Below are 57,671 nucleotides of genomic sequence, written 5' to 3' on the forward strand. Positions count from 1 at the left end.
AACTTTAAGGGCTTTTTTGATTGCATTATGGTAAACGTCCTCATAAGCAATAATATCAACCAGATGTTGGGCTTTTGCCATTTCCGGAGTTCTCGCTAATAAACCATTGGCGATTTCATTTAGTTTAGGGAGCGGAATATTTCTGCTTTTTGAAATATCAGTCGAAACAGTAGTCCAGATCGAGTTTAAAAGTGCGGTTACTTGTTCTCTGTTGGCATCACTCATCTTATTTTCAAGAAAAGGCTCAACAGCACTTTTATACTTTCCGTGACGAATCACTTCCATATGAATGCCTGATTTATCCTGAAAATCTTTGAAAAACATCACCTCAGACGAAAGACCTTTAAAGTCTAAGTCACCTGCTGGATTCAAATAAATAGTATTGGCTACAGAATTCAGGTAATATTCTTTTTGGGAGTAGGTATTGGCATAAGCCCATACAAATTTCCCTGATTTTTTGAAACTTTCAAGCGCATTTCTCAAATCTTTATATTGTGCCAGACCTAAAGAAGATTCATCATTTAAAATAGAAATCCCTTTAATATTATCATCTGTTTTTGCAGCTTCTATGGCATTAATCACATCTGTTAGGCCGATGCCTTTTTTATCTGAGAAAACAGTTACCCAAGGGTCTTTGTATTTTCCGGAATAATCGTTTTGAATTTGTTTTAAGTTTAATTCTATCACAGAATCACTTTTGACAGAAACGGCGTCGTCTCCTCCAAAAATTGCTCCAATAAGAATTACCCCAAAAAAGAAGAGGATAATAAACACAAAAATTCCAATAACGGTGGCTATTATATTTCCTAAAAACTTCATAAGTGTATTTTTTTTAATAAGTATCGAAAAAGGTTGGTTTGTTACAAAAGTAAACTAAAAACAAATTAATTCGAATACAGGATTTGATGAAATATCTGTAACTGCCATGTTTTGGGGCATTAAATTAAAGATAAGATATTTAGTAAGATAAATATTGTTTGAACTTAGAATATTTTATATTTGATGAAAACAATTGTTGTACTATGAAAGATAAAGTGATCTTTTTAGCTCTTTTCTTTTTCTTTGGTTTTTATGCCGAAGCTCAAAAGATGCAAACCAAAAAAGTAGTGGTCGATAAACTGACAAAGCTTCCCTTAGAGAAAGTAAATGTTTACAATCAAAAAGACAACTCGATAACAAATGAGGAAGGTGTTTTTTCTTTTATTTCCGATCAAAATGAATTAAATTTTAGCTTGATTGGATATGAAAATCTGAAACTCAGCTTTGCCGAAATAAACAAACAGGATACGATCTTTTTGCAAAGTAAAACAATTGAACTTGATGAAGTGGTAGTGGGAGAAGAAATGGCCATCATGAAAAAAGTATATGCCAAAATGAAAGAGAATTATATCTTCGAACCTTACAATGAAAACTTCTTCTTGCGATGTGTCTTGAAGCGAAATGATGAATTGGAAAGATTACAGGATATTTATGGTAAAGTATCGAGAAAAAGCATCTTTAAGTCAAAAACACAACCTGACAATAAATGTGAAGTTGAGATTTTGAATATGAGGAAAGTTGGGATAAAAGATAAGGCTGATTTTGTGTATTTCGAATTTCAGAGTTTCGAAAAATTATTTGATATAAATGCTATGATCTCTATCAAAACGGAAGATTTCGAACTTACTAAGGAAAAAAATGTAGCTGGTGATTTTTTTAAAATTAGTTTTATCAAAAAGTCAGAAAATACAATTGAACAAAAAACCAGTGGCTATTTTATAATTAATAAGAATGACTATGCTATTGTAGAAACCTATTTTGATCTTTATGATAATGGAGAAAAAGTACCATTTCAAAAAAAAGACAAAGTAGAATATCGAACCACCAGTTTTAAAACCACTTCAAATTATAAGAAGAGTGCCAGCACCAATAAGTATTATTTGAATAACGCAAAATCGGATGTTAGGGTAGAATTACTTGTAAGTGAAAAAAATGTAAAAGCATTTTACGATTATTCGACTAATTTTTTTGTAACCAATAGTTTTATTGCCGAAAAAGCAAAGTCAAATTTGTCGATGGATAAGGATATTTTTAAGGTGAAATTTTCTTACTCAGAACAATTTTGGAAAAGCCAGAACCAACTACCCTTAACAAGCGATTTAAGTACATTTTTGAAGAGGGTTTCAGAAAACAAAGAGAACAAGAAAGAGTTTGAAATAGTTGGAAACTTCTAGCTCTTGAATCAAATAATGTAGTTAATTCTAAAATAGTTTTAGTTAATTTGCATTAATTATGAAGTCACAGCATCAAATCGTTTTATCAATAGGCAGCAATCAGGGAAACAGGTTAATAAACATCGAAACGTGTATCGATTTGATACATAAAGAAGTGGGGACTGTAATCAGGGTTTCAAAACTGTATGAAACTCCTGCCTGGGGGTTTGAAAGTGATGCTTTTTATAATTGCGCATTGGTTTTGCACACCTATTTATCGGCGCAAAAAGTATTAAGTCAGGTTCTGAAATTAGAAAAAAAATTAGGCCGAATCAGATCTGAGGAACAAGGGTATCAGTCCCGAATTATCGACATTGATCTGATTACTTATGATGATGAAGTTATTGAGTCTGAAAAATTGCAGATTCCACATCCGTTAATGCAAAACAGAAAGTTTGTTCTGCTTCCTATGCAGGATTTAGGTGTAGACTGGGAACATCCTGTTTTTCAAAAATCGATTACAGAATTAATTGCAGTCTCGGCTGACGATAGTGTTTGTGAAGTAGTTCAGGAATTGAAAAATCCGATACGCGAAATTGCATTGGAGAACTTCAACTACATTGCTTTCGAAGGAAATATTGGGGCAGGGAAAACCACTTTAGTGCAAAAAATAGCCGAAGACTTTAATGCAAAAATGGTTTTAGAACGTTTTGCCGACAATCCTTTTTTGCCTAAATTTTACAAAGACCAAAATCGCTATGCTTTTCCGTTGGAAATGTCTTTTCTGGCTGACCGCTATCAGCAGTTATCAGATGATCTGGCGCAGTTTGATTTGTTTAAAGATTTTATTGTAGCCGATTATCACATCTTTAAGTCCTTGATTTTTGCTAAAATCACCCTTGCAGAAGATGAATATCGTTTGTATCGAAATTTGTTTGATATTATCTATAAAGAAATGCCAAAACCTGATTTGTATATTTATCTGTATCAGAATTCGGAAAGGTTGCTGCAAAACATCAAGAAACGGGGACGGAATTACGAGCAGAATATCGATGCAGGTTATCTGGATAAAATCAATAACGGTTATTTGGAATACATTAAATCCCAAACCGATCTGAACGTGCTGATTATTGATGTTTCAGATCGTGATTTTGTAAAAAACCACAAAGATTACCTTTTCATTTTAGACGAAATCCAGAGGAAGATTTTAATTAGATAATGTGTCAATTAGACAATGTGATAATTACTAAATTGATCAATTATCTCATTTTTTAATTATCTAATTGCCACATTCCCAGATTTTCTAATTGTCGAATTATCTATTCCGGCCAGTTTAATTTCTGAAACAAATCCCAAACAACAATTCCGGCACTTACGGCAATGTTTAAAGAGTGTTTGGTGCCTAATTGTGGAATTTCAATACAGCCATCGCAAAGCGCAACGGCTTCCTGAGCAACACCGTACACTTCATTGCCAAAAACCAATGCGTATTTTTGATTTTTCTCTGTTTTAAAATCCTGAAGAAAAATAGCGCTTTCAACCTGTTCGATGGCAAGAGTTAGTATGTTTTCTTTTTTAAGATTTTCGATCACCTCCAGGACGTTCTCGTGATGTTCCCAAGCTACAGTTTCGGTAGCACCAAGAGCTGTTTTGTGAATTTCTTTATTGGGTGGAGTAGCGGTAATGCCACACAGGATTATTTTTTCGATTAAAAAAGCGTCAGCGGTTCTGAACACAGATCCAATATTGTGCAGACTGCGGATGTCATCTAAGACTAAAATTAAGGGCGTTTTGTCTGATCTCTTAAAGTCTTCAATTGATTTTCGGTCCAGTTCGCTATTTTCAAGTTTTCTCATATTGATTGTATTCGGGTCATAAAAAAAGCCTCCAAAGATAAGGAAGCTTTTTTAATTATTTTATTTTGTTTTTCAGATTAGCTTTTTACCGGATCTGGTAAAACAGTACCTTTAATAGTAAGAACTTTTGTTGGTTGTCCTTCAGCATTAGAAGTAACAGTTACAGTTTTTGTAAAAGCACCAACTCTGTCAGTAGCATATTTTACACCAATGATACCCTTAGCACCCGGAGCGATTGGCTCTTTTGGAGTTGTTGGTACAGTACAACCGCAAGATCCAGTTGTATTTGTGATGATTAATGGTTTAGTTCCGTTGTTTACAAAAACAAACTCACGTTTTCCATCTGCATTGTGAGCGATAGTTCCGTAATCAATAGTTTCTGTTTCGAAAGCCATTCCTGCACCTTCAACTTTAGCAACTTTACCTTTTTTACTGCTTTGAGCATTAGAAGCTGTAATTCCAACTACAGCTAACATAGCGATTAAAATTATTTTTTTCATCTTTTAGAGTCTTTTTTAATTATGACAAATCTATGTAAAATTCTTATATCTCAACTTAAAAAAAGCTTAAAATATTTTAATTTTTGAACGACTTCGATATTCCTCCAAAATATCATAAATTCGCTGTCTTAATTTTTTCATTTAAAATACAATAATTTGGCAGCGAAAGAGAAAGTGGTAAAAGAGACACCTTTAATGAAACAATACAACGAGATCAAGAGAAAATATCCTGATGCATGTTTGCTTTTCAGAGTAGGTGATTTCTATGAAACCTTTGGAGAAGATGCTATTAGAGCCTCAAAAATTCTGGGAATAACGTTAACCAAAAGAGGTGCAGGTTCTGAAACAGAAACTGCGTTGGCTGGTTTTCCGCACCATTCTATTAATACGTATTTGCCAAAATTGGTCAAAGCAGGACTTCGTGTGGCTATCTGCGATCAGCTCGAAGATCCGAAAATGACCAAAACCATCGTGAAACGTGGTGTAACAGAACTTGTAACTCCTGGAGTTTCGTTAAACGATGAGGTTTTACAATCTAAATCAAACAACTTTTTAGCATCGGTTTATTTTGCTAATAAAAATATCGGAGTTTCCTTCCTGGATGTTTCTACAGGAGAGTTTTTAACGGCTCAGGGGAATGCCGAGTATATCGATAAATTGTTACAGAATTTTAACCCGAGCGAGGTTTTGGTTCCGAAAAACAATAAGGGCGATTTTAAAGCTGCTTTTGGAGATGATTTTCATAGTTTTTATTTAGAAGACTGGATTTATAAGGAAGATTATGCTTTAGAAATCCTGACGAAACATTTTCAGACCGTTTCCTTAAAGGGTTTCGGAGTTGAAGAATTGAAAGAAGGAATCATTGCTTCCGGAGCAATTTTGTATTACCTGTCAGAAACACAGCATAATCGTGTACAGCATATTACGGCTATTCAGCGTATTGCCGAAGATGCTTATGTCTGGATGGATCGTTTTACGATCAGAAACTTAGAATTGTACCATAGTTATAATCCAAATGCAGTAACCCTGTTGGATGTGATTGACAGAACGCTTTCGCCAATGGGAGGGCGTTTGTTGAAACGTTGGTTGGCTTTGCCTTTGAAGGATGGTAATAAAATAAAAGGGCGCCATGATGTTGTTTCATATTTAAAATCCAATTCTGAAGTTTTGCAAAGTATTCAATACCAGATCAAGCAAATTTCGGATTTAGAGCGTTTGATTTCTAAAATCGCAGCAGGGAAAGTTTCGCCGCGTGAGATTGTTTATTTGAAGGAATCTCTGGATGCGATTATTCCAATAAAAACATTGGCACTCGAAAGTCCGCAGGAAGCGGTAAAGGTAATTGGGGATAGTTTGCATGCCTGCGATTTGTTAAGAGAGAAAATCGGGACCACCTTAAATCAGGATGCGCCGGTGGCTGTGGCTAAAGGAAATGCCATAGCAAAAGGAATCAGTGAAGAACTGGATGATTTGCGTGCTATTTCGACTTCCGGAAAAGAATATCTGGAGGGTATTGAAAAAAGAGAATCAGAGCGTACAGGAATCTCTTCACTTAAAATTTCATTCAATAATGTTTTTGGGTATTATATTGAAGTTAGAAATACACATAAAGATAAGGTTCCTTTGGAGTGGATTCGTAAGCAGACATTGGTTAATGCAGAGCGTTATATCACAGAGGAGTTAAAAGAATACGAAATCAAAATTCTGGGAGCTGAAGAGAAAATCTATAAAATAGAATCGGAACTTTTTGAGCAATTGGTCGCCTGGATTGCAACTTATATCAAACCTGTTCAAATGAATGCTAATTTGGTAGCGCAGTTGGATTGTTTGTGTTCGTTTACGCAATTAGCTATAGAGAATCAATATGTGTGTCCGGAGATCGATGAGACTTTTGAATTGGAGATCAAAAACGGACGCCATCCTGTTATTGAAAAACAATTGCCGGTTGGAACTCCTTATATTGCTAATGATGTTTATTTAGACAGAGAGACGCAGCAGCTTATTATGATTACTGGTCCGAACATGTCCGGTAAATCTGCTATTTTAAGGCAAACCGCTTTAATTGTGTTGTTGGCTCAAATGGGAAGTTTTGTTCCGGCTGATAGTGTTAGAATGGGAATCGTCGATAAAATTTTTACCAGAGTAGGAGCGTCGGATAATATTTCGATGGGCGAATCTACTTTTATGGTTGAGATGAATGAGACGGCTTCTATTTTGAATAACATTTCGGATCGTAGTTTGGTACTTCTGGATGAAATAGGACGGGGAACCAGTACTTATGATGGTATTTCGATTGCCTGGGCAATTGCTGAGTTTTTACACGAACACCCATCAAGGCCTAAGACCTTGTTTGCAACGCATTATCACGAATTAAACGAAATGACGGAATCGTTGCCTAGAATTCAGAATTATAATGTTGCAGTAAAAGAGTTGAAAGATAATGTTCTTTTCATTCGTAAATTGGTAAAAGGAGGAAGTGCTCATAGTTTTGGAATTCATGTTGCAAAAATGGCCGGAATGCCTCAGATTGTAATTTTGAAGGCGCAAAAGTTATTGAAGAAACTGGAGAAAAATCATTCAAGTGAAGCTTTGAATGGTATTAAGTCTGAAAATGATGAAATGCAGATGAGTTTCTTTAACTTAGATGATCCCTTATTGGAAGAGATAAAAGAAGAAATTCTGGGTCTTGACATCAATGCGATTACGCCGGTTGAAGCATTGATGAAACTGAACGAGATTAAAAGGATGTTGGTTCGAAAATAAATTTCATTTTTAAAGTTTAGGTTATCAGAAAGTTATAAAATAAGTAGATTTTTTTTTCGAAAAACGCTTGTGTAATTGAATAAATGTCCTAAATTTGCACTCGCAATACAGAACAAGTCAAGTATTGTGGTTCTTAATTAGAATTTGAAATGCGAAAATAGCTCAGTTGGTAGAGCGCGACCTTGCCAAGGTCGAGGTCGCGGGTTCGAGCCCCGTTTTTCGCTCAATATCAAATAATGCTCGGATGGTGAAATTGGTAGACACGCTGGACTTAAAATCCAGTGAACAGCAATGTTCGTGCGGGTTCAAGTCCCGCTCTGAGTACTAAAGCCTCTTCTTTTGAAGAGGCTTTTTTTATGGCGTAAACTCACGCGCTTTAAAAGAAATTTACGAAGTGAATTTCTTTTAAAGAATCTAAGAATCTAAGAATCTAAGAATCTAAGAATCTAAGAATCTAAAATCAACAATCTAAAATCTAAAATAATATATGGGTGCCTTTGTAATTAGTAAGCGGTTTAATGATGAATATAAATTCGTGTTTACTTCGAGGAAGGGAAAAGTGATATTTACAAGTCTGAGTTATGAATTGAAGTTTGAGTGTGAGGAGGATGTTGAGAAATTTAAGATGAATATTGAAATGGCCAGGTTTTTAAAATTTAAAGGCTCTGGAGGGAAGTATTTTTTTAAGTTGATGTTGGGAGAGGTTCACTTCGCGACGAGCCGAAAATACACTACTGAACTGCTTTTGCAAAAAGGGATTAAGGAGATTGTTACTTATGCTTCGAGATCGGAAATTTTGGACTTCTCGTCGAGTGAGTCGATTTTTGAAGATGAAGTGGTTTTTGAGGAAGAGGGGTAGGTAAGAGAAGTTTTGATATAAAAAAATCCAAATTCTAATAATGCGCTATGTATTGCTGGAATTTGGATTTTTTTCATATTGGAATTTTTTATGTCAAATTTTTGGCATAAAAAAAACCATCACAAGGATGGTTTTAAAATTTTTAGAACTTAGGTTCTAATTATTTTTTTACTTCTTCTACTTTAGCAGCAGCAGAGTCAACTTTAGCAGCAGCAGAATCAACAGTTGCAGCAGCAGAATCAACTACAGCAGCAGCAGAATCAACAGCAACAGCAGTAGAGTCTACAGCTTCAGTAGCTGCAGCGTCAGCTTTTTTACAAGATACAACAGTTAAAACAGCAACAACAGCTAAACTTAAAAATACTTTTTTCATCTTACTTTATTATAAAAGGTTAATTATTAATTCGTGGCAAAGATATAAATTTTTTAATATGTAAAATATTTTTTTATTTTTTTTTTAAAATATTTTCATTGCTCACGATTATCTTATTTATCAAATAATGTGCCAAAATAATAAAAATATGTTAAATTGTTGTATGTTTTGCCTAATTTATTTTTTGTTGAAGATTCCATAAGAGAATTGGGGGTTTTTGTTCTCTTAGTTGCGGTTTGTTTTGTTTTTTACGTATTATAGAGTTGTATCGGGGAAAACAAAAAGAGCTTAAATAAGCTCTTTTGTGTGTAATAATGTTGTCAGACTTCATGTGATTTGAAAAAACGGTTAAGCAACGATATTCATAATGCTGTCGGTAGCGCCTTTGTTGTCCTGAATATACGATTTACAAATCTCACTTTTTTCTTCCAGGTATTCTTTGTTGTGAAGCAAACGATCCAGATTCTGTTTTAGTTCAAGAGGATTAGAGATTACCAGACATCCTCCAAGTTTGACCAGTTGAACAGCTTCGGCAAAATTGGAGTAATTGGGTCCAATCACAATCGGAATTCCAAATGTCGCGGGTTCCAGAATGTTGTGGATTCCCGGGTTTCCAAAACCACCTCCGACATAGGCGATTGTTCCATAACTGTAAATTTTAGTGAGTAATCCTATAGTATCTATAATAAAGACATTGTAGCTGGATAGGTCTTTGTCTTTTTTTTCTGAGAATAAAACAGTTGATTTTGTGATTTGCGCTTTTAGGCTTGCAATCTGATCGGTTTTAATATTGTGCGGTGCAATGATGAATTTTACATCTTCGCCTGCCTGATTGATATATTCAGCTAGTAATGCTTCGTCTTTAGGCCATGAGCTTCCTATAACTATGGTTGGAGTATTGTTTTTGAATTGTTCTATAAAATCCAGTGTATTGTCTCTTTCTAAAATAGCATTTACGCGATCAAAGCGGGTGTCGCCTGAAACCACAACATTGTGAAAACCGATACGTTCTATTTTTTCTTTTGAACTTTTATTCTGAACAAAAAAGTAAGTGAATGCTTTTAGAGCTTTTCTGTAAAAACCACCATACCATTTAAAGAACATCTGAGTGTCTCTGAAAATTCCGGAAATCAAATAAGTTGGAGTCTGACTAGTTTCTAATTGGCTTAGATAGTTCAGCCAGAATTCATATTTTATGAAAAAAGCCAGCTCGGGGTGGGCTAATTTTAAAAACTTTTTTGCATTGCTTTTGGTGTCCAGAGGAAGGTAAAGTGTAATATCTGCAACAGTATTGTTTTTGCGCACTTCGTAACCGGAAGGAGAGAAAAAAGTAATAATGATTTTATGAGTGGGGTATTTTTCTTTGATTTTTTCAATTACCGGCAGGCCTTGTTCGTATTCGCCAAGGGAGGCGGAATGAAACCAGATTGTTTTGTCTGAAGGTTTTATTTTTTCTTCGAGAATACTGAAAACGTTTTTGCGTCCCTCGACAAAAAGCTTAATTTTCGGACTAAAAAGCGCTACAATTTTCAGAAAAAAGCCAGCAATAGAAATAACTAAATTATAGAGAAAAAGCATCTGTTTGTTTTTGTGGCTAAATTACGGTTCTTTCGATTATTTTCATTGGTTTGAAGGTATTAAATAACTATTTTTGTTCCTCCTTTTAGAGACGCTGTATGAAATGCAAGTCTTTAATTTTAAAATATATTGAAAATGAAAAAAATTCAAATGGTTGACCTAAAAAGTCAATACGAAAAAATAAAAACTACAGTTGATGCCTCTATTCAGGAGGTTTTGGATACCAATACTTATATTAATGGGCCTCTTGTGCATCAGTTCCAGAAAAATCTGGAAGACTATCTGGGAGCAAAACATGTGATTCCGTGTGCAAATGGAACAGATGCTTTGCAGATTGCCATGATGGGATTGGATTTGAAACCGGGCGATGAGGTGATTACTGCCGATTTTACTTTTGCAGCTACAGTTGAAGTTATTGCTTTATTGCAATTAACTCCTGTTTTGGTTGATGTGGATGTGGTAAATATGAACATCGATATCGAAGCAATCAAAAAAGCAATTACGCCAAAAACAAAAGCGATTGTTCCGGTACATTTATTTGGACGCGCAGCAAACATGGATGCAATTATGGAAATTGCTGCCGAGCACAATTTGTATGTAATCGAAGACAATGCGCAGGCAATAGGAGCAGATTATATTTCTAAATCGGGAGTAAAAAGCAAAGTTGGGGTAATTGGTCATGTAGCGGCTACTTCGTTTTTTCCATCTAAAAATTTAGGTTGTTATGGAGATGGAGGAGCAATTTTTACTAATGACGATAAATTAGCGCACATCATCCGAGGAATCGTAAATCACGGAATGTACGAGCGTTACCATCATGATGTTGTAGGTGTAAATTCACGTTTGGATAGTATTCAGGCAGGAGTTTTGAATGCGAAATTGCCATTATTGGATGAGTACAATGCAGCACGTCGTTTGGCGGCTATAAAATACAATGCGGCTTTTGACGGAAATGCACATATTATTACACCTGAATTTGATGCAAATGAAAATGATCATGTTTTTCATCAGTATGTATTGAGAATTATTGATGCAGATCGTAATGCTTTGATGCAGCATTTATTGGATAAAGCAATTCCTTGTGCTATTTATTATCCAATTCCATTGCATTCGCAAAAAGCTTATGTCGATTCTCGTTATAAAGAAGAGCAGTTTCCAGTAACCAACCAATTGGTGAAAGAAGTAATTGCTTTGCCAATGCATACAGAACTGGATGATGAGCAAATTAAATTTATAACGGATTCTGTTTTGGAATTTTTGAATAAATAAGTAAAGATTAAACCAAATAAACAACAACACAAAATAACCACAAAATGAAAGTACTAGTAACAGGAGGATTGGGATTTATCGGTTCTCATACTGTAGTCGAATTGCAAAACGAAGGATTTGAAGTAGTAATTATCGATAATCTTTCCAATTCTACAGAAGATGTTTTAAAAGGAATCACTGCCATTACAGGTAAGACACCTTTGTTTGAAAAATTAGATTTAAGAGAAAAAGCAGCTGTTCGGGAGTTTTTTAAAAAACATAGCGATGTTACAGGAGTAATTCATTTTGCGGCTTCAAAAGCAGTTGGAGAAAGTGTTGAGAATCCATTGTTGTACTATGAAAACAATATTGCTTCATTAGTATATTTATTGCAGGAATTACAGCAAAAACCAGAGGCAAGTTTTATTTTTAGTTCATCTTGTACGGTTTATGGTCAGGCTGAAAAAATGCCAATTACGGAGGATGCTCCGGTACAGGCGGCAATTTCTCCTTATGGAAATACCAAGCAAATAGGGGAGGAGATTATTACGGATACGGCCAAAGTTACCAATATCAGTGCCATTTTGTTGCGTTATTTTAACCCGGTTGGGGCTCATGCTACAACCGAAATTGGAGAGTTGCCAATCGGCGTTCCTCAAAACTTAGTGCCTTTTATTACGCAAACAGGAGTAGGATTACGTCAGGAATTATCGGTTTTTGGAGATGATTATCCAACTCAGGACGGAACAGCAGTACGTGATTATATTCATGTGGTAGATTTAGCGAAAGCGCATGTAATTGCGTTGCAGCGTTTGTTTAATAAAAAGAATTTACAAAAAGTAGAAACGTTCAATTTAGGAACTGGAAAAGGAAGTTCGGTTTTGGAAGTGATTCATAGTTTTGAAAAAGTAAGCGATAAAAAACTGCCATATAAAATTATGCCGCGTCGCGAAGGAGATATTACCGAAGCCTATGCAAATACAGATAAAGCAAACAGTGTTTTGGGCTGGAAAGCACAATTAAGTTTAGATGAAGCCATGGCAAGTGCCTGGAAATGGGAACAGAAAGTTCGTTCTTAATATCTTTCAGTCGAAAACGAAACATAAAAAGTCCCAAATGATCTATTCAGGTTGTTTGGGATTTTTACTTTTCGGATTAATTTATCCTGTATATTTGTAAGATTAAATTGTAGGAATAATAAAGAAAGGGAAGCCCAATAAAAAGGATGATAAGGTTGAAGAGCCTCGAGTGGAATATGAAGTTCAAAAACTAAATTTAAAGGTATCGATCGGGTGACTTTTGATTTTGATGCCGAGTTTGCAAAAGGATTAACGTTGGAAGAAGCAAAAGCGGAATCAATCAGAAGGATTAGAGAATGGTGGGGAAAATAGAATTTGGTTTTACGCCCTCTGTGATCGAGTATCTTGATGATTTAGTTGTAATATTGTATAAAAAAGAATATTTCGGTTTTATAGAATCTGCTGAAGAATATGTTTCTAAGTATTTATCAGGCAGTTCCCGAAAGAATAAAAAAATCTTTTCACAAGAAAACACCAAAAGCGATTGAATATTTAGGTTCAAATTATGTTTTTTATAGGTCCAATGCCAGAACAACCTGGTATATCTTCTTTGAAAAAAGTAATCAAAATTATTTGATAACCGGATTGTAAATAATTATAGTTTAGAAGCGAAGGCGTTATAAAGTAAAAATCCTCATAAACAATCTGTTCATGAGGATCTTTTTTATGTAGTGAGTAACTGGAAACTGTTACTGAGTCTAAATACTAAAATTTAAGCATTCGCAGTAACCGCTTCTTTATCAATTTTGTTGATCAAACCTGCTAATACTTTTCCTGGACCAACTTCAGTAAATAAAGTAGCGCCGTCAGCGATCATTTGCTGAACAGATTGTGTCCATCTTACCGGAGCAGTTAATTGTATGATTAAGTTCTTTTTGATTTCGTTTGCATCAGAAACAGCATTTGCGGTTACGTTTTGGTAAACCGGGCAAACTGGAGTTGAGAATGTAGTTGCTTCAATTGCAGCAGCTAATTCTTCTCTTGCTGGTTCCATCATCGGAGAGTGGAATGCTCCTCCAACAGGTAAAATTAGAGCGCGTTTTGCTCCGGCAGCTTTCATAGCTTCACAAGCTTTTTCAACTGCAGAAGTTTCTCCTGAAATTACCAATTGTCCCGGACAGTTATAATTTGCTGCAACAACGATTCCGTCAATAGAAGCACAAACTTCTTCAACGATATTATCAGCTAAGCCTAAAACCGCAGCCATTGTTGATGGAGTAATTTCACAAGCTTTTTGCATAGCTAAAGCACGTTGAGAAACTAATTTAAGACCATCTTCAAAAGATAAAGTTCCGTTTGCAACCAATGCTGAAAATTCTCCTAAAGAATGTCCCGCAACCATTTCAGGTTTAAAATCTTCGCCTAAAGTTTTTGCTAAAATAACCGAATGTAAAAATACTGCCGGTTGCGTAACTTTAGTTTCTTTTAGTTCTTCGGCAGTACCTTCAAACATGATATCTGTAATTCTAAAACCTAAAATTTCATTAGCTTTTTCGAACAATTCTTTGGCTAAAGCCGATGTTTCATATAGGTCCTTGCCCATTCCTGTAAATTGTGCGCCCTGACCCGGAAATACGTATGCTTTCATTTGTCTAATTTAAAGATTGAATTTTTTGAATTGAAAATTAGTTTCAATTGAAAGGCAAAAATAGCATTTTTTTATTTCGTATAATCTTTAAACATGTAAATCCATGCTAATCTTGAAAATCGAAGATTAAAAGAAGTGAGCAGGGTAATGACGACAGCAATAATTGGAATAATTCTTAAATCGAAGTTTTTTTCGAAGAAAAATTGTGCAATACAATACGTTGCAATTCCCTGAGCGACTGTTAATCCGTAGTTTACATACATAGCGCCAAAGAAATAACCAGGTTCTTTTTGAAATTTATAATTACAATGACTGCAAAATTCGTTCATCTTTGGAAGGCCAAAAGTGAAAAAAATATTTTTATCTGTAAAAACTTTTCCTTTATGACAAATAGGACATTCGTTGCTTAAAATATGAGTTAATGCACTTGACATGATCTTGTTGTTTTTTATTTATACAAAGGTAGTCCAGAGTAGGATTAAAGTCTTTTTTATATCTTCGCTACTTATAGCACAATAAAGACATTTATTATGACGTCGCCTACCTTAAACGAATTTGTAAACGAAAAATATGATTGGGCGATCGCATGTATGACCAATAAAAAATAAATTCTACATATATGAAAAAATACCCGGTTTATAGTGTTCAGAATTTTAGCTGTAATGATATTCATCGTGATTTTTATGTCAATACCTTCAAAGAGCATTTAAAAAGTCACAGTTTTGTAGAGGAGCCGCACCGGCATGATTCGTATCTTATGGTGTTTTTTACGAAAGGCTCGGGACAGCATGAAGTTGATTTTGATCAGTTCGAAATCAAAAAAGGAAGCTTGTTTGTGTTGCAGCCCGGACAAATGCACCATTGGAGCTTATCTGAAGATATTGAAGGCTTTGTGATTATTTTTTCACAGGAATTGTATAATTTATATTTCGGACAGAAAAATATTAACGAGTATAATTTTTACCATTCGATTCACAATCGGCCGGAAATGGTTTTTGAAGAAAAAGGAATTCTTAAAATCAGGCTTTATTTTGATTTGTTAATTCAGGAGAGTGTTCAGGACAACAGGTACCAACTCGATAAAATGCTGAATTTATTAGATTGTATTCATATTGAAATTGCGCGTAAGTACAATGAGACTTACTCGCATCAGGCGCATTCGTATAATATAAAAATTGATAAGTTCGAAATGCTTTTAGAACAATATTTTAAACAGGAGAAATTACCCTCTTTTTATGCGGAGAAACTAAGTATCACTTTAAAGCATCTAAATCGGATCTGTAATGAAATTCTACAAAAAACCGCAACAGAAGTTATTACGGATCGAGTGATTTTGGAGATAAAAAGAATGTTGATAGATAAGCAATTAGCAGTTAATGAAGTTGCCTTTAAAGTGGGTTACGAAGATTACTCTTATTTCTCTAGATTCTTCAAAAAACAAACCGGAATGTCGCCTACAGAATTTCGAAATACAGTACGATGAGATTTTATGGCCACGAATTCACGAATTATTTTCTAAGCTTTGTGTAATAAAAATTCGTGAATTCGTGGCAAACAAAAAAATCCTGTACTTAAAAAGCACAGGATTTTACAACCAATCAAATTAAATCTATTTTTGAAGAATTAAGCTTGTTTTGCAAATTGTAATTCAATGTTCAAACGAACTTCTTCGCCTACTAAAACACCTCCTGTTTCAAGAGCTGAGTTCCAGTTTAGTCCCCAATCTTTACGATTGATTTTTCCTTCGATGCTTAATCCTGCTTTTGTGTTTCCCCATGGATCAGTCATAATTCCGCTAAATTCTACCGGAAAAGTTACTGATTTCGAAACACCTTTGATGTTTAAGTCTCCGGTTAATTCATAAGCTCCATCATTGATTTTTTTGAAAGAAGAACCTTTAAATGTCAGTTTTGGATGATTTTCGGCATCAAAGAAATCGCTGCTTCTTAGGTGATTGTCTCTATCTGCATTTGCAGTGTCAACAGAAGTGATGTCTCCTGAAAATTCGATAGCAGCATTCTCGAAGTTGTCTCCGTCTGTATTGATTGTTGCATTGTAAGTTCCGAATTTACCTGAAACATTTGTAAACATCATATGTTTAACTTTAAAACCGATTTCTGAATGTGTTGGGTCAATTGACCATTTTGTAGTTGCCATAATTTTATTTTTTAAATAATTAATTTCATTTTGATAGGACAAAGTTACGGCGGCAGTTAGGGTAAGGGGCTTAACCTAGATTAAGAAATAAAAAATGTGATAACTTTTTGATTATCACATTTTTTTATCGTTCAGATTAAAAATTGGTAGTTCTGTTTTTTATTGCAGATTAAAAGATTTTCATTGACTAGTATATTCAGAATGCATAAAAAAAATCTTTTTAATCTATATAATCTGTGGCAAAAAAATAATGCTAACATTCAACTTTTGCTGTTCATATAAAAAGTCAATGCTCCCGAAGGACATTTTTGAACTGTCTGTATTATTTTTTCAGTGGTAGATTGTTCAGGAAGAATCCATGGTTTCTCTTTTGGATGAAAGACGTCAGGATTGTTTTTTACGCAATTGGCAGAGTGAATGCATTTTCCGGATTCCCAGACAATGGTAACTTCTCCATTAGTGTATTCTTTGATAAGGTTATTTGGATTCATGGTTGAAAATTTTTGCGGTTAATTTTTCTTTTAAATTCAGACCAATTTTTACCTAATAAAATTACTATTTCTTTTTGGCTTTATTAGAGGTTTAAGAAAAAAAAGAAGCGATAACGTGCTGTTGTCCAGTGTTGTTATCGCTTCTTTTGAAAAATGCGTAAGCTGCGTTTTATGAATTAATATTTCATAGGAATTTCCATTAACAGAAATTCGGCGGCAGTATTTGCTTTGATGTTTAAAGCTTCAAAATCAGAGATTCCCATTGCGTCACGAGTGTCTAATTCCTGGCCGTTAATCGTTACATTTCCTTTTAAAATGAAAACATAAACTCCGTTTCCTTCTTTTTTTAATTTGTAGGTTGTAGCAATTCCGGCATCAAAATTTCCCATGTGAAACCAAGCGTCTTGATGGATCCATACTCCTTCATCATCAGGATTTGGAGATAAAACCTGAGACAATTTGTTGTGTCTGTCGGCAACATCCAAAGTAATTTGTTGGTAGCGTGGAGTTACATTTCTTTTGTTTGGAAACAACCAGATTTGCAACAACTTAGTTTGCTGATCGGCATTTGGGTTAAATTCGCTATGTTGAATTCCGGTTCCGGCACTCATGACCTGAATATCACCATTTTTAATGATTTCAGTATTTCCCATGCTGTCTTTGTGTGCTAAATCGCCTTCTAACGGAATTGTTATAATTTCCATATTGTCGTGAGGGTGTGTTCCAAAACCCATTCCGCCTGCAATAGTGTCGTCATTCAGAACGCGAAGTGCGCCAAACTGAATTCTTTCCGGATTGTACCAGCTGGCAAAACTAAAACTGTGATAAGCATTAAGCCATCCGTGATTTGCATTTCCTCTTGTTTCTGCTTTGTGTACTATTATATTTTCCATGATGATAATTGTTTTGTTATTTTTATAGTACAAATTTACGATCAACATGCATGAAAAGCACTTAATGTAGATTAAGAAAAGGTTCTGAGGTTCTGAGTTGCTAAGGTTTTTAGGCGCAAAGGCTCAGAGGTGCAAAGGTTTTTGCGGCGTCTGATATTGGATTGATTTTCGTGTTTATGATCTAAACATTCTAAGAATAGAATAGTCCAATAATCTGAGGATCTAACAATCCAAAGATCTAAGGAGTCTAAAAATCTAAGAAGTCTAAGAGAGTCTAACTGTATTGCGAAATAAACTGTTGCACAACGGCATCTGTGTTTTCGTGGCGTTTCTTCTTTTCAAGTGCAATTGGCGGGGCAGCTCTTTCAAGGCAGTCTTTTGCATCACAGGTTTCGCAGGTGACACCTACAATTCGTTTTACAAGTGGTTTTCCTTCGATGAATTTGAATTTCTTTTTCATGGTTGGATTAATTAAAATACCAACTGAAATACTACGTATGTTGTCTTTGATAAAAGGATCTTTTGTGGCCGACGAAAAAACCAGATATTCATTTCCGCTATGCACGTAACTTGAGATCTGAGCATCAAAAAAGTGTGGTTTGTTTTGTTTGATGGCTTCGTCTATCGTTTTTACAGAAACCCATCTTCTGCAATAATGCTCGTTGGTTTCGTTTGCATGCGGTTCTTGTTGATTGGTAATGTGCAACTCTTTTTTGATCTGATAAAAATCAGAACCAATTTTATGTGACATTCTTAAAAAGAATAAGTTCTTCAGATGAAAGTCTTTAGGAAGCAAATTGGTCAATCTTTGGTAAAAAGATTCCGGCGAAACTTCAAAGCTTTCGATCAGCGTTACAAATTCTTCCGGATTTGGTTTTTCGTTATTTAAAAAGTCATTGATTTTGCCTACGATTAATTGTCTCGGTAATAATAAAGCACCTGCAAAGTAAGAGGCGTAGAAATTATGTAATACCTGGTCGAAGTTTTCAAACTTAATCCAGCTGAATGTCAGTAAACGATCGGATAAATTCAGGTAATTATAAGCAATTTCTTTGGCTAAAATGAAAGCTTTCTGCGGATCGTCAATCTCTGTTGAAAGTAACAGGGTTTTACTTTTTGGGACGTATATGGAACGTAGGTCTTCTAAAGCTTCCTGATCGGTAAAGGCAATTTCTTTTATAGTATAATCAAATTCCTCTTTAAGAATCGCTTCCAGTTCTTTAATCGTAATCTTGGAATCTAAATTAATCTGAAAGGATTTAGAAAAAGCAATTACTTTATCTTCTAAGTCTTCAAAATAATTACTGTGTGCTTCCTGATAGGAACGTAAAGCGGCTAAGAAAAAACTCTCCCGGCTCAGATTGTAATGCTGTGCAATTTCGATAATGGTACTAATAAACGCATTGACCTTGGCGGGGGCATTGGCGATAATATCAATTAAATCTGCTTCCTGAATACCAAAAAGTTCGAGGGGAATTTCTTTTAAAATACCCGACTTTAAGATTTCTCCAATCGGGGCAAGGTTATTATCGAGTTTTAGCGAAACCATTTGGTCGTAAGCAACGTCCAGATGCTCGCATAAAAGTAAAATTTTATCTGTTTTAGGATATTTTTTTCCTTTCTCAATCTCGTTTAAATACGATTTTGAAAGATTGGTCAATTTGGCCAGACCAAAAAGAGAAAGGTTTTTCTGAGTGCGGACCTGTTTGAGTTTTAGCCCAAAAATCAGCTTTATATAGTCTTTTTCGATATCCATAATATCAAATGTAAGTAATCTAAAAATAATCGCCAAAAAAATATTTTTTAAATTTAGCGAACGTTCGCTTGTTTTGTAAAAAACTTTTTTCTAATATTGTGGTGTAGAAAATATTAACCGTCAGATTGTTATGGTAAATGCTGTTTTGTAATAACAGAAGACGATCAACAATTGATGACTAATTAAAAGCAGTAGCTATGAAAAACCAATTAGAGATTACCGAAACGGCAATGGAGTTTTTGGCCGAAAAGAAGCTTTCTTATCCAAAGATTTGGACAGAAGAAGCGATTGTTTTTATAACCGATTTACATCGAAAATTCGAATCGCAACGAAAATTATTGTTGTTGCAGCGCGAACAAAAACAAGCAGCTTTTGATCAGGGAGTCATGCCATCTTTTCCTTCAGAAACCAAAACCGTCAGAGAAAGTAATTGGGTGGCAGGAGAAATTCCGAAAGACTTATTGGATCGTAGGGTTGAGATCACAGGGCCGGTTGATCGTAAAATGATTATCAACGCTTTGAATTCCGGAGCCAAAACTTTTATGGCAGATTTTGAAGATAGTACCTCTCCGACCTGGCAAAATTTAATGGACGGACAAGTGAATTTGATCGATGCTGTCAATAAAACGATTTCTTTTACCGATTTGGTTAAGCACAAATCATATCACTTAAATGAAAAGATTGCGACATTGATAGTGCGCCCTCGTGGATTGCATTTGCCGGAAAAACACCTTTCGATTGATGGAAATGCGGTTTCGGGTTCATTGGTAGATTTTGGGCTGTATGTTTTTCATAATCACAAAAGGCTTTTAGAAAATAACTCAGGACCTTATTTCTATATTCCAAAATTAGAGCATTATCTGGAAGCACGCTGGTGGAATACGGTAATTGATTTTACCGAAGATTATTTGAAGTTAGAAAGAGGAACAATAAAAGTGACGGTTTTAATTGAAACCATTACAGCAAGTTTTCAGCTGGATGAGATCATTTATGAATTGAAAGAACATATTGTCGGGTTGAATTGTGGCCGTTGGGATTATATATTCTCTTACATTAAAAAATTCCGCAAACATCCTAAGTTCATTGTTCCGGATCGCGATCAGGTAAATATGACTTCACCTTTTATGAATGCCTATTCGAATTTGGTAATTCAAAGATGCCACAAACGCGGTATTCATGCAATTGGAGGAATGGCTGCTCAAATTCCGATTAAGAATAATGAGGAAGCGAATGTCGTTGCTTTTGCAAAGGTAAAAACCGACAAGGAACGTGAAGTAAAAAATGGTCATGACGGAACCTGGGTAGCACATCCGGATTTGGTTTCGCTTGCTAAAAATGTTTTTGATGCCGGAATGCCAACGCCAAATCAAATTCATGTTAAAAGAGAATATCGTAAAATAACAGAGGGAGATTTGATAGAACCGCCAATAGGGATTATAACGGAAAACGGTGTTCGAAAAAATATTAATGTTGGAGTGTTGTATCTGGCTTCATGGCTGAACGGACAAGGTGCCGCAGCTTTGCATAATCTGATGGAAGATGCTGCTACAGCCGAAATTTCGAGATCACAATTGTGGCAATGGCTTCAGAATAAAGTGGTTTTGGATAATGGGCGAAAATTAGATTTGGCGTATTATCACGAATTGGCTTTAGAAGAATTTCAAAAAATTAAAAATGAATTAGGAGAAGAAAAACATGAAAAACAACAATTTCCATTAGCAGAAAAAGTATTGGAAAGACTGGTTGTGAATCCCGATTTTGTTGACTTTTTGACGATTCCTTGCTACAAATATTTATGAAAAACGTTGCGCTGATAATTAACAGTCTGCGTAAAAAAAATAAACTTTTTATGAGTCTCAGTTAAAACTGAAAACTGCGACTGAAAACTATTTACTTACTAACCAACTTAACTATATTACTTATGAAAACAACAGAAGACAGAATTCAGGAATTGATTAACGATTGGATCACTAACCCAAGATGGAAAGGTGTTGAACGTCCGTATACCGCTACTGAGGTGGTTACGCTTCAAGGTTCTTATCATATTGAGCATTCTATTGCTAAAATGGGGGCTGAGAAATTATGGAGAAAGTTAAAAAGTCAGGATTATGTTGCTGGTTTGGGTGCTTTAACAGGAAATCAGGCGATTCAGGAAGTCGATGCTGGTTTAGAAGCGATTTATTTGAGTGGCTGGCAGGTAGCGGCCGATGCAAATTTGGCAGGAGAAATGTATCCTGACCAATCGCTTTACCCGGTGAATAGTGTACCGATGGTAGTTAAAAAAATTAATAGTGCCTTGTTGAGAGCTGATCAGATTCAGGTCGTAAATCAGGTTGAAGATAAAAAAGATTATTTGGTTCCGATTGTAGCCGATGCAGAAGCTGGTTTTGGCGGAAATTTAAATGCATTCGAATTGATGAAATCGATGATTGAGGCAGGTGCTTCAGGTGTTCATTTTGAAGATCAATTGAGCTCTGCTAAAAAATGCGGACATTTAGGTGGAAAAGTTTTGGTACCTACTCAGGAAGCGATCAACAAACTGATTGCTGCTCGTTTGGCTGCTGATGTTATGGGAGTTTCGACATTAATTGTAGCCAGAACAGATGCTGATGCAGCTAATTTGCTAACCAGTGATGCCGATCCGAGAGATGCAAAATTTATTACAGGCGAAAAGACCAATGAAGGCTTTTTCTATGTAAACAGCGGAATCGATCAGGGGATTGCGAGAGGATTAAGCTATGCGCCTTATGCTGATTTGATCTGGATGGAAACCAGTAATCCTGATTTGGTTTATGCTAAGAAGTTTGCCGATGCAATGAAAAAAGAGTTTCCGGGTAAAATGCTGGCATATAATTGTTCTCCGTCTTTCAATTGGGCGGCAAAATTATCAGTAGCAGAGATGGAAACTTTCAGAGAGGATCTGGCGGCAATGGGGTATAAATTTCAGTTTATTACTCTGGCAGGATTCCATGCTTTGAATACCAGTATGTTCGAATTGTCTAAAGCGTATAAAGAGCGTGGAATGGCAGGATATTCTGAATTACAGGAAAGAGAATTTGCTTTGCAGCAAAACGGATTCAGAGCTGTAAAACATCAGGCTTTTGTAGGTACTTCTTATTTCGATGCGGTTCAAAATACGGTAACGATAGGAAGGTCTTCAACTACAGCAATGAAACATTCAACAGAGGTTGAGCAATTTTAATTCTTTGTTTTTACCATTAAGATATTAAGAAAGTTAAGCTTTATATTCTTAAAAAATAAGAAAGATTAGGTCTGGCTTAATATATCTTAATATCTTAATGGTTTAATTTTACTTTTTTAAAAGCCTGGCTTTCATTTTGCTGAAAAATTCAGGTGTGACACCAATAAAAGAAGCGATTTGTTTTTGAGGAACTTTATAGACTAGTGTGCCATATTTAGCACAAAATTTCTCAAAGCGTTCTTCTGCTGTCAAACTTAAGTTATCCATTAAGCGTTGTTGATTGGCAACCAGAGAGTTTTCGATTAGAATTCTGAAAAAACGTTCGAGCTTTGGGATGTCAAGATACAATTGTTCCTGATTTTCTTTGGACAGTGAAACGACTTCTGCGTCTTCTAAAACTTCTATAAAGAGTTGTCCGGATTTCTGTGAAAAATAGCTGTACATATCGCTCATCCACCAACCTTCGCACGAAAAAGCCAGAACATGTTCGACAATGTTATCGTTGATATTGAAGCTTCTTAGAATTCCTGAATTTACGAAATACGAATGTTTACAAACTTCGCCGGCACTCAGTAAAATTGTTTTGGACTTATAAGAATGGATCTCTGTTTTAGATAAAAAATGGGCTTGCTCTTCAGGAGTTAGTGAAACATGTTTGGCTATATTTTCAAGAATTAACGCCATTATTTTTCTTTTATCAAGGTGAAAGAGTTTGCTTTAAAACGGTTGTTTTCTACTTTTCCGGTTACCTTGGCTTTACGGACAGCGTTACAAAAACCATCTTTAGCGTGTGCATCACCATGTTCGTCAATTGTTGTTCCGTCTACAAAATACGTTTTCCCGTCAATGCGAACGGCTAAATCACAACTTTTGCCTTCCATTCCAAATTGGCATTCGCCACAGGCTGTTTCGACAATTAGAGGTTTTTCATCTGTTTTTTTATCCTGAGCCTGAGCTGTGATTCCTATAAACAGGAAGAGTGCAAATAATGCGTTTTTCATTTTTAAGAGTTTACGGTTATTAGTTTTGAAGTTGTTTTGGCGCGTTCTGTAATTTGGTCAATTGGTGTTGCAAGAGTATCATAGCTTAAAACAACGCCCATTCGGCGGTAAGGTCTTGAAGTAGGTTTTCCAAAAATCCTGAAATCAGTTTTGGGCAAAGCAGCTACTTTTTCAATTCCGGTAAAAGTTGGATTTGCAGAATCTTGTGAAGCTAAAATAACAGCACTTGCACCGGATTTTTCAAGAGTGATCTCGAAGATAGGCAGGCTTAGAATGGCTCTCAAATGCAATTCGAATTCGTTGAAATTTTGTGTTCCTACTAAAGTTACCATTCCGGTATCGTGTGGGCGAGGGGAGAGTTCAGAGAAGTAAACACCATCGCTGGTTAAGAAAAATTCGACACCAAAAAGTCCTGCGCCTCCCAGTGCTTCAGTAATTTTTTCGGCCATGTCCTGCGCTTCATACAAATCGGCTTCAGAAACTTTTGCGGGCTGCCAGCTTTCCTGGTAATCACCACGTTCCTGACGGTGTCCGATTGGTGCGCAAAATAAGGTTGGATTGTTATTTTGAGTAATCGTTAAAAGAGTAATCTCTGAGTGAAAATCAACAAATGCTTCTACAATAACTTCAATGACATCGCCACGTGAACCTGCAACGGCATATTGCCAGGCTTTTTCAATATCGCCTTCCGTTTTGATAGTAGATTGTCCTTTTCCGGAAGAAGACATTAAAGGTTTTACTACGCAGGGAATTCCAACTTCCTGAACGGCTTTCTGAAGTTCTTCTGCTGAAGTGGCATATTGATATTTAGCAGTTTTTAATCCCAGTTCTTTTGAAGCGAGATCGCGAATCGCTTTTCGATTCATGGTAAAGTTGGCTGCTTTCGCAGATGGAACAACAGTAATGCCTTGTTTTTCGTAATCGTAAAAACGTTCTGTTCGGATAGCTTCTATTTCGGGAACGATAAAGTCGGGCTGGTGTTTGGCTACGATTCGGTCCAGTGCTTCGCCGTCGAGCATGTTGATGACTTCAAAGCTGTGTGCTACCTGCATGGCCGGAGCATTTTCGTAATTATCTACAGCAATTACGGTTTGTCCGATTCGTTGTGCGGCAATGACAAATTCTTTGCCTAATTCACCCGAACCAAGGAGTAGTATTTTCATTTTGGATTAATTGTGTTGTTGGAGAAGTAAAAGTAGCGAAAAAAGAGTTGAACCGCAAAGTATTGTATGTCTATGCAATTTATATTAACCGCAAAGAACGCAAAGCTTTTGATGTTCAGTTAAAAGAAAAGGTTCGCAAAGATTTAAAAAAATCTTTGCAAACCTTGCGTTGTCCTTTGCGAACTTTGCGGTTAGATATTATTAATGAAAATGATCTTCTTCTATTTCGAATTCTGCATCTTTTTCCCAGATTTCCATTTCACAAGGTTTACAATTGAATTTTAGTTTGTACTCTAATTCACCCTGCTTTAATACTAATGGTTCTTTTACCTTAACACCAACTATATCTTTTTGGTGTATCGGACATTTTTTTAATTCGTATTTGATGCAATATTTGGTCGTCATCACACGCGATTTTCCTGGATCCCACTGTAGTTCAAATGCTTTTTCGATTTCGGTAACGCCATGACGTTCGTAGAATTTACGGGCCGTTTTGTTGGAAACATTGTACATGAAATCCAATTTAGTTTCCGGATAAGGATGTGATGTTTTAACTAACTGGTGCTCTTCACGTTTGTAATTTGCCAGACGAATTACTGTTAGCTGATCGTAAACGGTTCTTCGCATTTCGTTGATTTTTGAAATAGGAAGGAACCAGTTTTGAGAAAACATTACATTAATTTCATCAGCGGTATAAGGTGTAAACCCTGTTTTTGCCAATTGTGTTTTGATGTTTTCTTCGATTGATTCGCCAGTTTTAGTTTGTTCTTTTGCGTGCTCAAGGGTAACGATACTAATATTTCCGTCTTCATCGGTTGCGATTAATTCGAAGCCTGTTTCAGTTTCGGTAAGCAATAAAGTTGTACTTAGCTTTCGAATAGCACTGTCTTCTCTCTCTACAACTTTAATGAAAGCAGCGTCGTTGTTACGGTAAATAAAAGTTCCGTCTTTTACTTCTTTTAAAACGTTTGGATAAATTTTTCCGTTTTCGGCTTTGTTTACATAGATTCCGTCAGCTTCATTGTTTTCGTTGATAAAACAAAGTCCGTCACCATTATTCAGTAGTTCACCGTTTTCGATTTCGTATGCGTTTCCAACAGTTCGGATTAATTTTCCAATATATTGACCTTTTGATTTTGGGCTTTCCCAAGAACCAATAGAGCTGTGTCTTTCGTTTACGAAATAATCCGTATAACCACGGTTGAAAGTTCTGTTTAAAGAAGAATCAAAGGTATAGGTGCATTTTCCGGAAGAAGCTTTGGTATATTTATCACTTCCCGCGCCTTCTAAAAAGCTGTCTAATTTTTGGCGTAAATAAGAAACGTTGTTTTTTACGTAAACGACATCCTTAAGTCTTCCTTCAATTTTGAAAGAAACGATTCCTGCTTCAATTAAGTTTGGAATCTGATCTGAGATGTCTAAATCTTTTATAGAAAGTAAGTGACTGTTTTTGATTAAAGTTTCTCCGTTTCCGTCTATTAAGTTATATGGTAAACGACAGTTTTGTGCGCAAGAACCACGATTGGCACTTCGTTCTCCGTTGGCCACACTCATATAGCAGTTTCCACTGAAAGAAACGCATAGAGCTCCGGTTACAAAAAATTCTAGTTCAACATCGGCTTCGTCGTAAATGGTTTTAATTTGATGCAAGTTCAATTCGCGGGCTAAAACCACACGTTTAATTCCGGCATCTTTAAGGAATTTTATCTTATCGGCATCACGGTTATTGGCTTGTGTACTGGCATGAAGTACAATAGGAGGTAAGTCCATTTCCATAATCGCCATGTCCTGAATAATTAGGGCGTCAACACCAATGTCGTACAATTCCCAAATCATTTTGCGACAGGTTTCCAGTTCGTTATCGTACAAAATGGTATTCATAACCACAAAGACCTGTGCATTAAAAAGGTGTGCATATTGTACCAATGCAGCTACATCTTCAATAGAATTGTTGGCATTCGAGCGTGCTCCAAATTGCGGTGCACCAATATAAACAGCATCGGCACCACTATTAATGGCTGCCATTCCTCCAATTAAATCCCTGGCAGGAGCTAATATTTCAATCTTCTTCTTCATTTTAAGTACTTTAGGATTTTGTGGTGTTCACGGAAAAAAGTTTGCAAAGTTCTTATAAATATTTCGAGTTTGCTAATGCTGAGGTGATTTTTTTAGAATTGTTAACTTATATGGAATGATGATGATTAAGATTGCTGTTTCTATTTGTTATCAGCGGATTTTAATCTGTTCATTACTTGTTAGGGACTAAAAAAGTTTACTGGGTGGTTTTTTATTAAGTTATCTTTTGAACGGAGATACTTTTTGATTTATTAATCTAGAGGGAAAGTATATCCTAAGCCTAATATAGCAGACGATTGCTTAGCTGCTGGGTGAAAGTATCCCGAAATTGCAATTTCAAAATTATTTTTTCGGCCAATGGCTAATCCAAGACTAAAGGGAATATGTAATAACATGTCGCTTTTGTTGAAATTAACCCCTGGTGTAAAGGTTTCAAATTTACCTATTGAAGTACCAATTCCTCCTTCAATAAAAGGGGCTACCCAAGGAATTGGTGCACACAGACGTACTTTTGTTCCGAGTAAAAAAGCATTGGTTGTTACTTTGTATTGCGGTTGATTTTGTAAATTCTGATTTTTATCAACTGATGTAAATATAGCTCCTGCGTATGGACGTATACTAAACCATGATTTTACTCCAATGATATATTCCCCCTGTACATAAAAACCTCCTCCCATAACATCGACTTCCTCTTGATTACCATAATTTTCAATATAATAAGAGCTGCTTGAGGCAAAGCCTATAGAACCTTTAATGGAATTGCCTGTTGCTTGGGATTTTGCCTCATTGTTAAAAAATAAACTAAGGATTGTAATTAAGAAAGAATTGCGTAATGTTAGATTCATAAAATATTTTTTGGTTGGCGCGAAAGTAAAAAAATATTTTTAAATTCTGATAAACGAAAAACGGCTTGGTTTACTAACTAAGTGGTTTTCTTTCTCGAAAAGGAAGTTTCAAATATTAAGATAATTTTTTTGCTTTAATTGTAGTCAAAGTACTTTTGATACTAGTTAATTATAAGTACTTAATTAGTTTTATCTTTTTTAATGCCCATAACTAATGACCCGGGTAATTTTCCAGCCTGTAGGTGTGTTTTTCCAGATATGAGTAAATTTATAGGTGCCGCAGTTGATGAGTTCTCCATTTTCAAGTCGGCAGAATTTATGCAATCCGGTTTGTATGGCTCCATAATCTTTAATAGGGTAAACTTCAATGCTTCCTTCTACCAGAACTCTTCTTGTATATCCATAATTGGTAAAAATTCGCTGGAAGTTTTCCATTGTTTTTGTATAGTCGTCTAACCCTCCTGTATCATGAAAGAATTCAAGGTCTTCTGCGAATAAAGTTTTTATTTTTTCTAAATCACCTTTATTAGCTGCGTCAAAAACGACTCCGTCCATTTTTACAATGGTATCAAATAGTTCTTTAGATACCGGTGTATAGGGTTTTGATTCGGTTATGGTTATTTTTTTGGTTACGGTACAGGATGTTACGAACATTCCTATTGTGAGCATTAATATGATTGTAGGAATTATATTTTTCATGTTTTTTGTTTTTAAGGAGAACGTCTTAAAAGGCAGATCCAATATTTTTTTTAATTGATTTGTTAAAAATACTAATAAAATGATTTAAAAAAGACGGAGTTGTTAGGGGGGATAAAATCTAATTTGTTCTGCTACAGCCATTTTTTTGGGCTAGGGATAGGAGCGACATCCTTTTGCTTTTTTCTTTAAAAAGCAAAAGATACAGCGGATAGCCCGGTTCGCCGCGGCGAAATCCCCCTATAAATTCTAATAATATACTTTCTGTAACCTTTAGCTGATAGAAGCCGTCAAAGCTTTTATCAATCAGACTAAATAATCACAAAATGAAAATCTTCTTAAAATCGTTTATTGTTCTATTTCTAATGGGCTGTTCGGGACTGTCGGCTCAGAGTTTGGAAACCAAAATGGACCAATTAATTACCTCAAAGTTTAAACCTGAAAATCCCGGAGCTGTTTTTCTGGCGGTTAAGAAGGGAGAAGTAGTGTATCGAAAAGCTTTTGGAATGGCCAATTTAGAAATGGACATTAAAATGCAGCCCGAATTTGTTTTTGAAATCGGGTCGATGACGAAGCAATTCACGGCTGTTGCTGTTTTGATGCTGGCAGAACAGGGGAAGCTAAAACTTGATGACGAAATCACGAAGTTTATTCCCGATTATCCAACCAATGGAAATAAGATTACCCTGCATCATTTGCTAACACATACTTCCGGAATTAAAGATTTTACGAGTATGAAGGCTATAAAAGATATTGCCAGAAGGGACTTGTCTCCAAAAGAACTGGTCGATTTTTTTAAGAATGAACCCATCGATTTTAAGCCGGGTGAAAAATATAAATATTGTAATTCGGGATATGTGATTTTGGGCTATATCATTGAAATGGTTTCCGGACAGACTTATGAAGCCTTTATAACACAGCATATTTTTAAGAAAATCGGAATGGAAAATACGTATTATGCGAGTCATGATAAAATCATTAAAAACAGAGTTTCCGGTTATCGTGACCGTGAGGGGTATGTGAATACAAACTATATCAGCTTCTCTATTCCGTATGCTTCGGGTTCGATACTATCAAATGTTGATGATCTGCTGAAATGGCAATATGCAATAAATACAAATACATTATTAAATCCTGCATCTACAGAAAAAGCATTTGTAAATTACACGTTAAACAATGGGACAAATATTGATTATGGATACGGCTGGCATTTAGAAAAAGTAAAAGATAAAATTGTTCGCGAGCATGGGGGAAGTATTTTTGGCTTTAAATCGATGGGTGTTTATGAGCCGACCGAACAAATTTATGTAGTTGGTTTGAGTAATTGCGATTGTAATTCACCAACGTCTATTACAAGAGAGATTGCTTCGCTTTTAATTGACTAAATAAAAAAGGGCATTTTCATTCGAAAATGCCCTTTTAGTTATTGTTATTTTATGGTATTATGCAGTCAAAGCTTCTTTGATTCTGCGTAATGCCTCTTTTAAGATATCGTCGCTTGTAGCATATGAGAAACGGATACAATTTGGGTTTCCAAAAGCATCACCGGTTACAGTTGCTACGTTGGCCTCTCCTAAAAGATACATCGAAAGATCATTTGCATCTTTAATTTCAGTTCCTCTTAATGTTTTTCCGAAGAAAGAAGAAACGTCAGGGAAAACATAAAAAGCTCCTTCCGGAACGTTGATTTTTACACCTGGAATTTCTTTTAACAATCCCACTACTAAATCTCTGCGGGTATGGAAAGCTTTAACCATGTGGTTTAATACACTTGGATCAGCTTCTACTGCTGTAATCGTCGCGCGCTGTGCTACCGAATTTGCTCCGGAAGTTACTTGTCCCTGAATTTTTACACACGCTTTTGCGATGAATTCAGGAGCTCCGATATAACCAATTCTGTATCCTGTCATGGCGAATGCTTTTGCAACTCCGTTTACAGTGATTGTTTTTTCTAACATTCCCGGGATTGACCCGATGCTGCAGAAAGTTCCTGAGAAATTGATGTGCTCATAAATTTCGTCAGCAACTACATATATATTTGGGTGTTTTTCCAATACTTTTGCAAGAGCTGTTAACTCTTCACGGCTGTATACAGATCCAGATGGATTACAAGGCGAACTGAACCACATCATTTTTGTTTTTGGTGTGATAGCAGCTTCTAATTGTGCCGGTGTAATTTTGAAATCGGTATCTACAGAAGTAGGAACTTCAACAGGAATTCCGCCGGAAAGTTTTACGATTTCGAAGTAAGAAACCCAGTATGGTGCCGGTAAAATAACCTCGTCACCATCGTTTAACATTACTTGTGCAATATTGTATAAAGATTGTTTTGCTCCTGTAGAGACCACGATTTGAGATGGTTTGTACTCTAATCCGTTGTCTCTTTTGAATTTCTTGCAGATTGCTTCTCTCAATTCTAAATAACCCTCTACCGGAGAATAGGTACTATAGTTTTCGTCTACTGCTTTTTTAACGGCTTCTTTAATAAAGTCTGGTGTATTAAAGTCCGGTTCACCTAAACTTAAACTGATAATGTCTTTTCCCTGTGCTTTTAATTCACGTGCTAAAGCAGCCATTGCTAAGGTTTGTGATGTCGCTAAGTTGTTGATTCTGTCTGAAAGAATATGATTCATTATGAAATTTTTGAATGTCCTTAATTTCAACTTTAATTAAGGATGGTTAATGATTAATAGTTTCTTATTTTATGCTAGACTTGGTTTCATACCAAGATCTTTTAGATGTTTGTAATGCGCTAGTACAGCTCCTCTCATAGTTTTGAATTCATGATAAGGCAAATTGCATTCGATGGCAGTTTGTTTTACAATTTCAGCAATTTTTCCGTAGTGGATGTGGCTGATGTTTGGAAAAATGTGGTGCTCTATCTGATGGTTTAATCCTCCAGTGAACCAGTTAATCACTTTGTTTTTTGGAGCGAAATTAGCAGTGGTGTACAATTGGTGAATTGCCCAGGTGTTTTCCATTTCCCCTTCTTCATTCGGGACCGGGTTTGAAGTTTCTTCAACTACGTGTGCCAACTGAAAAACGATACTTAAAATTAGTCCGGCTGTATAATGCATCACGAAAAATCCGATCACTACTTTCCACCATATTACTCCTAAAATCATTGGTAGAGCCATCCAGATTAAAACATAGATGATTTTTGTGATTACCAGAACAGTCCACAATTTGGTTGGACTTTGTGGTGCTCCGTAGGATAATTTTCTTTTCAGGTAATTTTTCATTTGCTTGAAATCGGTAGTAAGTGCCCAGTTAAAAGTCAAAAGTCCGTATAAGAAAAAAGAATAGTAATGTTGAAATTTATGAAAACGGTGCCATTCTGCGTTTTGTGTGAAGCGGATAATTCTTCCCGCATCAAGATCTTCATCATGACCGTGAATATTTGTATAAGTATGGTGCAATACGTTATGTTGTACCTGCCAGTTGTGAACGTTTCCGGCTAATACGTAAATACTTCCTCCCATGATTTTGTTGATCCATGATTTAGAAGAGTAGGAGCCGTGATTTCCGTCGTGCATAACATTCATACCAATTCCGGCCATTCCAACTCCCATCAGAATATTTAGCAGTAATTGTGCCCAGAAAGGCATGTTAAGCGTTAGGATTAAAAAGTACGGGGTTAGAAAAACGGCAAAAAGAATAATGGCTTTTAAATGCAGCTTCCAGTTTCCTGTTTTCTGAATATTGTTCTCTTTGAAGTAATTGTTTACTCGTGAGTTAAGTGTTCTGAAGAACTTCAGAGTGTCTTGCTTAGCAAATGTAGGCGCAGTGTTATTCATAATTATTTTAAATAGGTTTCAAAGGTAATTATTATAAATTTTCAATTTGCAAAATTGAGTTAAATATTTCAATCGTAAAGTAGTACTTTTGTTAAAAAATTAGAGCAATGGATGAGATATTGAAATATTTTCCGGATTTGACCGATCTTCAAATCGAACAATTTCAAAAATTAGACTTTTTATACCACGACTGGAATGAAAAAATCAATGTTATTTCAAGAAAAGATATTGATGCCTTATATACAAAACACATTTTGCATTCGCTTGGAATTGCAAAAATCATGAAGTTTGAACCGGGAGCTACTGTCCTGGATGTTGGTACCGGAGGCGGATTTCCTGGGATCCCATTGGCGATTCTTTTTCCTGAAACGCGTTTTTATCTGATCGATGTTATAGCAAAAAAAATTAAGGTGGTTCAAGGGGTTGTGGATGCATTAGAGTTAAAAAATGTAAAGGCAGAACAAAAACGTGCTGAGCTGGTAAAGGGCGATTTTGATTTTATTGTAAGCCGTGCCGTAACTAATATGCCTGATTTTGTTTCATGGATAAAAGACAAAATAAAAAAACAGCATAAGCATACTTTAAAAAATGGAATTCTGTATTTAAAAGGGGGAGACTTAACAGAAGAATTGTCCGCTTTCCCTAAAGCCACATTATACGATTTGTCAACTATTTTTGAAGACGAATTTTTCGAAACCAAAAAAGTAGTACACCTGCCTTTGAAGTTTACCGTTTAAATTCAGAGTAAAAACTTACCCCGAAAAGAATTTCTTTTCGGGGATTTTTTTTGATAGTCTTTAAAATTTATAATGTTTTTCATCCTTATTATTTTTTTCAGTGACAGAGATGTAACTATGAGAATGTTTACTGAGATTTTCTTCTACTAAAGCCCCTTCATCTTTCCACCAATATTCTTTATAAGATTGAGGTTTTTTGTGTTCAAATATTGATATAATTCCAAGTAACGAGCAAGGTGAATAGGCCATAAAATCCCATCCATTTTTCTCAGCATAATAAGTTTCATTTTTCTTGTTATACCAAATTTTGTAACCTTTGTTTGTAATAATATTAATGACAGTGTTATGAACATTTGAATATTCTGATAAGGCAGGCATAAAGTATGTTTTGATTTAAATTTGTTTTAGTTTATCCTCGTGTGAAATCCTTTATCATATCTGAAGGTTCTGATTCAACCAAATTTTTATAGTTTTTATCTTCGTTTTCAGATTCGTAATTTTCATTTGTTAGGTTCATCAAGAAACTTTTCTGGATAAATGCAAAAATTGATTTGCTTTATGATCTAAGTTTTGGATGTATTTATGAGCTGCTTTTTCAGATGCAGTAATCGTATACTGAAACTTGGGATTAAAGAAAAAATCACGGCAAATTAAAGGTTCATTAGATGAATTGTATATTTTTTCGTCTGTCTCGTCCAGATTTTCATCTCTGTAAGTGCTAGGTTACAAGTGGTTTAGCTGGATTAGGATCGTATTGAACCATTTGTCAAAAACTTTTTTCTTTGGTGTTATATGTCGGGCAAGTAACACAAGTCCTAAAACTTCATTTTGCAAAAAGTAAGATCCTTTTCTATATCTTACATCAATCATTCTTACCGTCATATGGGCGACCCATAACGGGCCATCGATGGCTCCTGAAGCAGGGATGTCAAAATTAGTATCAAATAATAAAGGGGTTGTTAATTCCGGGTCTTTAATCGAACACCAAAGCGCTTCAATTCTTTTTTCTGTGTCATTGATAGTCGTCTTTTGTCCTATAAAACGCCAGTATATCCATTCCAGTAATGCGGCACTAAGTCCCACTGTCGCCTTATGATTAATGTTTGACAATATGTTTTCGAGGTCTTCATTTCCTTCTAACGGATCTAAGAATTTTTCCATCTTCTTTTTACTCCAGGTAAAATCAATCGGGTGCCCGATGTGTTTTGAATTTAAGATAATCTGCGGGGCATTTTTTAAGCTTTTCATAAGTCAATTTGAATTTGTTAGTTGATTTCTTTTTTTTCCTTAGTTCTTATTAGTAATTGGTTATGAAGTTTATTTCTAAGTTTTTTAGTTAAGATTTCTACTATTATTTTAACAATATGGCAAATTTATGTTGAGTTTTTCTTTTTTAATGTCAAAGGAGGACATATAAGTAACACGATAAGACAAAAGCTTAATTTATAATAATTCTAAATAATATTGAAAGAAAAAACGTGTTTATTTTGTTGTTATGTGCATTTTTATGTAGGTAAATACTTTTAAAATAAAACATTTCTAATTTTGCCTAAATAAAAAAAGTCGAAGCTCTTTTAAGATTTGACTTTTTTATGTCTCTGAGGGTATATTTTTTTAACGAACTTCATTCGCCCCCAGTTATCTTTCGCTTATGTACTTTTATTTGCTCAATCTCTGCTAGAGGGATATCTTTACTACAGCATAATAACTTTTGGCTTGAGAATAATGGCAAAATTATCTACATATTGGAAAATTCAGCTCACAGGGTGGATGGCAACTTCTTTGTATTGGGGAGTTTCGGCCTACTTTGGAAGTACTTTTATGTGGACGATTGGCATAGCCGATTTTGTATTAGATGTTTGTATCGGTATCTTATTGACACATCTTTATAGAAACTTTGCTTTAAAAAAGGGTTGGAATAAGTTAAGCCTGAAACAATTGATTCCAAAAATGATACTAAGTGTTTTGATACTTTCTTTATTGTATATGTTTTTGATTGTGGGAAAACTTTATCTGGTAAGGTTGTTTGTTCTAAAAGGTACTTCGATTTCGTTTATGGCGTTTTTAAAATCGACACAGTTGCAGGTCTTTATTACGGGTACCAGACTAATGTCTATTTGGGTGTTGGCGTATCACCTTTATCATTATTCAAGGCTTGAGATTGAAACGGTGAAAGAAAATGCACGATTGTCTGTTATCGTAAAAGAAGCACAGCTGAATAATCTGAGCGCACAGCTTAACCCGCATTTCTTTTTTAATTCATTGAATAGTATTAAGTTTTTGGTGTTAGAAAATCCGCATTCGGCAAGGCGGGCTATTGATCTTTTATCCGACTTGCTTCGGAATTCTTTGAGTAATAATATGGGACAATTAGTTACCTTAAACGATGAAATCAATTTAGTCAGGGATTATCTGGAATTGGAAAAAATACGATTTGAGGAGCGTTTGCAAGTAAAAATTGAAGTCGCTACAGTGGTGTCAGAGTATTTGGTTTTACCTTTAAGTATTCAGACCCTGGTAGAAAATGCAATTAAACATGGAATTGAAAAAAGAAAAAAGGGAGGGTTTGTTGCTGTAAAAGTAGAGCAGGAGAGTGATCTTGTAAAAATCAGCGTTCAAAATTCGGGGAAGCTTAGTAAAGAAATTAAAGAATCTTCCGGGATTGGATTGAGTAATCTGAGAGAGAGACTACTGTTGCAATACAAAGGGAAAGCTTCTTTTGAAATTAGAGAAATGCAGGACGAAACAGTTTTGACAACTATTTTACTACCATCAGGATGAAAAAGATAAAAGTTATTATAGTAGACGATGAGCGTCTGTCCAGAGAAGAACTAAAAAGAGCATTAGAATCATATGAGGATTTTGTTCTAATAGGAGAAGCTGGAAATGCTGATGAAGCAAAGAGTTTGATTGAAGCAAAAATGCCTGATCTGATCTTTTTGGATATTCAGATGCCTGAGAAATCAGGGTTTGATTTATTAGAGTCGCTTGATAGCGCGCCGGCAGTATTATTTACGACAGCTTATAATGAATATGCTGTGCAGGCTTTTGAAGTAAATGCTTTAGATTATCTCATGAAACCCATCAGGGAAGAACGTTTTGCAAAAGCAATCGATAAAATAAGAAATGCTTTATCCGGAAAGCCTTCTTTAAGTGATGCTGCAGCAAAAGACCGAAAAATTTTCATCAAGGATGGGGAGAAAAGATTCTTTATTCAATTGGACGAAATTTACCTGATCGAGTCTCTTGAAAATTATACCAGACTTTTTTTTCAGGACAAAAAAGCCCTTCAAAGACGTTCTCTTCGTCAATGGGAAGAAATGCTGGATGAAAATGTTTTTTTTAGAATAAACCGAACCGAAATTATAAACACCAATCACATTCAGGAAGTTAACCGAACCGTTGGTGGTAGACTGGAAGTGAAATTAAAAACGGGCGAACTATTAGAAGTTTCAAACCGTCAGGCCGTGAAATTTAAAAACCTAAATGGGATTTAATTAAAAAAGGAATACTCATTCTTTTTAAATCACTATAGCAAAAGAGAGATTATAGAAAATGAAGCCGTTTTTAGAGGTACTAAAAACAGCAGGACGCAGTGTGTTGTATTTGGGCTAAAATTCCGGAAAAATAAACCCCAGATTGAATACCACTGCTTCTTTTAAAATTTAAACAGAACTATTTAAACCGAACAATTCAATGAAATTAATTCTAAAATTGGTGTTTTTTATTTTTTCGATAATCAACACCTATGCGCAGCAGACAAGCGTGACAAGATCAAAGGATCTGGAAAGTGCTTATGACATTCAGGACAGTGTAATGATTAAAACCAGAGATGGGGCTTTACTATCGGCTATGGTGGTACGCAAAAAAGGAGTTTCTGCTCCCCAGCCCGTGATTTATCAACATACCATTTATATCAGAGAGAAAGGAAGAGATCTTGCCTCCTTAAAAACCGCAGCGGATCATAACTATGTGGGTGTGATGGCCTATTCGCGGGGGAAACGATTCAGTCCTGATACTATATCTCCGTATGAAAATGAGACGACAGACACCTATGATGTTATTGACTGGATCAGTAAACAAAAATGGTGTAATGGAAAAGTAGGGATGTATGGCGGCAGTTACAATGGTTTTACACAATGGGCAGCCTGCAAAAAAATGCATCCGGCACTTAAAACGATCGTGCCTTATGCGGCCAGCCGACCGGGAATGGGACTACCTATGGAAAATAATGTTTTTATAAACCCCAATTACGAATGGGCGTTTTATGTAGGGAGTAATAAATACCTGGATACGGTGGCAGGAAACGACAGGCAGCGTTTTAGAAGAATGACTTTTAGATGGTGGGAGACAGGAGCTGCCTATAGAAAAATGGACAGTATTGATGGTGTTCCTAATAAGTTTTTTCAGAGATGGCTGGCACATCCTTCCTTTGATGCCTATTGGCAGAAAATGGCGCCGTACGGAAAAGATTTTGCACACATCAATATTCCTGTTTTAATTTTTGACGGTTATTATAATGATTCGCAGAATTCAAGTTTGTATTTTGCAAGAGAGCTTCAAAAGTACAATCCAAAAACACCGGTTTATGTCGTGATTGGGCCATACGGTCATTTTGGTGCTCAGACCGGAGGAGAAAGTATCGTGAATGATTACAAAGTCGATTCGACAGCGATAATCAATGTGAGGAAAATAACCTATGAGTGGTTTGATTATATTCTGAAAAACGGGACAAAACCAAAAATGCTGAAAGACAAAATAAACTATGAAGTAATGGGAGCAAATGAATGGCGAAGCGCTCCTTCTTTGGATAAAATGGCCAATGGTTTTGTTAAGTTGTATTTGACGGATCATAAATCAGGTGATTTCTACGCACTAGAAGATAGTAAACCTGTGCAAAGCAAGTACCTGTATCAGGAAGTTGATTTTGCTGAAAGAAAAACGGAAAACAATGATTATTACCCAAGCCCGATTATGCGCAAAGAGATTGAGACCGGCAATGGATTTACCTTTATTAGTGAACCTTTGAAAGAGCCAATGCTGGTTAACGGGTCATTTTTAGCCGAGATAAAAGCGAGTATCAATAAAAAAGATATGGATTTTGGTGTTACTTTATATGAGGTTATGCCAAACGGGGAATATTTTCATTTGTCTTATTTCATAGCACGGGCGAGTTATGTAAAAGATAGGACCAAAAGGAATTTATTGAAGCCGGACCAAATCGAAATCATGCCTTTTTCGAATACGCATTTGGTTAGTAAACAGTTGAGCAAAGGAAGTAGATTACTGGTTACGATCAATGTGAATAAAAATCCATATGCGCAATTGAATTATGGAACAGGAAAAGAGGTTAGTGATGAAACGATTAAAGATGCGAAGGAACCACTAAAAGTAAAATGGTACACGGATAGTTTTGTACAGATCCCAATCTGGAAATAAAAAATCCCGTAAAAACAAAAGCCGAATCTTAATGAAAAGATTCGGCTTTTTTATAGAGACAAAGTTTCTAACTTGAAACATTGAAACTTGAAACAAATTAACCTAAGAAAGGGTATCTGTAATCTTCCGGAGTTACAAACGTTTCTTTGATTGTTCTTGGAGATGCCCAACGCAATAAGTTCAATGCAGAACCTGCTTTATCGTTAGTTCCTGAAGCTCTTGCTCCACCAAAAGGCTGCATTCCTACAACGGCTCCTGTTGGTTTGTCGTTGATGTAGAAGTTACCTGCAGCATTTTGCAATTTCACTGTAGCTACTTCAATAGCATAACGATCTTGGCTAAATACCGCACCGGTTAAAGCATATTCAGAAGTAGTATCTACTAATTCTAAAGTCTCTTCCCATTTAGCATCTTCGTAAACATAAATCGTGATTACCGGTCCGAACAATTCGGTTTCCATGGTAGTATATTTTGGGTTTGTCGTTACAATAACGGTTGGCTCAATAAAGTATCCAACTGATTTATCGTAATTTCCTCCAACGATGATTTCAGCATCAGCGTCTTTTTTAGCCTGGTCAATGTAACTTGCTAATTTATCAAAAGAACCTTCGTGAATAACTGCCGTGATGAAGTTTCCGAAATCTTCAGGAGAACCTATTTTAAAAGATTTCACATCAGCGATTAATTGCTCTTTTACAGCCGGCCATAAACTTTGTGGAATATAAGCTCTTGAAGCTGCAGAACATTTTTGTCCTTGAAATTCAAATGCACCACGAACAATTCCTGTAGCTACTTGTTTTACGTTAGCGCTTGGGTGTGCAATGATAAAATCTTTACCACCAGTTTCTCCAACGATTCTTGGGTAGGTTTTGTAGTGGTGAATGTTAGCACCAATTTTAGCCCAGATATCTTTAAATACGTGAGTTGATCCTGTAAAGTGAACTCCTGCAAAATCGCGGCTTGCCAATACAGTATCAGTAATCATTAAAGCATCACCAAAAACAACATTGATAACCCCATCAGGAACACCTGCTTCTTTGAAAATATCGATAATGATTTTTGCAGAGAAAACCTGACTGTCGCTTGGTTTCCAAACTACAACGTTACCCATCATAGCAGCACTTGCAGGAAGATTTGCAGCAATAGCAGTAAAGTTGAAAGGAGTAATTGCGTAAACAAAACCTTCAAGAGGTCTGTATTCTAAACGATTCCAGGTTGTAGAATCTGATTTTGGCTGATCTCCGTAAATCTGAGTCATGAATTCTACGTTGTAACGTAAAAAGTCAATTAATTCACAAGCAGCGTCAATTTCTGCCTGGTGAATATTTTTAGACTGACCAATCATTGTTGCAGCATTAATGCGGGCTCTGTAAGGTCCTGCAATAAGTTCAGCAGCTTTTAAGAAAATAGCAGCACGTTGTTCCCATGCCATATTTGCCCATGCTTTTCTTGATTCAAGAGCGTTGGCAATTGCTTTTTCGATATGTTGTTTTTCAGCTAAGTGATACGTTCCAACGATATGTTTGTGATCGTGAGGAGCTGAAATTGTTCTTGTATTTCCAGTTCTGATTTCTTCGTTTCCGATGTATAACGGAACGTCGATTTTAGAGTTCCACAAAGTAGTGTAAGCTGCCTGTACTGCTGCTTTTTCTGGTGAATTAGGTGCGTATCCTTTTACCGGTTCGTTTACCGCTTTTGGTACGTGAAAGAATCCTTTTAGCATGTTATTTAAAATTAGATAATTAGACAATTTAAAGGTTAGAAGATTTGATTGTTACGAATAATCTAACATTGCACAAAAGTACAAAGGATAAATTAATAATTTGACAAATTTATGATTAAGATAACGATAAAAAAGGCAGTTTTTAAACCAATATTTAGTTTAAAGCAAAAGGAGCACACATTCTGAAAGTAGGAACAATTACTTTAAATGTTTTTGTAGAGGTAAAGTTGATCATGTTAAAATGACCTTTCATGGCACCATATGGAGATGATAATAAACAGCCTGAACTATAGGTGTGATTTTCTCCCGGTTTTAAAACTGGTTTTTTTCCAATTACGCCTTCTCCATCAACAACTTCAAGGTCGTTTAAAGAGTCAAAAATTTCCCAGTGACGAGACGTCAACTGAACGGAATCTTTGCTGTGATTTTCGATTGTAACGACATAGCTAAAAGCAAAGTGAATCTTGTAGTTCTTGAAGTAAGTACCTTCAAAACTAGTCAAAACAGATATTTTTATGCCTCTTGTTATCTGAGAAACCATACTAAAGTAGTATATGTGTGTGCGTTATAGTTGCAAAGCTACGAAAAAAAATCTTTCCGCCTAAATCCTTAACAATGTTTTAATTTATGATGTTTATAGAGTTGGCGTTTCCTTTACCGATAACTCTCTGGTATCGATCGTTACTTTCTCTGTAGTAAACCAGTATGGTGTATTCGTTTTCAGTCTGATAAAAGTTTCCGTCGATCGCATTTTCATAATCTATCAGCCCTTTCTTATCGGCAACCGTATATTGAAAAGCTGTAAAACCCTGTTTGATCATAACTGCTTTTTCAAAAATACCTTTCTCTGAATTATAATCCATTTTATATTCAGGAGCCAGGCAGTAATTGTTGAACATTCCACTGATATAAATATCCTTATTCGAAGATCTGAAAGTAGGGGCAGACAGGCTGAAATATACCCAGGCATAATCCGCTTCAATTTCATTGTTGGAAGCATTGATATTCTTCACCACGAAGTTTCCGTTTACATCTTGATTGTTCGTGTAAATTTGATTGGCTCTTGCCAGATTAGTAAACAAATAAGAATTATAAATATCGTTGCTGGTTCCCACCTTTGCTACATTGGTACTTGCTGCACGGATGTCTTTGTTTTCAAAATACAAGAACTCATTTCCACCCCAAAACTGCGTTTCCTGGTCGTATTTGTAGACCATTTGATTCCCAATGGTGTACTGTGGAGGAATATTTTTGATTGCCGTATTAAAGTTGCCATTTTGTAACAACAGGATTTTTACATTTTGTAAAGGGGTCTGAAAAACAATATCATTAGACAAAATAGAAAAATCCAGATTTTGTTTGTAATCGATATTCGCCAGGTTTCGGCTTCGTTTTACCTGAGCTGCCACAGTAGCGTGATTTTCGTATAAAATGAATTTTCTGGACAGTACAACTTCCTTGTCCTCGTTCAAAATTCTTAGCATATAATTACCCGAAATTCTCAGTTGGGTCGTAAACTGATTTGGGAATGGAAGTCGGTAATGCGAGTAGATCTGAAGGGTATTAAACGAATTCGAATAATCGGTGATGCGTTGATTGTCGAAACCTCCGATATAATCATTTTTTGGGATATCGGTTGGTTTCCAGTTGTAATCGCAGTGTATGACTTCAAAATAATAATTGGCTTCGTTGCCAAATAAATCATCAAATTGAAATTGAAACGTATCGCCTAATTCGAAAATCGGAACCACATTGCTGCCGTTCTGAACAAACGAAACGGTTTTAATATTGTAAGGAGGATTTACTTCGGTTTGTACTTCCTGAGCTGTCGCTGAAGCAAAAAATAAAAATATAAAGAGATTCTTAAACAATTTTTTCGGCATCTTATTAGGTTGTAAGATTGTAAATATAACAATTTTATAGAACGTAATAAGATGCTATTTTAGAGGTTTTGAAAACAAATTGATCAGGAACCCAGCAGATATTCCAGATTGGCTTCGATTTCATTACTGATATGACTTTCTTCCAAAAGGGAATCCGACAGTAGTTTTTTGTTTTCCTGTAGTTTGATTATTTTTTCTTCTATTGTATTTTTTGAAATAAACCGAACAACATTCACTTTATTCAATTGCCCGATACGGTGTGCTCTTCCTACCCCTTGTTTTTCAGCAAAAGGATTCCACCACGGATCTAAGAACAGTACGTAGGAAGCTTTGGTGATATTCAAACCGACACCTCCTGCTTTAAGCGAAATAAAGAATAGCAAAGGATTTTCTTTTTCCTGAAACCGTTTTACCTGCTGTTCTCTTTTTTGTGATGGCGTTTCGCCGGTGATCTCGCAAAATTCTATTTTGTTTTCCTTGCACCAGGTGGTATAAAAATTCAAATTGGTCACAAACGAGCTAAAAATGATCACTTTTTGTTTTCCTTTCACTAAGTTTTTCAAGTAATTCGTTACGGCAATATATTTTCCGGAATCCACTTCTGAATTCTGATCGACCATTTTAGGATGGTTGCTCAGTTGCCTTAACTTCATCAAAGTATTGATAATGCTAATTTTATCAGGACCGGATCCATCTGTTTTTAGTAAAAAATTCCGTGCTTTTGATTTCTCTTTTTCGTATAATTTTTCCTGTTCCGTATCCATATTGCAGTAATAAACCTGCTCTGTTAGTTCGGGTAAATCTTTTAAAACCTGTTCTTTGGTTCGTCTTAAAATATAAGGCTGGATGAGGTTCTTTAATTCATTTAAAACTTCTTCGCTCTGTTTTTTCTCAATAGGATTTTTGAAATTCTCCATGAAAAAAGTATAGCTCCCTAAAATATCCGGATTTATAAACTGCATCTGCGACCATAAATCGTCAAGTGAATTTTCGATTGGTGTACCACTCAAAGCAATTTTATGCCCCGTGCTGATTTTATTGATGGCTTTAAAAATCTTAGAATCCCTGTTTTTAATGTATTGACTCTCGTCTAAAATCAAATAGCGGAAATCATATTTTTCTAAAATAGAAATGTCACGATGAACAATGCTGTAACTAGTAAAAATTAAATCGGTTGAATTTAATCTGCTTGCCAGCAATTTTCGGTCATTACCTGTATATTGCATTTTCGAAAAATGCGGCGTAAACTTTCCGGCTTCATTGTACCAGTTAAAAACCAAAGAAGAAGGAAGAACGATCAAAGCCTTCAGTGGTTCTCTTTCGATAGTCGTATCGTTTGAGAATAAATCAAAATTGGTAGTTTTGGTAGTAAAGCCCAATTGCTCCTGTACAGCAACTAGAACCGCTAAAGTCTGCAGCGTTTTTCCAAGTCCCATATCATCAGCCAGACATGCACCAAGATTGGAGTTAAAGTGCCCCAAAAGCCATTTTACACCATCAATCTGATAGGGTCTTAAGGTTGCTTTTAGTAAATCTGAAGCTGTAAATTCGGCTTTATGAATTTGATCCGGATCATTGGCGATTTCTGAAATTCCGTCTAAAGCAGTAAAATTACTTTTACGCAACAAAACAGTTCCGTTTTCTGTCTTTGCCAATTTTGCCAGAGAGCCGTATTTGCTAAACCATTCGAGCGGAATCAAAAAGTAATTTCCGTCAGGTAACATAAAGAGTCTTTCTTTGCTTTTTATGTTTGGAATGATTTCGCTGAAATTGATTTTATAATGACCAATTGTAATGATTATTTTAATGTCGAACCAATCAGCTTTTGTTTCTTTTGCAATTGAAATTGTGTTGCTTTCTGTGATGATTTCTTTGCTTTCGAGTTTGAGATTCTGAATTGTAAAACCTAAACTTTCGAGTTTTTCTTTGTTGTCAATAATTAATTGAATGTTGGCATACGGATCAGAAGCCTCAACATCTGAATTCAATCCGAATAATTCGTTTTTGATTTTTATTAAGCCAAGGTTGAGTAATTTTTCGGTATATAAAATCTCATCAGCACTTCGTTTAAATTGAATTATTCTGGGTTCATTAGCAACACTGAAATCAACAAAAGAATGTGTTTTTTTAGTTTTCCCTGCGTCAAATGAGTAGCCGTTATATTCAAAATAAAGGTTAAGATAATAGCAGTTTTTAAAGAAATCATAAACAGGCTGAATTGTACAGGAAACGATTGTGTCGCGAAGCTCAATTTCAAAACCGCTTGACTCGATGTCGATTTTTTTTGCTATTTCCGGAATGAAATTCTTAAAGTAGGTATCAACTAATTTTGAAGGTATTTCAATTGATTTTTTCGTTAAAAAAGGTAGTAATTTTTTAGAATTAAGTTCTTTTAACTGCCCTAGTTTTTTATCGATTATTAACCAGCTTGGTTCATCCAAAAGAACTTCAACGCTACTGTTCATAGGTAAAAAGGTAGTTTCGTTTTCTCTTAATGATAGCGTATAGGTAATGCCACCAGCGTGCTTGTCAAATTGAATCTGCGGTTCAAAATCATGTAGTTTATTATTGACTCTGGAACGGTAAAAATCCTTTTCAATTCCCATGTTGACAGACAACGGAAATTCTTCTTTTACCAACAGGTTATAAAAGGAATTCAGATTAAGTTGCAAATGCTGGCGAATTGCAAATTCAATTTTGGAATCTTTTTGCAAATCAGCAATCGTTTTGGCCGATTTGATTTTGGCGCTAAATTTTTTGAAAATAAATTCCACCTTTAAAGATTCACAAACCGTCAGTATCTTTCTGGTGTTGGGATTTAAATGTTCCGAAGTAATTCCTAAACTTTCAAGTACGTCTGCACTTGCTTTTTTGTCCAGGTATTTGATGTCATCGGTGTTCTCAATGATATATGCGGTTGGGATATAGACATTCAGGTTTTTTTCAAAACTGATGTCAAAACAAAATTGAAATGATTTTGAAGGTTCCAATATTTAGGGATTTGGTTGGCTTATAATTTAGAGATTGGGCAAAAAAATAAAGAGTTTTCAAAATATCAATAATTTGAAAACTCTTTTTAAATGAACTTGTATCACTTATATGGTGAAAGAATTAGTTTTCCTGTTTGAAACAAAGCGGAATGATTTCGCCCTTTGCCAAACAATACTTTTCTACCAGTTCAGGTGAAATTTTGTGGGTATAATCTTCTTCGATAACGATAAAACCAATGCTTCTTAACTTGTCAAAATAGTCACGGCCGTAAATGCGCACGTGATCGTACTGACCAAATATTTTTGCACGTTCTTTTTGATCGGTGATTGTATCATCGGCAAAAGTAACTGCTCTTGATAAGTCTTGTGGAATTTGAAGAATCGCCATTCCGCCTGGTTTTAAAACGCGGAATAATTCCTGCATGGCCTTGGTATCATCCGGAATATGTTCTAAAACGTGATTGCATAAAATAACATCATATTCGTTGTCTTTAAAAGGCAAATTACAAATGTCTGCTTTTACGTCTGCCAAAGGCGAAAACAAATCGGTTGTCGTATAATCCAGGTTTTTCTGCTTGCGGAATCTTTTGTAAAAAGCTTGTTCCGGAGCAAAATGAAGTACTTTTTTAGGTGCCGTAAAAAAATCAGTCTGATCGTTCAGATACAGCCAAAGCAAACGGTGTCTCTCTAAGGAAAGTGTACTTGGCGAAAGCACATTGTTACGTTGTTTTCCGTATCCATAAGGCAAAAAACTTCTAAAACTTTTCCCGTCAATCGGATCAGTATATTTGCTTCCTCTTAATGATAAAGCTAAAACAGGACGTGCCACATAGCTCAAACGAATTAATATTGGACGGGGTATTGTATTAAGTACTAATTTAAAAAGTTTCTTCACGGTAAATGTATTTGAACACGAATTTCACGAATTAACACGGATTAATGTTGTGGTGAAATTTCACGAACCTTGATTTGGGTTAAAGTATTATTCTTTTATATTTAAGGCTATCTTCTCCAAAATTAACTAGTAAGCCCAGTTTGTTTTGTGATGCAGCCAGATAATTTAATGTTTGTTTGATTTCACTGCTCGAAAGAGTTGTAATTGCTTTCAGTTCCAAAATGATTTCATCGAAAATTACAAAATCGGCAAAATAGTAGCTTGATAAAATAATGTCTTTGTAGGCAATATTAAACTTTAATTCACGACTATATGGAATTTCATTTTTCTTAAATTCATATTCTAATGCGTCACCATAAACTTTCTCACTATGTCCTTTGCCTAAAATTTTATGGATTTCCATACAGATTCCTATAATTTTATAGGACTCTTCTTTTAAATATAAATCACTCATCATTCAGTCTCTCTATCTGTGTAATTTCAGCAAAAACAGTATTTCGTGTTAATTCGTGAAATTTGTGTTATAAAACTAATGGCACTTTTCGGAATTCATCTTCTTCATTGCTTTCGATTCCTAAAGCTTTATAGATGTATTGGAAAGTAGATAATAACTCTGGTTTTCCGTCAATTAAAGCCACGTCATGCTCGAAATGCGCACTTGGTTTTCCATCAGCAGTTGTAATAGTCCAGCCGTCTTTATGTTGTTTGATATTTCTTGTTCCCATATTGATCATTGGCTCAATTGCAACAACCATTCCTTCTACAAAAAGTTTTCCGCGGCCGCGTTTTCCGTAATTTGGCATTTCAGGTTCTTCGTGCATTTTTTGCCCTAAACCGTGTCCTACTAATTCGCGAACCACTCCGTAACCGTGACCTTCGGTATATTTCTGAATCGCATTTCCGACATCTTCCACGCGATTTCCGGCTTTAAATTCTTTGATTCCTACGTAAAGAGATTCTTTCGTTACTTTTAGAAGCTTTTTAACTTCAGGAGCAACTTCTCCAATTTCGAAACTATAGGCGTGATCACCGTGGTATCCATTTTTGAATGCACCACAATCTACCGAAATAACGTCACCGCTTTTTAGGGGTGTATTGTTCGGAATTCCGTGTACAACCTGAGAGTTAGGACTCATACATAGCGAATTCGGGAAATCATACAATCCCAAAAAACTCGGAACAGCACCGTGATCACGGATGAATTCTTCAGCTAGTTTGTCCAGGTATAATGTGGTTACTCCTTCTTTAATTTCAGAAGCAATCATTCCTAATGTTTTAGATACGATCAAAGCGCTTTCGCGCATTAATTCGATTTCTTCACGTGATTTTACAATAATCATAATTTCGGATTTTCAGTTGGCAAAAGTACAAATTTTAATATTATTTTTTAGCTAAAAAATTTTCGCCACGAATTCATGAATTAAAAGGAATGACAGGCGTTTAAAAATTGGCCATGAATTTCACGAATCAATATTTATGCGTAAAGTTTATAAATAGAAATTCGTGAATTCGTGACGAACAGACAATTAATAGGAATTATTAGTTCACATAAAAAACGTAAATTAGTAAGGATTAAAATCAATTAATTATGGAAACGTCTGTAGATCATGAAAATATATCCAAAAAGAAAGCCTTAAAACGGATGAAACGGAATGCATTGGCGCTTTTAGGCTTTGCGGTTTTTTTATTTATTATAGCTATTTATTTCAAGATTCCAATGCTTCAGGCTTTTAGTGAGGCAGCGATGGTGGGGGGAATTGCAGACTGGTTTGCTGTGGTGGCTTTATTTCGTCATCCACTAGGAATTCCGATTTGGCATACTGCAATTATTCCGACCAAGAAAAACGAAATTGGTGAAAACTTAGGGAATTTCGTTTCAGAAGAATTTCTGAATCGGGAAAAACTCGAAATAAAACTGGAAGAGTTTAATTTCGCAACAAAAGCTTCCGATTGGCTTTCACAGTCTGAAAATGCTAATAAAATTGCCAGTGTAGTAGCTTTAAATATTATTCCGGGAGTTTTGAAAACGATAAAAGATGAAGATATCAAACGATTTATCCAAACTCAGTTCAAAGAAAAACTAGAGGCTGTCAATTTTGGTGATTGGGTAGCGCTGGCGTTAGAACCTTTGCAGAAAGGGAATGTGAAGGATGAGCTGCTGACAAACGTGCTTAATGTTATGAGTACAGAACTGAGCAATAATAAAGAACTGATTCGGAAAAAAGTCAAAGAGTCAACCCCGTTTCTGAGTTTTGGCCTAGCCGATAAAAGCATTACTGAAGGCGTTTTTAATGGGCTTGCTGATTTTTTAAACGAGGCAAAACATCCGGGTAGTGCGATCAGACTTAAAATAGACGAGTATGTTTATGACTTTTTAGACAAGGTAAAGAATTCAGAAGAGATGCGGGTAAAGATCAATACCATGATTCTGAGTTTTGCCGGCAAAAAAGAGGTTCAGGATTATGTTAACGGAATTTGGGATGAAATCAAAGAATCGATTTCGGCTGATTTGAAAAAGGGCGATGAATCATCGATTAAGAAAAGTATTTCGGGTTTAATTCAGGGTTTCGGAAACGGAATAAAAGAAGATGCGGTGATGATTGACAAAATCAATAATTTTATCAAAAATGATTTGCTTTCTATTCTTCTAAACAATAAAAAAGTGATAGGAGATTTGATTTCCTCTACAGTGAAAAGCTGGGATGGAAAAGAAGTTTCAGAAAAATTAGAACTCGAAATCGGTAAAGATTTGCAGTACATCCGAATCAACGGGACGCTGGTAGGAGGTCTTATCGGACTCGTGATTTATGCCATTGAGTGGACGTATCATTATCTGGTGTAGCTTGTTGGATGTGATTTATAGCTGTTCTTTTATGGCATATTATGTTGAAATAATCGCCACAGATTAAAAGGAGTAGAAAGATTAAAAAATCTGCGCAATCTGCACAATCTGCGAGAGAAAATTATCCAAAAGCAATATATTTATTCTGCATAATACTCTATGTGTTATTTAAAGTGAAACGCCTTTTTTTCAGCTGCAGAATCTATGTTTCTAGGTGTTAAAATAAGTACACCAAATTTAATCTTAGGAGCGATCTGCTCTCATTTAAGCAAACGCTTTATCAGTTAGATCACTCCTAAGATTTAAAAATTATTCGGGATTGGCCATGATTTTGAACAGCTCCGAGTTGGAGATGTAAAATCTGTTTTCCAGAGCGATTGAAGCTAGTTTTGCACTAACAAGGCTATTCTCCCTCGTATTGATAAGAAACAAAGAGCTTTCTCCAAAAGAGAACAATCGTTCTTCTGAGGTTAACATGGCGACGTTATTTTCTACTAAATCTTTAGCCAGTTTTTTTTGCTTAATCAGTGAATTGATTTCTACTTTTTGTGCAGTTATCTTGTTGGTCAGCTGTGTTCGTTCCAGAGCCAATGCAAATTCATTTTCCTGAAGTTTGTATTTGGCTAATTTCAGACTTCCGCGTTCTTTTCTAAGAAACAAAGGGAAGTAAAATTCTAAACCAATCTTGTAATCGTCAAACTTATATTTGTCAACATATCTTGGCTCGGACAAATAGGAGTAACCTACATTTATTTTGGGCAACAGCATGTTTTGTTTAAGGTCTTTCTCAACCTTTAGCATGTCTATTTTATTTTGCAACGCATTTAATTTCGGATGAGCTTCTAAATTCGTATCGCTTTGCAAAAGATCATTTGTTTTTAAGGTTTCCTGCAAGGTTGACTCGAGTGCTGTTTCGGGCACAAGCTCGTCTGAAATTTCCAGCGGGATATTGTTTTCCAGCCACATAAAATTCGACAATTCGAGTTTGGCTTTTGTTAGCTTTAACTTGGAATCTTCAAGGCTTAAAGCTCTATTTTTTACAATAATCCCGGCCTCAATACTGTCTATCGCGGGTTTGTCTCCCTGAGTGATGAGCGACTTAATGCCTTGCAGACGAATTTCTGCATTCTTGCTGTACATTTCGTAAAGCTTCATTTCTTCAAAATTCTTCTTCCAGTTGAAATAGGCAAGCGATGCATCGTATAAAATACTAACGGCCTGAAGTTTTCGCTCCGATTCGCTCAGTTTGATCTGAATTTTAGCTTTTCGCACATCTGCCATTCTTTGGTTGATGAACAATCCCTGTCCAAGTGGAACACTGATGCCGAAAGAAGTTAAACCCTGATTTGGTGTTGTGTTCTCCGGATTAAGATAAACCCCTTCGTTATTGTCGAATCCTGCTTTAAGTTCAATTCCATACCAGGTAGGGATTTTAAAACTGCTGTTCAGAATCGAATAATATTCTTTGTCTTTAAATTGTTTTTGGCTAAAATCTACTTCGATTTTTGGATCAAAACCACCACGGGCCATCATTAGATTGGCTTGTGCCTTGCTTACTTCCAAATTAGCATTTTTAACCAATGGGTGGTACTTTTTTACATATCCCAAAAACTCATTGTAGGTGAGTTCTTTTGAGAAAGGCTGCTGGCCAAAAACGGCACAGCCAAAAAAAAGAAAAGCGATAAGTATTGGTTTCATTATTTTTTTTCTTTAGTTACTTTTTGGGAACTTTTGTAGTAATTAGGAGGGAATCCGTTTAGGGTTCTCCAGATCTCAAACCAGATTGGTACAGTGTCTAACAATGCAATCGTCTGGGCACCGGAGCCAATGCTTAATTGTTTTGGCCATTTTGTTTCGTTAGGATCCGGAGCGATCAAAATTCGGTACTTACCATTATCGCTAATAAAGTTTTCTATCGCCACCACTGTACCTCCAAAAGTTCCGTAGGACATATCCGGCCATCCTGAAAACACAATCGTAGGCCATCCGTCAAACCAAACACGTACTTTTTCTCCTTTTCTGATCAAAGGCAGGTCAATTGGACTGATGTAGGTTTCTACTGCAATATCGTAATGAGAAGGCATTATAGTTACAATTGGTGTTCCCTCTTTTATCGTTTCGCCTAAACCTGCCTGTAAAGCGCGGTTGATATAACCGTCTTGTACCGCTTTGATGTAGTACATACCATTACGTAAGCTGTAATTGGCATATTGATTTTCGAGTTTGCTCACTTGTGCTTCGGTATCAAATTTATTGCTCAGTGTTGTAAACTGGTCGCTTCTTGCCTTGGCTACTTTTTCACCGTACTCCGCCGTAATTCTGTTAATCTCCACTTTGGCGTTGATGTATTCATTTTTACTGGTCAGGTATTTGTTTTCCTGTGTGATGATTTTAGCATCAACATCTTGTAATTTCAGACGTTTTTCTTCCACATCCGTAAGCGGTTTCAATCCTTCTTTGTTTAATTGTACCGAACGGTTGTATTGGGTGTTGGCAATTCGCAGTTGTGTTTTTACGGCAATCAGATCGATACTGTCGCTTTTTATTTTTAAAAGAGATTGTTTGACTTTGTTTCTGGCTTGTTCCAGTTTTAGTCTTTTTTCATTTTCGATAGCTTGAATCTGACCTGAAAGTGTGGTCACTTTTTCACCATACGATTCCAAAGAGTTTTTCTTGGCATCTACCTGATTTTTGGTGTTTTCAACCAAATTAGGATCCATATAATCTTCTTTGATCTCAGAAATAAACAGAATCGTGTCTCCTTTTTTAACGAAATCTCCTTCCTGTACGTACCATTTTTCAATACGTCCCGAAATCACACTCTGGATCGATTGCGGCCTTTGGTTGGGTTTTAAAGTGGTTACTGATCCTGAACCCGAAATGTTTTGCGTCCACGGCAATAAAAGCGCAATGATTCCTAAAATGGAAGATGCGATGATGATTCGGTTTAGAATTTTATAATGTGGCCTGTTGCTTAAGTTTCTTACAGTCTCGTAGCGATCAAGCGGCTGTAATTTTGTTTTATTGTCAGAGATATTTAACATGGCTTATTAGTTTTTTTGATCCAGTATAATTTGACCGTTTTGCATTGTTATTTTTCGTGTCGATTTAGTTTTCCAATATGGATTTTTCGAAGAAACGATGATGGTCCATTTGTTCTTTTCAGAAGTAATAAAATCTATAATTTCATTGGCAACATTTTCGTCCATCGTATCCGTTGGATCTTCGTAGAAAAGTATTCTTGGTTTGTGAATAATACTTCTGGCCAAAAGAATTTTTTGAGCATTAGAAGATGATAGTTGTCTTCCTTCAGGGTGAATATGGGTATTCAGACCTTTGGGCAACAATTTAATCAGCGGACTAAGCTGAACGCCGTCGAGTGCCCATTTCAGATCTTCGGTACTTATCAAAGGATCGTTAAAAGTGATGTTTTCTAAAATTGTCCCGTCAAATGGTGTTTCATTGTGAATGATACTGCCAATCTGCGAGCGATACTGTTTCAGATTTATTTTTCTAAAAGTATCATCATTGATGTAAAAAGCTCCCGAACTTTGTCTTAATAAACCGGATAATACTCTGATAAGAGTTGTTTTTCCTGATCCGTTTTCACCCTCAATGACAATTTTTTCACCTTGATCGATTTTTAACGAAATAGAATCTAAGGCATTCGTTGGAGAATCCGGAAATTTGAATTTTAAGTTCTCTGTTTCTAAAGAGATGCTGTTGTAACAATGATCATTTAAGGAATCAGTCTCGGAGTTCTCTTCTAAAGCTAGATCAGTCACCTGTCCAATTTTCTCCACAGAAGTTAAAACATCGTAGAAGCTCTCCAATCCGAGGATGATTTTTTCTACCGATGTAATCACCAGTAAAATGATGATTTCTGCGGCAACAAACTGCCCGATATTCATTTCCTGGCTCAGTACCAGATAACCTCCAATTGACAGTAAACTTGCGGTAATAATGACTTTGAAAATAATCAATTGGGTAAACTGTTTTTTGATTACGCTAAAGTGTTTCTCTCTGTAATTAAGATAACCCGCTACGATTGAATTGTTTTTTTGAAGCGCAAAATCATAATTCAGTTCATTGCGGAAACTAAAATTATTACGAGCCATTTCCTGTAACCAGCCTGCCACTTTGTATTTGAATTTGGATTCTTTTAAACTGGTCTCCAAACCTGATTTATACGAAAACTTGAAAATAAAGTACAGAAGTAGGAACAATAAAAGTCCGAACACAATAAAGTAAGGGTGGTATAGGGAGAGTAGAATAATTCCGAAGGTAATTTGAAGTAAAGCAGCCGAAAAATCGGTTAGTAATTTTGAAGTTCCTTTTTGAATTGTAAGCGTGTCAAAAAAACGATTCGTTAGTTCCGGCGGGTAAGTACCGTACAATTCTTCTGATTTTATTTTAGGCAGACGGGCCGCAAATTCAAAAGAGGCACGTACGAAGATTTTTTGCTGTAAGTTTTCTGTGATACGCAATTGCATGAACGACAGCACACCAACAAGAGCCACACCACCTACTACAAGTATAATAAGTACGATCCAGGAAACACTAACTCTTCCGGATTGTATAAAAGTAATGATGGCCTGAATTCCCAATGGAAGTGATAAGCTGACTAATCCGGCAAAAATAGCATAGAAAAAAATCTGGTAAATGTCTTTTTTGTCCAGTTCTAGTAAATGGTAAAATCTTTTTAAAGGAGTCATACTGTTTTTTTTATAATTAGCGCAAAACGTTTTCTGCAAGGTTTAGGTAAAATTGAGTGGTCGTAACCGTTTCATTACAATCTGTAATTGTTTTTAAATGATCTGTTAGAAAATGCTGATGTAAACTTCCTTCAACAATGGTTGACACCAGTGATTTGGCAAACGGATAATCGGGATTTACTTCTTTTACAATAGAAACGACCCGGTTGATAACCCTTTTGTAGATGAGGAAAAAGCCTTCTTTGTTCTCCTGATCAACTTCTTTGGTATGAAGCGTTTTGGTGAATTCAGCAATTATGATTCTGTTTAAAATGGCTTCGTTAATATGTTCGGTTGAAGTATCGTCCGTTATTTTTTCGGTAACGATGGTGATGGCTTTTTTTAGTTTTTCCTGCTTGTCTGCAATATTCGTAGTCGTAAAAACCAGTTTATATTCCATCCAGCTCCAATACCATGAAGACAGGTAAACCAATAGTTTGTGTTTGTTTTCAAAGTAACGATAAATCGAACTTTCGTTTGAGCCTATTTTTTCGCCTAATTTTTTAAATGTAAAATTATCAAAACCAATATCGTCAATTAGAAGGATGCTCTGTTCAATTATTTTTTTTCCCAACGCAGATGTTTCCGGATCTTTTACATAGATCTTTTCGTTGACTTGCATTTTTATATTTGATAGTATAATTTGCATAAAAAAATATTTTTCATGCAAAGATAATAGTATTACTATTGATTAAGAAATTTTAACTCTTATTTGTGCTAGTTTTTTTTAGTATTCAGTCGCAGTCTCAGTATTCAGTCGCGGTCTCAGTCACAATATTCAGTTTCATTCCCGTTTTAAAATAGCAAACCCGACAGATTTTTAAAAACCTGCCGGGATTATTTATTTTGAGGATCCAATACTATCGCAACTCAGACTGAAAACTGCTACCGAATACTGCGACTAAATACTATAACAATGAATGGCAAGTCATAGCATTAGGCTGCTGTATGCCCATTAACTCCAGAATAGTAGGAGCAATGTCGCCCAGTACCCCATTTTGAATATTTTTCAACTCTTTGTCTACTAGAATAATCGGCACCGGGTTCGTGGTATGTGCTGTATTTGGACTTCCGTCAGGATTAATCATTGTTTCGCAATTTCCGTGATCAGCAATAACAATTGTAGTGTAATTGTTGGCAAGAGCAGCTTCGATAACCTCTTTTACGCAGGCATCTACCGCTTCGCAGGCTTTAATTGCGGCACTCATGATTCCGGTATGTCCCACCATGTCGCCATTGGCAAAATTTAAGCAGACAAAATCTACCTCACCTTTGTTCAATTCAGGAACCAAAGCATCTTTTAATTCAAAGGCACTCATTTCCGGTTGCAAATCGTAAGTGGCTACTTTTGGAGAATTTCTTAAAATACGGGATTCTCCTTCAAATGGTGTTTCTCTTCCTCCGGAGAAGAAAAAGGTTACGTGTGGATATTTCTCGGTTTCGGCAATACGAATTTGTTTTTTACCGGCTTTCTCCAAAACCTCACCAAGAGTTTCCGTGATATTGTCTTTGTTGTAAACCACTTTTACGTTTTGATACGTTTCGTCGTAGTTTGTCAGCGTTACATAATACAAGTTTAATTTGTGCATGTTTTGCTCGTGGAAGTCTTGCTGTGAAAGCGCTTCTGTAAGTTCACGGCCTCTGTCTGTTCTAAAGTTAAAGAAGATAACCACATCACCTTCAACGATTGTTGCTAATGGTTTTTCCTGTTCGTCAACCATTACGATTGGTGCGATAAACTCATCGGTAACATCATGTGAATAACTGTCAAGAACACTTGCTACTGCATTTTTAGAGGGAGTTCCTAAGCCATTAACTACTAAGTCATAGGCCAGTTTTACACGTTCCCATCGTTTGTCACGATCCATTGCGTAATAACGGCCAACGATTGAAGCAATTTTTACAGGAGTATCTTTAATGTGTTCTTCTAAATCGTGGATGTATTTTGCCCCTGATTTAGGATCAACATCGCGACCATCTGTAAAAGCATGAACAAAAACATGCTCCAGGCCATATTCCTGCGAAGCATCTATTAGTCCTCGTAAGTGTGACGTATGTGAGTGAACACCTCCGTCAGAAACTAATCCTAAAAAGTGAACTTTTTTATTGTTTTCTTTAGCATAAGTAAAAGCATCAATAAGGATTTGTTCTTTTGCTAGCGTTTGATGTGCTACAGCTAAGTTTATTTTGGCTAGATCCTGGTATACAATTCTTCCGGCACCAAGATTCATGTGACCTACTTCACTGTTTCCCATCTGCCCTTCAGGTAAACCAACATTTAATCCGTCAGTACGAAGTTGTGCGCTTGGGTAATTTTTGTAAAGGCTATTTATAAAAGGAACATTTGCATTGTCTATTGCAGATACTTTAGGGTCAGGAGATTTTCCCCAACCGTCTAAAATCATAAGGATAACTTTCTTGTTCATTAGTTTTTGTTTTTTACAAAGATAAGTCATTTCTAAAATCGACAAGAAAGCGCGGTGACAATTACGGTTAATAAAATGAAGCCTATTAAAAAATAATAATTTGGTTAAAGAACCCTAAAAATTTTAGAATTAATTCACGCTAGGCTCTTTTTCTGATCTTATTTTTGACAGCATTATAGTCTATAAAATATTTCACACTTATTGAAAAGATGTGTTTTAGTGCCTGATTGTTCAGTAAATCGGCTATGTTGTGTTTAAAGTCTTTGTTGATAATGCGTTCAAAATTAGCGCCATTGTTGCGATACAAAACCGAAAGCTGGCTGCCCGGAGCAAACCACCAGGAATAGGATAAATCAGTATTCCAGGAATAAAAACTGGAGTTTTTGTTTTTGGTATATTGCGGATAAGGCGTTAAGGTTCCGTCTTCCTGAAGTTCGAGTATGTTTTTGTTTTCGGCATACGACCAATATTGTCTCACAGCGAGGTTGAGCGTCATAGCACTGTTTAAAGCATATTTTCCGCTCAGACTGTTCGAATAGGTAATGACATTTCGATTGGCAAAAACAATTGTTTCAGGAGTGCTGTCAATGTTGTCATCGTCAAAATCGTCAATATAGCCTTTGTTGTTGTTTCTTCGCAGGAAACTAAAACTATAGATCATCAAAAGTTTGTCGTTAAAGCGATATCTTGGTCCGGCGTCTACACCATAAGCCATCCTTCCTTCCTCATCGGCAAAAATCACAAATGGATTTAAATCCAAAGCAAATTTCTTGTTATAATTGGTTGAAACACTTCCCCAGAGTTCTATTTTCCTTGGAATGATAACATATCGGTTTTCTGCTCTCGGTTCGTAATAATCATGTGACTCTAAAGGGAAAAAGTCGAATCCGGCTCCGTAAAAATTGTTTTTCAGGGTAGAAAGGTTGACTTCTGCGCTAATTTTATTATCCTGGAGCTTTCCCGTTTCTTTGTTGAACTCTGTGTACATGTCATAATCTACTCTAAAGGTGTTAAAGAGTTTTGTAGGGTTCAGAATGCGGTAATTACCATTTCCGTAGATGTTGTAATAGTTGGTGTAAAAGTTAATTCCTAAATCGTTAGGGTCAAAATCTTTGGAAACATAATCTGAGCCAATGCTGTAACGATAGTTTCCAGTGGTTTCGGCAAAACGAATGGTGCTGAAAACACCGTTCTTGTCTTCGGTATCGTTAATCAGACTATATTTTACATTGCCTGATAAACTGTAAGTGTTGGCTTTTGTTCTTAAGTCCCAGGCCAGCCCCGTTACGTTGGCATCCCTGTAATGTCCATTTCGGGTAACGTTTGTATTGATAAAAGTAACAGAAGAATTTTTGCGGAATCGCTGGTCTAAAACCAATACATTATAATTGGTGAGAGGTTCTGCGACTTCGCGTCTTGTTTCGCCTGAAATAGTATCTTGTATAGTGGTAAAGGTTTGTTCGGTAACGGCATTTAAAATTCCAATTCCCAATCCTTTTTTGGTTCTTCCCGAGATTTTTAGAGCATTAATCAGATTTACATTCTGAACTTCTTCAATTATTTTTTCATCGTCTTTTAAAGTGATTTCTATTGAAGGTTTGCCGCCAATTCTTCTGGAATAAAACATATTACCTTTGTTAAACAAGTCGGTTCCTTCTGTAAAAAAGGCCCTGTTTTCGTTAAACTGTTGCTCAAAAGGCCCTAAGTTTAAAATTTGATCGTCGTATTTGGTTTGTCCAAAATCCGGAATTAAAATAGCATCAAGTGTAAAAGCATCGTTGATTCCGTACTTAATATCCATTCCGCCCTTTAAAGTGGCGAACGTTTTTTGACCGTCGGATGCATTTAAATAATAAGAAGCATAAGGCA

General features: G+C 35.8%; 50 protein-coding genes and 2 tRNA genes (2 of these 52 cut by a window edge). 18 read left to right on the forward strand and 34 right to left on the reverse strand.

Annotated elements, in window-relative coordinates; genetic code table 11:
* Positions 1–819: the beginning of a signal peptide peptidase SppA gene (gene sppA, locus AC3IS6_RS08705; protein WP_489164519.1), read on the reverse strand. 939 nt of this gene lie to the left of the window's left edge; the window shows 819 of its 1,758 coding nt (coding positions 1–819); the start codon lies at positions 817–819; its stop codon lies beyond the left edge, outside the window.
* 203 nt (positions 820–1,022) lie between these two features.
* Between sppA and AC3IS6_RS08710 the strand changes: the two genes are divergently transcribed.
* Both AC3IS6_RS08710 and folK read left to right on the forward strand, forming a co-directional pair.
* Positions 1,023–2,213 (forward strand): carboxypeptidase-like regulatory domain-containing protein, encoded by a 1,191-nt coding sequence (locus AC3IS6_RS08710; protein ID WP_489164520.1) that lies wholly within the window; start codon positions 1,023–1,025, stop codon positions 2,211–2,213.
* Positions 2,214–2,271: 58 nt separating this feature from the next.
* Positions 2,272–3,411: a 2-amino-4-hydroxy-6-hydroxymethyldihydropteridine diphosphokinase gene (folK, locus tag AC3IS6_RS08715; protein WP_489164521.1), complete on the forward strand. Its 1,140-nt coding sequence runs from the start codon at positions 2,272–2,274 to the stop codon at positions 3,409–3,411.
* A gap of 100 nt (positions 3,412–3,511) precedes the next feature.
* Here folK and AC3IS6_RS08720 read toward each other — a convergent pair whose 3' ends face one another.
* Both AC3IS6_RS08720 and AC3IS6_RS08725 read right to left on the reverse strand, forming a co-directional pair.
* Complete coding sequence (locus AC3IS6_RS08720; protein ID WP_489164522.1) at positions 3,512–4,048, reverse strand: RNA methyltransferase; 537 nt, start codon at positions 4,046–4,048, stop codon at positions 3,512–3,514.
* 77 nt (positions 4,049–4,125) lie between these two features.
* Positions 4,126–4,548: a DUF1573 domain-containing protein gene (locus AC3IS6_RS08725; protein ID WP_489164523.1), complete on the reverse strand. Its 423-nt coding sequence runs from the start codon at positions 4,546–4,548 to the stop codon at positions 4,126–4,128.
* Positions 4,549–4,704: 156 nt separating this feature from the next.
* Here AC3IS6_RS08725 and mutS point away from each other — a divergent pair, with 156 nt between their 5' ends.
* The 4 genes from mutS to AC3IS6_RS08745 all read left to right on the forward strand — a co-directional run bounded on the left by mutS (position 4,705) and on the right by AC3IS6_RS08745 (position 8,170).
* Positions 4,705–7,311, forward strand: coding sequence for a DNA mismatch repair protein MutS (gene mutS / locus AC3IS6_RS08730; RefSeq protein WP_489164524.1), 2,607 nt, complete (start codon positions 4,705–4,707; stop codon positions 7,309–7,311).
* A 151-nt stretch (positions 7,312–7,462) separates the two neighbouring features.
* Positions 7,463–7,535 (forward strand) — tRNA-Gly (locus AC3IS6_RS08735).
* A 14-nt stretch (positions 7,536–7,549) separates the two neighbouring features.
* Positions 7,550–7,635: transfer RNA gene (locus AC3IS6_RS08740), tRNA-Leu, on the forward strand.
* A gap of 163 nt (positions 7,636–7,798) precedes the next feature.
* Positions 7,799–8,170: a DUF1508 domain-containing protein gene (locus AC3IS6_RS08745; protein WP_489164525.1), complete on the forward strand. Its 372-nt coding sequence runs from the start codon at positions 7,799–7,801 to the stop codon at positions 8,168–8,170.
* A 160-nt stretch (positions 8,171–8,330) separates the two neighbouring features.
* Here AC3IS6_RS08745 and AC3IS6_RS08750 read toward each other — a convergent pair whose 3' ends face one another.
* On the reverse strand, positions 8,331–8,543 hold the full coding sequence (locus AC3IS6_RS08750) for a PG1828 family lipoprotein (RefSeq protein WP_041517585.1): 213 nt from the start codon (positions 8,541–8,543) through the stop codon (positions 8,331–8,333).
* A gap of 348 nt (positions 8,544–8,891) precedes the next feature.
* Positions 8,892–10,121 carry a 3-deoxy-D-manno-octulosonic acid transferase gene (locus AC3IS6_RS08755; protein WP_489164526.1) on the reverse strand — a complete coding sequence of 410 codons (1,230 nt, stop codon included), beginning with the start codon at positions 10,119–10,121 and terminating at the stop codon, positions 8,892–8,894.
* Positions 10,122–10,256: 135 nt separating this feature from the next.
* On the opposite strand from AC3IS6_RS08755, the gene AC3IS6_RS08760 reads away from it, so the two are divergent.
* From AC3IS6_RS08760 to AC3IS6_RS08770, 3 genes are all read left to right on the forward strand, one after another.
* Complete coding sequence (locus tag AC3IS6_RS08760; RefSeq protein ID WP_489164527.1) at positions 10,257–11,390, forward strand: DegT/DnrJ/EryC1/StrS family aminotransferase; 1,134 nt, start codon at positions 10,257–10,259, stop codon at positions 11,388–11,390.
* A gap of 44 nt (positions 11,391–11,434) precedes the next feature.
* Complete coding sequence (gene galE / locus AC3IS6_RS08765) at positions 11,435–12,448, forward strand: UDP-glucose 4-epimerase GalE (RefSeq protein ID WP_173965486.1); 1,014 nt, start codon at positions 11,435–11,437, stop codon at positions 12,446–12,448.
* A gap of 296 nt (positions 12,449–12,744) precedes the next feature.
* Positions 12,745–12,936: a hypothetical protein gene (locus AC3IS6_RS08770; protein ID WP_489164528.1), complete on the forward strand. Its 192-nt coding sequence runs from the start codon at positions 12,745–12,747 to the stop codon at positions 12,934–12,936.
* A 224-nt stretch (positions 12,937–13,160) separates the two neighbouring features.
* On the opposite strand, the gene fabD is transcribed toward AC3IS6_RS08770, so the two are convergent.
* Positions 13,161–14,036, reverse strand: a complete 876-nt coding sequence (gene fabD / locus AC3IS6_RS08775) for an ACP S-malonyltransferase (protein ID WP_173965489.1) — start codon at positions 14,034–14,036, stop codon at positions 13,161–13,163.
* A gap of 71 nt (positions 14,037–14,107) precedes the next feature.
* On the reverse strand, positions 14,108–14,470 hold the full coding sequence (locus AC3IS6_RS08780) for a hypothetical protein (RefSeq protein WP_017497770.1): 363 nt from the start codon (positions 14,468–14,470) through the stop codon (positions 14,108–14,110).
* Between the two features lie 185 nt (positions 14,471–14,655).
* Between AC3IS6_RS08780 and AC3IS6_RS08785 the strand changes: the two genes are divergently transcribed.
* Positions 14,656–15,519, forward strand: coding sequence for a helix-turn-helix domain-containing protein (locus AC3IS6_RS08785; protein ID WP_173965491.1), 864 nt, complete (start codon positions 14,656–14,658; stop codon positions 15,517–15,519).
* A 140-nt stretch (positions 15,520–15,659) separates the two neighbouring features.
* Here AC3IS6_RS08785 and AC3IS6_RS08790 read toward each other — a convergent pair whose 3' ends face one another.
* The 4 genes from AC3IS6_RS08790 to AC3IS6_RS08805 form a co-directional block, all read right to left on the reverse strand.
* Positions 15,660–16,193: a YceI family protein gene (locus tag AC3IS6_RS08790; RefSeq protein WP_489164529.1), complete on the reverse strand. Its 534-nt coding sequence runs from the start codon at positions 16,191–16,193 to the stop codon at positions 15,660–15,662.
* Positions 16,194–16,453: 260 nt separating this feature from the next.
* Positions 16,454–16,684 (reverse strand): (4Fe-4S)-binding protein, encoded by a 231-nt coding sequence (locus tag AC3IS6_RS08795; RefSeq protein ID WP_489164530.1) that lies wholly within the window; start codon positions 16,682–16,684, stop codon positions 16,454–16,456.
* Positions 16,685–16,860: 176 nt separating this feature from the next.
* On the reverse strand, positions 16,861–17,577 hold the full coding sequence (locus tag AC3IS6_RS08800) for a pirin family protein (RefSeq protein ID WP_489164531.1): 717 nt from the start codon (positions 17,575–17,577) through the stop codon (positions 16,861–16,863).
* 274 nt (positions 17,578–17,851) lie between these two features.
* Positions 17,852–19,333: a helix-turn-helix domain-containing protein gene (locus tag AC3IS6_RS08805; RefSeq protein WP_489164532.1), complete on the reverse strand. Its 1,482-nt coding sequence runs from the start codon at positions 19,331–19,333 to the stop codon at positions 17,852–17,854.
* Positions 19,334–19,530: 197 nt separating this feature from the next.
* Between AC3IS6_RS08805 and aceB the strand changes: the two genes are divergently transcribed.
* Complete coding sequence (aceB, locus tag AC3IS6_RS08810; RefSeq protein ID WP_489164533.1) at positions 19,531–21,132, forward strand: malate synthase A; 1,602 nt, start codon at positions 19,531–19,533, stop codon at positions 21,130–21,132.
* Positions 21,133–21,254: 122 nt separating this feature from the next.
* Positions 21,255–22,535 carry an isocitrate lyase gene (aceA, locus tag AC3IS6_RS08815; protein WP_017497777.1) on the forward strand — a complete coding sequence of 427 codons (1,281 nt, stop codon included), beginning with the start codon at positions 21,255–21,257 and terminating at the stop codon, positions 22,533–22,535.
* A 108-nt stretch (positions 22,536–22,643) separates the two neighbouring features.
* On the opposite strand, the gene AC3IS6_RS08820 is transcribed toward aceA, so the two are convergent.
* From AC3IS6_RS08820 to AC3IS6_RS08845, 6 genes are all read right to left on the reverse strand, one after another.
* Positions 22,644–23,219 (reverse strand): Crp/Fnr family transcriptional regulator, encoded by a 576-nt coding sequence (locus AC3IS6_RS08820; protein ID WP_489164534.1) that lies wholly within the window; start codon positions 23,217–23,219, stop codon positions 22,644–22,646.
* Positions 23,219–23,536, reverse strand: a complete 318-nt coding sequence (locus AC3IS6_RS08825) for a DUF6370 family protein (protein ID WP_173965497.1) — start codon at positions 23,534–23,536, stop codon at positions 23,219–23,221. Before AC3IS6_RS08825 ends, AC3IS6_RS08820 begins: the two co-directional genes overlap by 1 nt.
* Before the next feature lie 2 nt (positions 23,537–23,538).
* The gene (gene purT / locus AC3IS6_RS08830) at positions 23,539–24,699 is read right to left on the reverse strand and encodes a formate-dependent phosphoribosylglycinamide formyltransferase (protein ID WP_489164535.1); all 1,161 of its coding nucleotides are present in this window, start codon (positions 24,697–24,699) and stop codon (positions 23,539–23,541) included.
* 201 nt (positions 24,700–24,900) lie between these two features.
* Complete coding sequence (locus tag AC3IS6_RS08835; RefSeq protein WP_489164536.1) at positions 24,901–26,775, reverse strand: peptidase U32 family protein; 1,875 nt, start codon at positions 26,773–26,775, stop codon at positions 24,901–24,903.
* A 251-nt stretch (positions 26,776–27,026) separates the two neighbouring features.
* Positions 27,027–27,620 (reverse strand): hypothetical protein, encoded by a 594-nt coding sequence (locus AC3IS6_RS08840; protein WP_489164537.1) that lies wholly within the window; start codon positions 27,618–27,620, stop codon positions 27,027–27,029.
* A gap of 198 nt (positions 27,621–27,818) precedes the next feature.
* Entirely contained in the window at positions 27,819–28,319 is a 501-nt protein-coding gene (locus AC3IS6_RS08845; RefSeq protein ID WP_489164538.1) for a nuclear transport factor 2 family protein, read from the reverse strand.
* 323 nt (positions 28,320–28,642) lie between these two features.
* Between AC3IS6_RS08845 and AC3IS6_RS08850 the strand changes: the two genes are divergently transcribed.
* On the forward strand, positions 28,643–29,701 hold the full coding sequence (locus tag AC3IS6_RS08850; RefSeq protein WP_489164539.1) for a serine hydrolase domain-containing protein: 1,059 nt from the start codon (positions 28,643–28,645) through the stop codon (positions 29,699–29,701).
* Between the two features lie 57 nt (positions 29,702–29,758).
* Here the strand turns inward: AC3IS6_RS08850 and AC3IS6_RS08855 are convergent, their stop codons facing one another.
* Together AC3IS6_RS08855 and AC3IS6_RS08860 are read right to left on the reverse strand one after the other, a co-directional pair.
* Complete coding sequence (locus AC3IS6_RS08855) at positions 29,759–30,949, reverse strand: pyridoxal phosphate-dependent aminotransferase (protein ID WP_489164540.1); 1,191 nt, start codon at positions 30,947–30,949, stop codon at positions 29,759–29,761.
* Between the two features lie 69 nt (positions 30,950–31,018).
* Entirely contained in the window at positions 31,019–32,113 is a 1,095-nt protein-coding gene (locus tag AC3IS6_RS08860; RefSeq protein ID WP_489164541.1) for a fatty acid desaturase family protein, read from the reverse strand.
* Between the two features lie 107 nt (positions 32,114–32,220).
* On the opposite strand from AC3IS6_RS08860, the gene rsmG reads away from it, so the two are divergent.
* Positions 32,221–32,850: a 16S rRNA (guanine(527)-N(7))-methyltransferase RsmG gene (gene rsmG, locus AC3IS6_RS08865; RefSeq protein WP_173965505.1), complete on the forward strand. Its 630-nt coding sequence runs from the start codon at positions 32,221–32,223 to the stop codon at positions 32,848–32,850.
* Between the two features lie 60 nt (positions 32,851–32,910).
* On the opposite strand, the gene AC3IS6_RS08870 is transcribed toward rsmG, so the two are convergent.
* Together AC3IS6_RS08870 and AC3IS6_RS08875 are read right to left on the reverse strand one after the other, a co-directional pair.
* Positions 32,911–33,228: a hypothetical protein gene (locus AC3IS6_RS08870; RefSeq protein WP_263362754.1), complete on the reverse strand. Its 318-nt coding sequence runs from the start codon at positions 33,226–33,228 to the stop codon at positions 32,911–32,913.
* A 345-nt stretch (positions 33,229–33,573) separates the two neighbouring features.
* On the reverse strand, positions 33,574–34,098 hold the full coding sequence (locus tag AC3IS6_RS08875) for a hypothetical protein (RefSeq protein ID WP_489164542.1): 525 nt from the start codon (positions 34,096–34,098) through the stop codon (positions 33,574–33,576).
* A gap of 477 nt (positions 34,099–34,575) precedes the next feature.
* On the opposite strand from AC3IS6_RS08875, the gene AC3IS6_RS08880 reads away from it, so the two are divergent.
* From AC3IS6_RS08880 to AC3IS6_RS08890, 3 genes are all read left to right on the forward strand, one after another.
* Positions 34,576–35,631, forward strand: a complete 1,056-nt coding sequence (locus tag AC3IS6_RS08880; RefSeq protein ID WP_489164543.1) for a sensor histidine kinase — start codon at positions 34,576–34,578, stop codon at positions 35,629–35,631.
* Positions 35,628–36,347: a LytR/AlgR family response regulator transcription factor gene (locus tag AC3IS6_RS08885; RefSeq protein ID WP_489164544.1), complete on the forward strand. Its 720-nt coding sequence runs from the start codon at positions 35,628–35,630 to the stop codon at positions 36,345–36,347. Before AC3IS6_RS08880 ends, AC3IS6_RS08885 begins: the two co-directional genes overlap by 4 nt.
* Positions 36,348–36,546: 199 nt before the next feature.
* The gene (locus AC3IS6_RS08890; protein WP_489164545.1) at positions 36,547–38,289 is read left to right on the forward strand and encodes a CocE/NonD family hydrolase; all 1,743 of its coding nucleotides are present in this window, start codon (positions 36,547–36,549) and stop codon (positions 38,287–38,289) included.
* A 97-nt stretch (positions 38,290–38,386) separates the two neighbouring features.
* Here the strand turns inward: AC3IS6_RS08890 and pruA are convergent, their stop codons facing one another.
* The 7 genes from pruA to map all read right to left on the reverse strand — a co-directional run bounded on the left by pruA (position 38,387) and on the right by map (position 47,120).
* On the reverse strand, positions 38,387–40,012 hold the full coding sequence (pruA, locus tag AC3IS6_RS08895) for an L-glutamate gamma-semialdehyde dehydrogenase (protein WP_489164546.1): 1,626 nt from the start codon (positions 40,010–40,012) through the stop codon (positions 38,387–38,389).
* Between the two features lie 154 nt (positions 40,013–40,166).
* Positions 40,167–40,553, reverse strand: a complete 387-nt coding sequence (gene apaG / locus AC3IS6_RS08900) for a Co2+/Mg2+ efflux protein ApaG (RefSeq protein WP_173965511.1) — start codon at positions 40,551–40,553, stop codon at positions 40,167–40,169.
* 79 nt (positions 40,554–40,632) lie between these two features.
* Positions 40,633–41,895, reverse strand: coding sequence for a type IX secretion system plug protein (locus tag AC3IS6_RS08905; protein ID WP_489164547.1), 1,263 nt, complete (start codon positions 41,893–41,895; stop codon positions 40,633–40,635).
* A gap of 83 nt (positions 41,896–41,978) precedes the next feature.
* Positions 41,979–44,885 carry a DEAD/DEAH box helicase gene (locus AC3IS6_RS08910; protein WP_489164548.1) on the reverse strand — a complete coding sequence of 969 codons (2,907 nt, stop codon included), beginning with the start codon at positions 44,883–44,885 and terminating at the stop codon, positions 41,979–41,981.
* Positions 44,886–45,006: 121 nt separating this feature from the next.
* A complete protein-coding gene (locus AC3IS6_RS08915) occupies positions 45,007–45,780 on the reverse strand; it encodes a class I SAM-dependent methyltransferase (protein WP_173965514.1) in 774 nt (257 codons plus the stop codon).
* Between the two features lie 79 nt (positions 45,781–45,859).
* Positions 45,860–46,234: a GxxExxY protein gene (locus AC3IS6_RS08920; protein WP_489164916.1), complete on the reverse strand. Its 375-nt coding sequence runs from the start codon at positions 46,232–46,234 to the stop codon at positions 45,860–45,862.
* 67 nt (positions 46,235–46,301) lie between these two features.
* Positions 46,302–47,120: a type I methionyl aminopeptidase gene (gene map / locus AC3IS6_RS08925; protein ID WP_281921477.1), complete on the reverse strand. Its 819-nt coding sequence runs from the start codon at positions 47,118–47,120 to the stop codon at positions 46,302–46,304.
* 248 nt (positions 47,121–47,368) lie between these two features.
* On the opposite strand from map, the gene AC3IS6_RS08930 reads away from it, so the two are divergent.
* Positions 47,369–48,622: a DUF445 domain-containing protein gene (locus tag AC3IS6_RS08930; RefSeq protein ID WP_489164549.1), complete on the forward strand. Its 1,254-nt coding sequence runs from the start codon at positions 47,369–47,371 to the stop codon at positions 48,620–48,622.
* Between the two features lie 309 nt (positions 48,623–48,931).
* On the opposite strand, the gene AC3IS6_RS08935 is transcribed toward AC3IS6_RS08930, so the two are convergent.
* The 6 genes from AC3IS6_RS08935 to AC3IS6_RS08960 all read right to left on the reverse strand — a co-directional run.
* A complete protein-coding gene (locus AC3IS6_RS08935) occupies positions 48,932–50,320 on the reverse strand; it encodes a TolC family protein (RefSeq protein ID WP_489164550.1) in 1,389 nt (462 codons plus the stop codon).
* Positions 50,320–51,666, reverse strand: coding sequence for an HlyD family secretion protein (locus tag AC3IS6_RS08940; protein WP_489164551.1), 1,347 nt, complete (start codon positions 51,664–51,666; stop codon positions 50,320–50,322). Before AC3IS6_RS08940 ends, AC3IS6_RS08935 begins: the two co-directional genes overlap by 1 nt.
* Before the next feature lie 6 nt (positions 51,667–51,672).
* The gene (locus tag AC3IS6_RS08945; protein ID WP_489164552.1) at positions 51,673–53,337 is read right to left on the reverse strand and encodes a peptidase domain-containing ABC transporter; all 1,665 of its coding nucleotides are present in this window, start codon (positions 53,335–53,337) and stop codon (positions 51,673–51,675) included.
* A gap of 16 nt (positions 53,338–53,353) precedes the next feature.
* Complete coding sequence (locus tag AC3IS6_RS08950; protein WP_489164553.1) at positions 53,354–54,025, reverse strand: TetR/AcrR family transcriptional regulator; 672 nt, start codon at positions 54,023–54,025, stop codon at positions 53,354–53,356.
* A 259-nt stretch (positions 54,026–54,284) separates the two neighbouring features.
* Positions 54,285–55,802 (reverse strand): 2,3-bisphosphoglycerate-independent phosphoglycerate mutase, encoded by a 1,518-nt coding sequence (gene gpmI / locus AC3IS6_RS08955; RefSeq protein ID WP_489164554.1) that lies wholly within the window; start codon positions 55,800–55,802, stop codon positions 54,285–54,287.
* 139 nt (positions 55,803–55,941) lie between these two features.
* On the reverse strand, positions 55,942–57,671 hold the 3' portion of the coding sequence (locus tag AC3IS6_RS08960; RefSeq protein WP_489164555.1) for a DUF5916 domain-containing protein. Its footprint extends 697 nt past the window's final position; the window shows 1,730 of its 2,427 coding nt (coding positions 698–2,427); its start codon lies off the right edge, out of view — the gene reads right to left on this strand; the stop codon is at positions 55,942–55,944.

Source organism: Flavobacterium sp. KH_035 (assembly GCF_057839565.1).

Excerpts from the sequence above, each read along its gene's own strand:
- purT (WP_489164535.1), bottom strand. The coding sequence starts at position 24,699 with ATGAAAATACTACTCCTTGGTTCGGGTGAATTAGGCAAAGAATTTGTC.
- AC3IS6_RS08780 (WP_017497770.1), bottom strand. The coding sequence starts at position 14,470 with ATGTCAAGTGCATTAACTCATATTTTAAGCAACGAATGTCCTATTTGT.
- AC3IS6_RS08850 (WP_489164539.1), top strand. The coding sequence starts at position 28,643 with ATGAAAATCTTCTTAAAATCGTTTATTGTTCTATTTCTAATGGGCTGT.
- galE (WP_173965486.1), top strand. The coding sequence starts at position 11,435 with ATGAAAGTACTAGTAACAGGAGGATTGGGATTTATCGGTTCTCATACT.
- AC3IS6_RS08805 (WP_489164532.1), bottom strand. The coding sequence starts at position 19,333 with ATGGATATCGAAAAAGACTATATAAAGCTGATTTTTGGGCTAAAACTC.
- map (WP_281921477.1), bottom strand. The coding sequence starts at position 47,120 with ATGATTATTGTAAAATCACGTGAAGAAATCGAATTAATGCGCGAAAGC.
- AC3IS6_RS08845 (WP_489164538.1), bottom strand. The coding sequence starts at position 28,319 with ATGAAAAATATAATTCCTACAATCATATTAATGCTCACAATAGGAATG.
- AC3IS6_RS08750 (WP_041517585.1), bottom strand. The coding sequence starts at position 8,543 with ATGAAAAAAGTATTTTTAAGTTTAGCTGTTGTTGCTGTTTTAACTGTT.
- AC3IS6_RS08825 (WP_173965497.1), bottom strand. The coding sequence starts at position 23,536 with ATGAAAAACGCATTATTTGCACTCTTCCTGTTTATAGGAATCACAGCT.
- AC3IS6_RS08725 (WP_489164523.1), bottom strand. The coding sequence starts at position 4,548 with ATGAAAAAAATAATTTTAATCGCTATGTTAGCTGTAGTTGGAATTACA.
- apaG (WP_173965511.1), bottom strand. The coding sequence starts at position 40,553 with ATGGTTTCTCAGATAACAAGAGGCATAAAAATATCTGTTTTGACTAGT.
- AC3IS6_RS08920 (WP_489164916.1), bottom strand. The coding sequence starts at position 46,234 with ATGAGTGATTTATATTTAAAAGAAGAGTCCTATAAAATTATAGGAATC.
- AC3IS6_RS08760 (WP_489164527.1), top strand. The coding sequence starts at position 10,257 with ATGAAAAAAATTCAAATGGTTGACCTAAAAAGTCAATACGAAAAAATA.
- AC3IS6_RS08770 (WP_489164528.1), top strand. The coding sequence starts at position 12,745 with ATGGTGGGGAAAATAGAATTTGGTTTTACGCCCTCTGTGATCGAGTAT.
- AC3IS6_RS08935 (WP_489164550.1), bottom strand. The coding sequence starts at position 50,320 with ATGAAACCAATACTTATCGCTTTTCTTTTTTTTGGCTGTGCCGTTTTT.
- AC3IS6_RS08885 (WP_489164544.1), top strand. The coding sequence starts at position 35,628 with ATGAAAAAGATAAAAGTTATTATAGTAGACGATGAGCGTCTGTCCAGA.
- fabD (WP_173965489.1), bottom strand. The coding sequence starts at position 14,036 with ATGAAAGCATACGTATTTCCGGGTCAGGGCGCACAATTTACAGGAATG.
- AC3IS6_RS08710 (WP_489164520.1), top strand. The coding sequence starts at position 1,023 with ATGAAAGATAAAGTGATCTTTTTAGCTCTTTTCTTTTTCTTTGGTTTT.
- folK (WP_489164521.1), top strand. The coding sequence starts at position 2,272 with ATGAAGTCACAGCATCAAATCGTTTTATCAATAGGCAGCAATCAGGGA.
- AC3IS6_RS08855 (WP_489164540.1), bottom strand. The coding sequence starts at position 30,949 with ATGAATCATATTCTTTCAGACAGAATCAACAACTTAGCGACATCACAA.
- gpmI (WP_489164554.1), bottom strand. The coding sequence starts at position 55,802 with ATGAACAAGAAAGTTATCCTTATGATTTTAGACGGTTGGGGAAAATCT.
- AC3IS6_RS08785 (WP_173965491.1), top strand. The coding sequence starts at position 14,656 with ATGAAAAAATACCCGGTTTATAGTGTTCAGAATTTTAGCTGTAATGAT.
- AC3IS6_RS08820 (WP_489164534.1), bottom strand. The coding sequence starts at position 23,219 with ATGGCGTTAATTCTTGAAAATATAGCCAAACATGTTTCACTAACTCCT.
- AC3IS6_RS08795 (WP_489164530.1), bottom strand. The coding sequence starts at position 16,684 with ATGAATCCAAATAACCTTATCAAAGAATACACTAATGGAGAAGTTACC.
- AC3IS6_RS08720 (WP_489164522.1), bottom strand. The coding sequence starts at position 4,048 with ATGAGAAAACTTGAAAATAGCGAACTGGACCGAAAATCAATTGAAGAC.
- AC3IS6_RS08905 (WP_489164547.1), bottom strand. The coding sequence starts at position 41,895 with ATGCCGAAAAAATTGTTTAAGAATCTCTTTATATTTTTATTTTTTGCT.
- rsmG (WP_173965505.1), top strand. The coding sequence starts at position 32,221 with ATGGATGAGATATTGAAATATTTTCCGGATTTGACCGATCTTCAAATC.
- AC3IS6_RS08880 (WP_489164543.1), top strand. The coding sequence starts at position 34,576 with ATGGCAAAATTATCTACATATTGGAAAATTCAGCTCACAGGGTGGATG.
- AC3IS6_RS08790 (WP_489164529.1), bottom strand. The coding sequence starts at position 16,193 with ATGGCAACTACAAAATGGTCAATTGACCCAACACATTCAGAAATCGGT.
- AC3IS6_RS08840 (WP_489164537.1), bottom strand. The coding sequence starts at position 27,620 with ATGAATCTAACATTACGCAATTCTTTCTTAATTACAATCCTTAGTTTA.
- AC3IS6_RS08755 (WP_489164526.1), bottom strand. The coding sequence starts at position 10,121 with ATGCTTTTTCTCTATAATTTAGTTATTTCTATTGCTGGCTTTTTTCTG.
- AC3IS6_RS08745 (WP_489164525.1), top strand. The coding sequence starts at position 7,799 with ATGGGTGCCTTTGTAATTAGTAAGCGGTTTAATGATGAATATAAATTC.
- AC3IS6_RS08875 (WP_489164542.1), bottom strand. The coding sequence starts at position 34,098 with ATGAAAAGCTTAAAAAATGCCCCGCAGATTATCTTAAATTCAAAACAC.
- AC3IS6_RS08800 (WP_489164531.1), bottom strand. The coding sequence starts at position 17,577 with ATGGAAAATATAATAGTACACAAAGCAGAAACAAGAGGAAATGCAAAT.
- AC3IS6_RS08890 (WP_489164545.1), top strand. The coding sequence starts at position 36,547 with ATGAAATTAATTCTAAAATTGGTGTTTTTTATTTTTTCGATAATCAAC.
- AC3IS6_RS08870 (WP_263362754.1), bottom strand. The coding sequence starts at position 33,228 with ATGCCTGCCTTATCAGAATATTCAAATGTTCATAACACTGTCATTAAT.
- AC3IS6_RS08930 (WP_489164549.1), top strand. The coding sequence starts at position 47,369 with ATGGAAACGTCTGTAGATCATGAAAATATATCCAAAAAGAAAGCCTTA.
- aceB (WP_489164533.1), top strand. The coding sequence starts at position 19,531 with ATGAAAAACCAATTAGAGATTACCGAAACGGCAATGGAGTTTTTGGCC.
- pruA (WP_489164546.1), bottom strand. The coding sequence starts at position 40,012 with ATGCTAAAAGGATTCTTTCACGTACCAAAAGCGGTAAACGAACCGGTA.
- AC3IS6_RS08950 (WP_489164553.1), bottom strand. The coding sequence starts at position 54,025 with ATGCAAATTATACTATCAAATATAAAAATGCAAGTCAACGAAAAGATC.
- aceA (WP_017497777.1), top strand. The coding sequence starts at position 21,255 with ATGAAAACAACAGAAGACAGAATTCAGGAATTGATTAACGATTGGATC.
- AC3IS6_RS08835 (WP_489164536.1), bottom strand. The coding sequence starts at position 26,775 with ATGAAGAAGAAGATTGAAATATTAGCTCCTGCCAGGGATTTAATTGGA.
- AC3IS6_RS08945 (WP_489164552.1), bottom strand. The coding sequence starts at position 53,337 with ATGACTCCTTTAAAAAGATTTTACCATTTACTAGAACTGGACAAAAAA.
- AC3IS6_RS08860 (WP_489164541.1), bottom strand. The coding sequence starts at position 32,113 with ATGAATAACACTGCGCCTACATTTGCTAAGCAAGACACTCTGAAGTTC.
- AC3IS6_RS08940 (WP_489164551.1), bottom strand. The coding sequence starts at position 51,666 with ATGTTAAATATCTCTGACAATAAAACAAAATTACAGCCGCTTGATCGC.